At 41.9% G+C, this 44,169-nt stretch carries 41 protein-coding genes, 11 tRNA genes and 3 riboswitches (1 of these 55 cut by a window edge); of the genes, 45 read left to right on the forward strand and 7 right to left on the reverse strand.

The annotated features are described in order from the left end of the window. Nucleotides 1-337, forward strand: partial view of a CheR family methyltransferase gene (locus tag BM126_RS20100; RefSeq protein WP_090991182.1) — the 3' end only. It extends 497 nt beyond the left edge of the window; 337 of the gene's 834 nt are visible here — the last part of the coding sequence; the start codon falls outside the window, past its left edge; it ends in the stop codon at nt 335-337. 49 nt (nt 338-386) lie between these two features. Here the strand turns inward: BM126_RS20100 and BM126_RS20105 are convergent, their stop codons facing one another. Next, a complete protein-coding gene (locus BM126_RS20105) occupies nt 387-1,529 on the reverse strand; it encodes a PP2C family protein-serine/threonine phosphatase (protein WP_090991183.1) in 1,143 nt (380 codons plus the stop codon). 1,053 nt (nt 1,530-2,582) lie between these two features. On the opposite strand from BM126_RS20105, the gene BM126_RS20115 reads away from it, so the two are divergent. Together BM126_RS20115 and BM126_RS20120 are read left to right on the forward strand one after the other, a co-directional pair. Beyond that, entirely contained in the window at nt 2,583-3,050 is a 468-nt protein-coding gene (locus tag BM126_RS20115; RefSeq protein WP_090991185.1) for a DUF2243 domain-containing protein, read from the forward strand. Between the two features lie 8 nt (nt 3,051-3,058). After that, nucleotides 3,059-3,853 (forward strand): cytochrome c oxidase assembly protein, encoded by a 795-nt coding sequence (locus BM126_RS20120; protein ID WP_090991219.1) that lies wholly within the window; start codon nt 3,059-3,061, stop codon nt 3,851-3,853. Nucleotides 3,854-3,973: 120 nt separating this feature from the next. On the opposite strand, the gene BM126_RS20125 is transcribed toward BM126_RS20120, so the two are convergent. Both BM126_RS20125 and BM126_RS20130 read right to left on the reverse strand, forming a co-directional pair. Then, nucleotides 3,974-4,138, reverse strand: coding sequence for a CsbD family protein (locus BM126_RS20125; RefSeq protein WP_090991186.1), 165 nt, complete (start codon nt 4,136-4,138; stop codon nt 3,974-3,976). Between the two features lie 63 nt (nt 4,139-4,201). Continuing rightward, complete coding sequence (locus BM126_RS20130; RefSeq protein WP_090991187.1) at nt 4,202-4,957, reverse strand: alpha/beta hydrolase; 756 nt, start codon at nt 4,955-4,957, stop codon at nt 4,202-4,204. Between the two features lie 66 nt (nt 4,958-5,023). Next, a riboswitch (SAM riboswitch) is annotated at nt 5,024-5,124 on the reverse strand. Nucleotides 5,125-5,367: 243 nt separating this feature from the next. Further along, nucleotides 5,368-5,485, forward strand: a riboswitch (SAM riboswitch). A gap of 160 nt (nt 5,486-5,645) precedes the next feature. On the opposite strand from BM126_RS20130, the gene BM126_RS20135 reads away from it, so the two are divergent. The 5 genes from BM126_RS20135 (at nt 5,646) to BM126_RS20155 (ending at nt 9,991) form a co-directional block, all read left to right on the forward strand. Further along, nucleotides 5,646-6,662 carry a methionine ABC transporter ATP-binding protein gene (locus BM126_RS20135; RefSeq protein ID WP_090991188.1) on the forward strand — a complete coding sequence of 339 codons (1,017 nt, stop codon included), beginning with the start codon at nt 5,646-5,648 and terminating at the stop codon, nt 6,660-6,662. Beyond that, the gene (locus BM126_RS20140; protein WP_090991220.1) at nt 6,652-7,320 is read left to right on the forward strand and encodes a methionine ABC transporter permease; all 669 of its coding nucleotides are present in this window, start codon (nt 6,652-6,654) and stop codon (nt 7,318-7,320) included. The genes BM126_RS20135 and BM126_RS20140 overlap by 11 nt, the downstream gene beginning before the upstream one ends. After that, nucleotides 7,317-8,165 carry a MetQ/NlpA family ABC transporter substrate-binding protein gene (locus BM126_RS20145; RefSeq protein ID WP_141770115.1) on the forward strand — a complete coding sequence of 283 codons (849 nt, stop codon included), beginning with the start codon at nt 7,317-7,319 and terminating at the stop codon, nt 8,163-8,165. Before BM126_RS20140 ends, BM126_RS20145 begins: the two co-directional genes overlap by 4 nt. 58 nt (nt 8,166-8,223) lie before the next feature. Then, nucleotides 8,224-9,414, forward strand: coding sequence for a M20 family metallopeptidase (locus BM126_RS20150; RefSeq protein ID WP_090991190.1), 1,191 nt, complete (start codon nt 8,224-8,226; stop codon nt 9,412-9,414). A 145-nt stretch (nt 9,415-9,559) separates the two neighbouring features. Then, on the forward strand, nt 9,560-9,991 hold the full coding sequence (locus tag BM126_RS20155; RefSeq protein WP_090991191.1) for a VOC family protein: 432 nt from the start codon (nt 9,560-9,562) through the stop codon (nt 9,989-9,991). A gap of 266 nt (nt 9,992-10,257) precedes the next feature. Here BM126_RS20155 and BM126_RS20160 read toward each other — a convergent pair whose 3' ends face one another. Beyond that, a complete protein-coding gene (locus BM126_RS20160; RefSeq protein WP_090991192.1) occupies nt 10,258-13,395 on the reverse strand; it encodes an efflux RND transporter permease subunit in 3,138 nt (1,045 codons plus the stop codon). A gap of 188 nt (nt 13,396-13,583) precedes the next feature. Between BM126_RS20160 and BM126_RS20165 the strand changes: the two genes are divergently transcribed. From BM126_RS20165 to BM126_RS20185, 5 genes are all read left to right on the forward strand, one after another. Continuing rightward, nucleotides 13,584-14,462: a TetR/AcrR family transcriptional regulator gene (locus BM126_RS20165; protein WP_177201524.1), complete on the forward strand. Its 879-nt coding sequence runs from the start codon at nt 13,584-13,586 to the stop codon at nt 14,460-14,462. Between the two features lie 239 nt (nt 14,463-14,701). Next, the gene (locus BM126_RS20170; RefSeq protein WP_090991194.1) at nt 14,702-15,601 is read left to right on the forward strand and encodes a diacylglycerol/lipid kinase family protein; all 900 of its coding nucleotides are present in this window, start codon (nt 14,702-14,704) and stop codon (nt 15,599-15,601) included. Between the two features lie 131 nt (nt 15,602-15,732). Further along, entirely contained in the window at nt 15,733-16,395 is a 663-nt protein-coding gene (locus tag BM126_RS20175; RefSeq protein ID WP_090991195.1) for a hypothetical protein, read from the forward strand. A 15-nt stretch (nt 16,396-16,410) separates the two neighbouring features. Next, nucleotides 16,411-17,661, forward strand: coding sequence for an efflux RND transporter periplasmic adaptor subunit (locus tag BM126_RS20180; protein ID WP_090991196.1), 1,251 nt, complete (start codon nt 16,411-16,413; stop codon nt 17,659-17,661). Between the two features lie 188 nt (nt 17,662-17,849). Beyond that, nucleotides 17,850-18,001: riboswitch (cyclic di-AMP (ydaO/yuaA leader) on the forward strand. A 128-nt stretch (nt 18,002-18,129) separates the two neighbouring features. Beyond that, nucleotides 18,130-19,389, forward strand: coding sequence for a cation:dicarboxylate symporter family transporter (locus BM126_RS20185; protein WP_090991197.1), 1,260 nt, complete (start codon nt 18,130-18,132; stop codon nt 19,387-19,389). 251 nt (nt 19,390-19,640) lie between these two features. Here the strand turns inward: BM126_RS20185 and BM126_RS20190 are convergent, their stop codons facing one another. Then, nucleotides 19,641-20,522 carry a LysR family transcriptional regulator gene (locus tag BM126_RS20190; RefSeq protein WP_090991198.1) on the reverse strand — a complete coding sequence of 294 codons (882 nt, stop codon included), beginning with the start codon at nt 20,520-20,522 and terminating at the stop codon, nt 19,641-19,643. Between the two features lie 103 nt (nt 20,523-20,625). Here BM126_RS20190 and BM126_RS20195 point away from each other — a divergent pair, with 103 nt between their 5' ends. From BM126_RS20195 to BM126_RS20225, 6 genes are all read left to right on the forward strand, one after another. Next, the gene (locus tag BM126_RS20195) at nt 20,626-21,717 is read left to right on the forward strand and encodes a citrate synthase/methylcitrate synthase (protein WP_090991199.1); all 1,092 of its coding nucleotides are present in this window, start codon (nt 20,626-20,628) and stop codon (nt 21,715-21,717) included. A gap of 128 nt (nt 21,718-21,845) precedes the next feature. Next, on the forward strand, nt 21,846-22,169 hold the full coding sequence (locus tag BM126_RS20200) for a metal-sensitive transcriptional regulator (protein ID WP_256213206.1): 324 nt from the start codon (nt 21,846-21,848) through the stop codon (nt 22,167-22,169). A 415-nt stretch (nt 22,170-22,584) separates the two neighbouring features. Then, the gene (locus BM126_RS20210; protein ID WP_090991202.1) at nt 22,585-23,352 is read left to right on the forward strand and encodes a hypothetical protein; all 768 of its coding nucleotides are present in this window, start codon (nt 22,585-22,587) and stop codon (nt 23,350-23,352) included. Nucleotides 23,353-23,820: 468 nt separating this feature from the next. After that, a complete protein-coding gene (locus tag BM126_RS20215; protein WP_090991203.1) occupies nt 23,821-24,894 on the forward strand; it encodes a D-alanine--D-alanine ligase in 1,074 nt (357 codons plus the stop codon). A gap of 165 nt (nt 24,895-25,059) precedes the next feature. After that, a complete protein-coding gene (gene murF, locus BM126_RS20220; protein WP_090991204.1) occupies nt 25,060-26,436 on the forward strand; it encodes a UDP-N-acetylmuramoyl-tripeptide--D-alanyl-D-alanine ligase in 1,377 nt (458 codons plus the stop codon). A gap of 1,236 nt (nt 26,437-27,672) precedes the next feature. Then, complete coding sequence (locus BM126_RS20225) at nt 27,673-29,163, forward strand: degradosome RNA helicase CshA (RefSeq protein ID WP_256213205.1); 1,491 nt, start codon at nt 27,673-27,675, stop codon at nt 29,161-29,163. Between the two features lie 239 nt (nt 29,164-29,402). Here BM126_RS20225 and BM126_RS20230 read toward each other — a convergent pair whose 3' ends face one another. Then, nucleotides 29,403-29,999, reverse strand: a complete 597-nt coding sequence (locus tag BM126_RS20230; RefSeq protein WP_090991205.1) for a rhomboid family intramembrane serine protease — start codon at nt 29,997-29,999, stop codon at nt 29,403-29,405. Between the two features lie 72 nt (nt 30,000-30,071). Between BM126_RS20230 and acpS the strand changes: the two genes are divergently transcribed. The 14 genes from acpS to BM126_RS20300 all read left to right on the forward strand — a co-directional run bounded on the left by acpS (nt 30,072) and on the right by BM126_RS20300 (nt 42,057). Then, the gene (gene acpS / locus BM126_RS20235; protein WP_090991206.1) at nt 30,072-30,428 is read left to right on the forward strand and encodes a holo-ACP synthase; all 357 of its coding nucleotides are present in this window, start codon (nt 30,072-30,074) and stop codon (nt 30,426-30,428) included. Between the two features lie 254 nt (nt 30,429-30,682). Further along, on the forward strand, nt 30,683-31,690 hold the full coding sequence (locus BM126_RS20240) for a LolA family protein (RefSeq protein WP_090991222.1): 1,008 nt from the start codon (nt 30,683-30,685) through the stop codon (nt 31,688-31,690). Between the two features lie 325 nt (nt 31,691-32,015). Further along, nucleotides 32,016-33,206 (forward strand): alanine racemase, encoded by a 1,191-nt coding sequence (gene alr / locus BM126_RS20245; RefSeq protein WP_090991207.1) that lies wholly within the window; start codon nt 32,016-32,018, stop codon nt 33,204-33,206. A 228-nt stretch (nt 33,207-33,434) separates the two neighbouring features. Beyond that, nucleotides 33,435-33,716 (forward strand): CopG family ribbon-helix-helix protein, encoded by a 282-nt coding sequence (locus BM126_RS20250; protein ID WP_071352009.1) that lies wholly within the window; start codon nt 33,435-33,437, stop codon nt 33,714-33,716. A gap of 7 nt (nt 33,717-33,723) precedes the next feature. Continuing rightward, on the forward strand, nt 33,724-34,074 hold the full coding sequence (locus BM126_RS20255; protein ID WP_071352039.1) for a type II toxin-antitoxin system PemK/MazF family toxin: 351 nt from the start codon (nt 33,724-33,726) through the stop codon (nt 34,072-34,074). 503 nt (nt 34,075-34,577) lie between these two features. Next, nucleotides 34,578-35,411, forward strand: a complete 834-nt coding sequence (locus tag BM126_RS20260) for an RsbT co-antagonist protein RsbRA (protein ID WP_090991223.1) — start codon at nt 34,578-34,580, stop codon at nt 35,409-35,411. Continuing rightward, nucleotides 35,408-35,764, forward strand: a complete 357-nt coding sequence (locus tag BM126_RS20265) for an STAS domain-containing protein (protein WP_071352007.1) — start codon at nt 35,408-35,410, stop codon at nt 35,762-35,764. Before BM126_RS20260 ends, BM126_RS20265 begins: the two co-directional genes overlap by 4 nt. Before the next feature lie 4 nt (nt 35,765-35,768). Then, entirely contained in the window at nt 35,769-36,170 is a 402-nt protein-coding gene (locus tag BM126_RS20270; RefSeq protein WP_071352006.1) for an anti-sigma regulatory factor, read from the forward strand. Nucleotides 36,171-36,182: 12 nt separating this feature from the next. Beyond that, entirely contained in the window at nt 36,183-37,193 is a 1,011-nt protein-coding gene (locus tag BM126_RS20275) for a PP2C family protein-serine/threonine phosphatase (RefSeq protein ID WP_090991208.1), read from the forward strand. A gap of 71 nt (nt 37,194-37,264) precedes the next feature. Further along, nucleotides 37,265-37,597, forward strand: a complete 333-nt coding sequence (locus BM126_RS20280) for an anti-sigma factor antagonist (protein WP_090991209.1) — start codon at nt 37,265-37,267, stop codon at nt 37,595-37,597. Further along, complete coding sequence (rsbW, locus tag BM126_RS20285; protein ID WP_071352003.1) at nt 37,594-38,067, forward strand: anti-sigma B factor RsbW; 474 nt, start codon at nt 37,594-37,596, stop codon at nt 38,065-38,067. The genes BM126_RS20280 and rsbW overlap by 4 nt, the downstream gene beginning before the upstream one ends. After that, entirely contained in the window at nt 38,045-38,836 is a 792-nt protein-coding gene (sigB, locus tag BM126_RS20290; protein ID WP_090991210.1) for an RNA polymerase sigma factor SigB, read from the forward strand. The genes rsbW and sigB overlap by 23 nt, the downstream gene beginning before the upstream one ends. Then, on the forward strand, nt 38,833-39,441 hold the full coding sequence (locus BM126_RS20295; RefSeq protein ID WP_090991211.1) for a SpoIIE family protein phosphatase: 609 nt from the start codon (nt 38,833-38,835) through the stop codon (nt 39,439-39,441). Before sigB ends, BM126_RS20295 begins: the two co-directional genes overlap by 4 nt. Before the next feature lie 435 nt (nt 39,442-39,876). After that, nucleotides 39,877-42,057, forward strand: coding sequence for a Tex family protein (locus tag BM126_RS20300; protein WP_305728160.1), 2,181 nt, complete (start codon nt 39,877-39,879; stop codon nt 42,055-42,057). 54 nt (nt 42,058-42,111) lie between these two features. Here BM126_RS20300 and cmpA read toward each other — a convergent pair whose 3' ends face one another. Continuing rightward, nucleotides 42,112-42,231 (reverse strand): cortex morphogenetic protein CmpA, encoded by a 120-nt coding sequence (gene cmpA, locus BM126_RS20305; RefSeq protein WP_090991213.1) that lies wholly within the window; start codon nt 42,229-42,231, stop codon nt 42,112-42,114. A 109-nt stretch (nt 42,232-42,340) separates the two neighbouring features. Here cmpA and BM126_RS20310 point away from each other — a divergent pair, with 109 nt between their 5' ends. From BM126_RS20310 to BM126_RS20365, 12 genes are all read left to right on the forward strand, one after another. After that, nucleotides 42,341-42,802, forward strand: a complete 462-nt coding sequence (locus tag BM126_RS20310; protein WP_090991214.1) for a SprT family protein — start codon at nt 42,341-42,343, stop codon at nt 42,800-42,802. A gap of 149 nt (nt 42,803-42,951) precedes the next feature. After that, nucleotides 42,952-43,026: transfer RNA gene (locus BM126_RS20315), tRNA-Asn, on the forward strand. A gap of 5 nt (nt 43,027-43,031) precedes the next feature. Next, nucleotides 43,032-43,122: transfer RNA gene (locus BM126_RS20320), tRNA-Ser, on the forward strand. A 21-nt stretch (nt 43,123-43,143) separates the two neighbouring features. After that, nucleotides 43,144-43,215 (forward strand) — tRNA-Glu (locus tag BM126_RS20325). Nucleotides 43,216-43,248: 33 nt separating this feature from the next. After that, nucleotides 43,249-43,324, forward strand: a tRNA-Asp gene (locus tag BM126_RS20330). Nucleotides 43,325-43,399: 75 nt separating this feature from the next. Continuing rightward, nucleotides 43,400-43,474, forward strand: a tRNA-Gln gene (locus tag BM126_RS20335). Between the two features lie 6 nt (nt 43,475-43,480). Beyond that, nucleotides 43,481-43,556, forward strand: a tRNA-Lys gene (locus tag BM126_RS20340). Between the two features lie 13 nt (nt 43,557-43,569). Then, nucleotides 43,570-43,654: transfer RNA gene (locus BM126_RS20345), tRNA-Leu, on the forward strand. Nucleotides 43,655-43,705: 51 nt separating this feature from the next. Next, a tRNA-Leu gene (locus BM126_RS20350) sits at nt 43,706-43,791 on the forward strand. Between the two features lie 26 nt (nt 43,792-43,817). After that, nucleotides 43,818-43,894: transfer RNA gene (locus BM126_RS20355), tRNA-Arg, on the forward strand. 5 nt (nt 43,895-43,899) lie between these two features. Beyond that, nucleotides 43,900-43,976 (forward strand) — tRNA-Pro (locus BM126_RS20360). Nucleotides 43,977-43,997: 21 nt separating this feature from the next. Further along, nucleotides 43,998-44,071: transfer RNA gene (locus BM126_RS20365), tRNA-Gly, on the forward strand. The last annotated feature ends 98 nt before the right edge of the window (nt 44,072-44,169 follow it).

Here is a 44,169-nt window from a genome sequence, read left to right on the forward strand (position 1 = left end):
TTATCTTCAGGCTGGCGGCGAAAAGGCATTTTCCGAATATTACTCTGCTGACTATCAGTACGCCTATTTAGATCCTTACCTGCTTCGGAACATTGTATTCTTTCAACACAACTTAGTAACGGATGGATCCTTTAATGAATTTCATGTGATTATGTGCAGGAATGTCATGATTTACTTTAACGGCGATCTACAAGGCAAGGTTAGCGATTTGTTTTACCATAGCCTTTGCCGGGAAGGGTTCATGGCGATGGGTAATAAGGAAACGATACGCACACTGAGTTTCTCTGAGGAATTTGAAGATTTGGATCTGAACGAAAAGATTTACCGGAAAAAGTAAAAAGCAGGAAAGCCCATGGCTTTCCTGCTTTTTATATGTATGGAATGCTTTATTGAGCCTGTATGAACACAACGCACATGTCATCTGGCTGATCGTGCTGGAGTTCTCTTGGCAAAAGAAAATCAATGGGAGATGAGGTCCTGCAATCCAGCCAGCCTTTTGAGACGGCTTTTTGAATTTTCTCCAGTCCGTCTACACCATCTTTCTCTAATGCCTCCATCACGCCATCGGTGAATAAAAGGATTTGAATGCGGTCCTGAAAAGAGATAGTGTTCTTTTTTACATCCATTTCCGGGAAAAAGCCGACCGGACAGCATCCTGTGGAAAGAGCAAATACTTCCTCTCCATCCAGAAGGGCATATCCCGGGGGGTGTCCCGCATTCACATATTCCACCGTTTTGTTTTCTGTATCAATGATCATGGAGATGGCGGTGAAATAATAATGAACAGGATTTTCCGGTTTATTTAAAAGATTCATCCAGCGGTTCAGTTCGGTAATGACGCGAGCGGGATCTGTATAGGTCCTCAATGCATCTCTTAGAACAGAAGAGATATACATACAGACAAGTGAAGCTGAAATTCCATGTCCCATCATATCAAGCATGATAATGGCAGAGCGGTGTTCATCAATGCGATGCCAATAATACATATCTCCTGCTAATTTATTTGCGGGCAAATAGGAGGCTTTGATCAGCAGTTTTTCCGTTTCTACCGGCTCACTCAGCAAGCTGCTTTGCACCTGCATGGAAAGGTCCAGCTCGTTCCGGATCTTTTCATCCTGCTCCCGGTGCCAGTCTTTTTCATATTTAAGCCGGAGTCCCACCCGTATCCTTGCTAAGAGGTCTACCTTATTAATCGGCTTCATTATATAATCAATTCCCCCGACATCAAGCGCTTCCGCCACTTTATTCGAGTCTTCAAGAGCAGTCACGAATATGACGGGAATATCCTTCAAATGAGGGATTTCCTGAAGGCGCCGGCATGCTTCAATCCCGTCTATTTCAGGCATCATAATATCAAGCAGAATGATATCAACAGATGTTTCCTTAGGTGAAGGGGTATCAGCATCCAAGTAATTAAACATTTCTCTTGCTGAAGTCAGAGAAACAAAGTCATTATATCCAGCCCGTTTTAATATTTTTTCAATAACGAAAAGGTTAACCTTGTTATCATCTACGATTAAGATCGACATTCTCAATATCTCCTTTAGGTTACCTATAATTCTGTATCTATTTGTATATATTCAGATGATTGTTTTGCTGGATTTTTTTCAAGCTTAATTTTGCTACTTTATATTGTAAGGATGTAAGGAATCTGCAAAAAAACAAAAAACCCCTAATAGATAATACCCCGATATTTTTGAGCTTAAACATCTAATTTCGTAGAAAATTAAAAAGCTGCATATTTTTTTAATCCTTTTTTAGAATCGAGCTAAACAATCTTGAGTCGATGGTTCGTGTACCATTATAAAATTTGTACCTTTTGTAATACCGATATGGCTCTTTAAAAAAATGAAGTGGGGTTTTTGCTTTTATTATTTCATTTTTTTGAAATGATTTTTACACAATTTAAACACAATAGTGTAAAATTACACTATGGGTGAATTGACATTAAAAAAGAGGTGAAGACTTGAGAAATTTATTATTTAGCATTCTAATAGTCAGTTTGTATTGTTTTCCATTTGTCTATTTCGCAATGTACCAAGACTTTTCTCATTGGTCTATGCTCGGTTATTTAATTATGATTATAGGGACTTCGATTCTTGCTTTTTTCTGCAGATCTTTTAGCAGCACAACTACTCTTATTATAGGCAATATAGGATCTGCCATCATTTCATTATATTTCGTACACAAGATGGCAGTTTCGTTAGGGGGTAGATGGGATGGTTATTTTAAACCAGTTTCATCTTATCAATTATTGCTTTTGGTTAGTGCTTTAAACTTGATTCCTCAATTCTACATCATGAAATTAGCAAATAGAGGTAAAAAGCAGGGCAAAATTATACGAGAATTACTCTGCTCTTTTTATTTAGGCTCGTTTCTTAAATAGTTGTTTCTGTCCATAGTTAACTGGCTGATTGGAGCAGAAGGTGCTCACCGCCCGCCTCGCGGTAATCGAGCATGATCAACCACCTGTTTTATGGCTTTTCTGCGGTTCTGTGTTTTGCTGGCGGGGTTAATGGGAAAGAAATGTAATAAGTTCGAGTGATCGTGAACGTTCCTACAAAAGCACAGGGGAGGAACTTATGTCTTCTGCAACTAATCATCTGAGCCGCAATCTTTGGTCGGGGATCCTGTTTGGTATTGGCTTGATCGCTTTTATTGATGAGGCGGTTTTTCATCAGCTTCTGCACTGGCATCACTTTTATGACAAGTCCACTCTTGCTGTTGGACTGGTTTCTGATGGCCTGTTTCACGCGTTAAGCTGGTTTGCCACCATTGCTTCTTTGTTCATGGTAGCTGACCTTCGCAGGCGAGAGGCCTGGCGGCGGACAAGATGGTGGGGAGGTGTGCTGCTCGGAGCAGGCTTGTTTCAATTTTATGATGGTACTGTCCAGCATAAAGTCATGGGATTGCACCAGATTCGTTATGTGTCAAACTTATTCTTTTATGACGTGGTCTGGAATATCTTCGCGGTCGCTATGATAGTGATTGGAGCAGTTATTACCAGCAGAAAGGGAAAAGCCTCAAGCCAAGAGGAGAATATCTCGTGAATCATCACATGGATCACGCTAGCGGCAGCTCACTTGGAATTATCTTTCCGATGTTTCTCATCGTTCTCTTCTCGTTTTTGTATATGGGTGCGGCCTATGTATTGAAACGCCGCAAGCAGCTGCGTCAATGGCCGCTGCACCGCAGTATTCTTTGGATTCTTGGTGTATTTTGTGCCATTTTTGCTGTCGATGGACCTCTGGCAGAACGGGCACATACTGATTTTAACTGCCATATGACTGCCCATCTCCTTCTTGGGATGCTTGCGCCACTGCTTATTGCTCTGTCAGCTCCTATGACTCTTTTGCTGCGCACAGTCAAGGTTACTTTTGCGCGAAGGCTTACACGGGTTATGAAAATTAATGTCGTCCACCTGTTCGTTCATCCCGTTGTGGCTGCTGTCCTTAATATTGGCGGCCTCTGGCTGCTTTACACGACAAACTTATACTCAGTAATGCACAAGAATATGATATGGTATGTTGTCATACATATGCACATCTTCATCTCCGGGTATCTTTTCACCGTTTCCATGATTTATATGGATCCGGTCAGCCGCAGATACCCATTTGCTTATCGTTCAATAGTATTAGTGCTGGCTTCCGCTGGACACGGGATTTTATCAAAGTACATCTATGCAAATCCGCCCGCTGGTGTAGAGGCAGCCCAGGCAAAAACAGGGGGGATGCTCATGTACTATGGCGGGGATGCAATTGATCTCATCCTGATTTTTATTTTTTGCCTGCAATGGTTTAGAGCCACGCGACCTAAAGCATTTGCATCGGTAAGCAGGGAGACTTCTTTATAAAGTAAAAACAGCAGCCCTCCAAAAAAATGGAGGGCTGCTTGTGCGCATATAGAACTTTACTGCTTTATCGTAATAAGGAAGCTGCAGGTTTTCTGCAGCTTCATAGTGTATGGTTTAGTATTAATCTTTCAGTTTGCCAATTCCTTCTTGGATTTCGCCTTTTAACTTATCTTTCTTGCCTTCGCCCTGCATTCTTTTATCATCGCTGGCATTGCCCATTTGGTCCTTGGCTTCACCTTTGACTTTATTTACAGTACCTTTGACTTTATCAGATAAACCGCTCATCTTTATCTTCCTCCTTCATTGGTTTACTTGTTATTTACCCGCAGAGGAGTCTGTTAAACAAAATTATGATGCCATTTCTTTCCTGGAATGTTCTTCAATAAAGCGAAGCGTATTTTTGATAATGTGTTCCTTATCATAATCAAGGGAGGCCACATGGTAAGACTGTTTAAGGGCGATGAGTTCTTTTTCAGGCGATGCAGCCTGATCATAAAGATAAAATGAACATTCTGCCGGAACCACATGGTCTTCAACCGAATAAAACAGAAGCAGCGGACAGGTTGTTTTTTTAACGTTTTCACTAGTCTGATCCATAAGTGACAGCAGCTGCTTGACTGAGTTCAGCGGCACTTCTGGATAGGTGATTTCTTTTGCAGATGGATCCTTGATATCTGGTGAGCCATCCGGGACGAAAAGGGGGGACTGGACTTTTCGGTATTGCTCATATTGAGGCACCTTTAAAGCTGCATTAACTGTAATGACGCCATCACAGTTTGTCTTGGAAGCCAAATCAATGGCCAGAGCCCCGCCCATGGACTGTCCCAGGATATAAACTCTGCTGCAGGTTTGCTGAAGAACGCAGTAGGCGTCTTCCAGGTTTTGAATCCAATCCTGATAAGAACAGACTTTCAGGTCGCTTGCAGCAGATCCGTGCCCTTTTAAACGGGGTGCATAAACCGTATATCCCTTCTCGGCAAACTGGCTCCCTAAGTATTCAACACTCTGAGGAGTCCCATTAAAACCATGGCAAATTAAAATTCCTGTAGAATTGCCGGGATGGAAAAAGGATTCAGCACCAGGAATAACTGGGGATAATGACATGCGAAAAACTCCTTTCTAATATAAAAAACTTTCCTTGCCCGGCTGCAAAGAAAGTTTTTTAGACAAATCTTATCAGCCAAAGCAAATATGCTTTGCTGGTAGGAGCACCTTTCATGAGGATGCTGTGAAGTCATAGAGCCAGATCTCTCGTTCACTCGTGATAATGGTATATGAAGTTTATATTAACTATTCTTATTAATTTACTTGGTTTTATAATAACACGATATGATTTTCTCCGTCAACCGTTCCCTTTTTTTCTGTAAAATCTTGTTCTGAATTCTTTTTGTAGACATAATTTAGAAGGACCAGCCGGAAATTTTTTATTGAGAATTTTAAAAAAATATTGACTTATCTCATAAGTCTGCCTAATATTGTAGTTACAAATTAAAAAACAATTGAATAAATGCTATTACTTATCCAGAGAGGTGGAGGGACTGGCCCTGCGAAACCTCGGCAACGGGTTTGCTGCTTATTGCAAATACCGTGCTAATTCCTGCAAATCGGTACAATCGGTTTGAAAGATAAGAAGTAGATCGGCTTATACATATAAACCCTTCTTCTTATCTGTCATGGATAAAAGAAGGGTTTTTTCGTTTCCGGGAGATTGATGAAAGGGGCGTCTTATATGTATATTTCTGATTAAACTTATAAGAATAATTGGTTAATTGCGCCGTAGGAGGAATTAAAATTGATTGAAATCAAAAATGTTTCAAAGGTTTATCAGGGAAAAACCCCTATTCATGCACTAAATAATATTTCTCTGACAATAGATAAGGGAAATATATTTGGAATCATAGGATTTTCAGGAGCAGGAAAAAGCACGTTAATAAGATGTCTTAATCGGTTAGAGGAACCGACAGAAGGAACAATCAGCATTGATGGATTGGACTTGATGTCATTGAATGAAAGTGAGCTTAGGAAAACACGCAGGGAAATTGGGATGATTTTTCAGCATTTTAACCTGCTTTCTGCTAAAACCGTTTTTGACAATATTGCAATGCCGCTATATCTACAGGGAAAAAAGAAGCGGGATGTTCAAAAAAAGGTGCTGGATCTCATTGAATTTGTTGGACTAAGCGGAAAGGAAAATGTTTATCCGGGCCACCTGTCTGGCGGACAAAAACAGCGTGTCGGAATCGCCAGGGCCCTTGTGACAGATCCCCAGATCCTGCTTTGCGATGAAGCAACATCTGCATTGGATCCAGAAACAACAAGAAATGTTCTTGAGCTGTTAAGAAAGGTGAATAAAGCTTACAGCATTACCATTGTCCTGATTACACATGAAATGAGTGTGATTCGTGATTTATGTGACAAGGTGGCGGTAATTGACGACGGGGAAATCGTTGAAGAAGGGACAGTTTATGATGTGTTTACTAATCCTCAGAAAAGAATTACCCGTAATTTCGTTAATACCGTTTTACAAAATGAAATACCGCCTCATTTATCGAAAAAAATAAGAAGCGGGACCTATTACCGTCTAGTTTTTCTGGGGGAAAAAGCGGCACGCCCTTTACTATCGGAAGTTTCCAAGCAGTTTGATATTCATCTGAACATCCTGTATGGATCTATTACAGAACTGCAGGAAAAACCATACGGAAATCTTTTTATTGCGATTGACGGAGAAATTGAGGAAAGAAATAAAGCCGTCCAATTTATCTTGAATAGCGGAATCGACATAAAGGAGGCTGAAGCGCATGGAGCTTAATTGGGAATTTTTCTGGCCGCAGTTTTTCCAGGCTTGTGAAGAGACGTTTCTCACTGTGTTTGGATCATTTATTTTTGGAACAATCATAGGACTGCCTTTAGGCATTATTCTAGTCATCACGAGACCCGGACATATCATGGAAAATAAAGCGGTCTTTCTTGCCCTGAATACCATTGTGAATATTGTCCGTTCTGTACCCTTTATTATTCTTCTGGTCGCTATCATTCCATTTACAAGGCTTGTGACGGGGACATCAATTGGTGTAGCTGCAGCGATTGTGCCTTTGTCCATTTTTGTAGGCCCGTATCTTGCAAGGCTGATTGAAAATTCCATGCTCGAGGTGGATAAAGGCGTCCTGGAAACAGCTCATGCCATGGGAGCCACAAAAATGCAGATTATCACTAAATTTATTATCCCTGAAGCAGTGCCATCATTAATACTTTCGTTTACTACAGCGACAATCGGACTAATCGGTTCGACAGCAGCGGCGGGCGCTGTGGGTGCAGGAGGTCTTGGGAACCTTGCAATTACTTATGGCTATCAGCGCTTTATCACGGTCGTTATTGTCATTACAGTCGTATTGCTTATCGTTAGCGTTCAGCTTATTCAAAGCTTTGGAAATACATGGTCAAGATATGTGAGGAGGAAAAGAGGATGAAAAGATTAAGTATTGTTTTCGCGGCAGTGGCAAGTCTGATATTGGTTTTAGGAGCATGCTCATCAAATTCAGCTTCCAAGGATGGAGGCACGCGCACAATAAAAATAGGGATAAATGGTGACGACAATGATCTTTGGAGCCTTGTACAAAAACAGGTAAAAGACGATGGAATCAACCTGAAAATTGTATCTTTTTCAGATTATGTCCAGCCTAATACAGCCTTAAATGATGGCAGCATTGATTTAAATTCTTTCCAGACCATCACCTATATGAATCAATTTAAACATGATCACAACTTGGATATCTCAGCAATCGGCTCAACAGTTATAGCACCAATGGGGATTTATTCAAAAAAATATAAAAAGATAGACGGCATACCGGACGGAGCTACCATTACAATACCTGATGATGTAACAAATGCAGGCCGGGCCCTTAAGCTTTTGGCGTCGGCAAAGCTTATTACTCTAGTGGATAACTTTGATCCGAGAGGCAGTGTGGACCAAATCAAAGACAATCCAAAGCATTTGAATATCAAACCAATTGCAGCCGGACAAACAGCCAGATTGCTTGAGGATGTGGGAGCGGCTGTCATTAATAATGGGTTTGCCGTGCAAGCCGGCCTGAAGCCTTCCAAAGACCCGCTTTATAAGGAAGATCCGAATGACAAATCAGCCCAGCCTTATATCAACGTAATTGCTGCTGCCACAAAAAATAAAAAGGATAAAGATTTCCTTAAAATCGTAAAAGCATATCAGTCGAAAGCAGTTCACGATTACATCATCAAACGCGATAAAGGTGCCACGGTGCCAGTAGTAACCTCGATAGATACAATTAAAAACTTATAGGCTGAAAGTTTTTTTCTGGCCAGCCCAAATATAAAGATAAGAGAGAGGAGAAGTTTATATGACAGTAGAAGTTGAAACACAAAGAGATTTGATTGTGAGAAGCATTGAGGATGGCAGGGATAGATATATAGAAGTGAGCCATTACATCCACGAGAATCCTGAAATAGGAAACCAGGAATATCTTGCATCCGATACATTAACTAATATCCTGGAGGAAGCTGGCTTTGAAGTGACAAGAAATGTCGCCGGCCATGAAACGGGCTTTATAGCAAGAAAATCGTCAGGAAAACCGGGCCCCTCCATTGCGTTTTTAGCAGAATATGATGCTTTGCCGGGTCTTGGGCATGCCTGCGGCCATAATATTATTGGAACAACGAGTATTGCTGCTGGAATTGCTTTATCAAAAGTGGTTGAGGAAACCGGCGGAGAAGCTGTTGTTTTCGGTACGCCTGCAGAAGAAGGAGGCCCTAATGGAAGTGCGAAGGGGAGCTTCGTTAAACATGGATTGCTCGAAGGCATAGACGCTGCGCTCATGATACACCCGAGCGGTAAAACAGGGCTGACAAGTCCGTCTTTGGCAGTTGATCCTTTAGATTTTTTCTTTTACGGAAAAGCGGCACATGCTGCGGGATCACCGGAAGAAGGAATAAATGCCTTAGATGCAGTCATTGGTTTATTCAATGGAATCAATGCCCTTCGGCAGCAATTGCCTTCAGATGTAAGAATACACGGAATCATTACCCATGGAGGCGATGCACCTAATATTATTCCTGACTTTTCCTCTGCCCGTTTCTTTATTCGTGCCAGCACATGGAAACGTGCGGAAGAAGTGTCAGCTAAGGTCAGGAATGTTGCTCAAGGTGCCGCACTTGCTGCAGGAGCTACCGTGAAGATTGAGCGATTCCAAAATGAAGTGCATGATATTGTTATCAATTCATCATTGGATGAAGTTCTTCGGGAAGAGCTGGAGAACCTCGGAGAAACCGTTGATAAGAGAAGCGGAGGAATTGGCTCCACAGATGCCGGCAATGTAAGCCATGTGGTGCCGACAGCACATCCTTATATAAAAATCGGCCATGACGAACTGATTGCACATACAAATGAATTCCGCGAGGCAGCCGGCTCCAGTCAGGGAGAACATGCATTAATAACAGGAGCCAAAGCCCTTGCATTGACAGGCTACCGGCTCCTGACAGACAAAGAATTGCTGCAAAAAGTCAAAACAGAATTCCGCAGCGCGGAAAAATAAACCAGGCAAAAAAATCATAAAACTCTGAATCAGAGGGTTTTATGATTTTTTTTAGGGGTCTGACCCCATTTTGTCGAAAAGTATTTAATTTAAATGAAGTTCCCGGCGTTTATACTGTGTATAAACAGTGGTTAGGAGTGGTGATATGGTCCCGCAGCGTGTATCGCTTATTACAATAGGAGCAATTGATTTGCCGGAACTTCGCGCTTTTTATCAAAAGCTGGGCTGGAGTGAACCGGAAATGAGTTCAGATCAATATGCAGTGTTTAAAACAGCTGGTGTGCTGTTGTCCCTCTTTCCTTTAAAAGAACTGGAAGCTGATTCGGGAGTGCAGATTCATAAATCTAAGGATACCTATCAAGCTATTACTCTGGCCATTAACGTAAATACACCCGAAGAAGTTGATGCCGTTATTAGCCATATCCGAAAAATAGGAGGGAAAATCCTCCGCGAACCAAGTGCTGCATTCTGGGGAGGGCGGACCGCTTATTTTGCAGATATTGAAAATAACATCTGGGAGGTAGCTTGGAATCCCGATTCGGTATTTGACGAAAAAGGAGCTATGACTTCTTTTTAGTAATGGTCTGTATATCTTTCCTGTTCGGCAGAAATTCATTTATGGTATACCTGACATGAGTGCAGTAAAGAGAAAGAGTTAGACGCAGGCGCCATGGCGCCGCGTCACCCTGCATGGCGCCCCAAAGCCAAGGAGGACTTACAGAAGACGAGCGACACAAATACTGATCTAAATAGCTTTAATGCACATATCACCCGAATAATTGTAATATGGGAAAAACAAAAATGCCCCTCACGGAATGTGAGGGGCATTTGACTATTAAAGCATTATGCTTTATTTCTTTTTTTCTTTTTGCCGAAGCTTGTGATGAATTCGTATACGACAGGGACGATGACAAGAGTTAATAAAGTGGAACTGATCAAGCCGCCAATTACGGTGACGCCCAGTCCTTTTGAAATTAATCCCCCGCCTTCAGTGCCGATTGCAAGCGGAATGAGTGCTCCCACTGTTGCGATGGCTGTCATAAGGATTGGACGTATCCTTGTTGCTCCAGCTTCTAGAAGGGCATCACGTTTGTTTAGTCCTTCTTCTTCCTTCTTGATTACTCTGTCTATAAGGACAATGGCGTTGGTCACGACGATTCCAATCAGCATAAGTGCGCCAATCAATGCAGATACACTGATTGTTTCACCTGCAAGGAATAATCCGGCCAATCCGCCGATAATCGTAAATGGCAGAGAGAAAAGGATAGCAATAGGTGCAAGCCCTCCGTGGAAGGTGATGACAAGAATCAAGTAAACAATCGCGATGGCAGCTAGCATGGCAAGTCCAAGCTGGCTGAATGAATCGCCTATTTGTTCGGAAACTCCGCCAAGGGAAATGCTCGCTCCCGCAGGCAAGTCCAGTTTATCTATCTTATCCTGAACTTCTTTGGTCACTTTTGAAACATCTTTGCCTTTAATTTTAGCGGTAACGTCAGCATACCTTTTTCCGTCGCGGCGGGTTACAGTATCCGGTGATTTACCTTCTTTGATTTTGACAACCTCTTTTAGAGGAACTTCCATTCCAAGAGGGGATGTAATGGTTTTGTCAGCTAAATCATTTTTATCCTGGAACTGTTTATTTTGTTTTTCAATATAGATATTTACATCTTTTCCGTCTTTTTTGATGGTTGTTAATGTTTCTTTTTCACCTGTTGCAGAAAGGGCCATCGCGACCTGTGAAGCAGTCAGGCCAAGATCACTCAGTTTGCTTTGGTCAGCAACAAGCGTGTATTGCTGATAAGACGCAGATAGTGTAGTATCGGTATCTTTTAAGCTGCTGTTATCATTCAGCATCTTAGTCACTTTTTTGACGATCGGCTCTATTTGATTCAGATCTTTTCCGTAAACATGGAGTGTTAGCTCATTGTTGGAGCCTGAGCCGCTGAAGTCCTGCGATTTCCATGTTCCGGCAGTGCTGAATCCGGTTAGATGCTTTAATGATTTGTCTTTCTCAGCTTCAAAATTCTCTGTGTTATTTTTATAAGAGACGTACAGCATCGCCGAATTGCCGGAACCTGGCATCATCGGGTTTTCACCGCCGATTGTGTACTGCACAGAGGTTACCTGTTTTTTATCCATAAAGAACTTCTCAGCTTTAGCGGCTGCTTTTTCAACATCTGTTTTCTTTTCTCCCGGAGAAGGTTTATACGTGACAATCATGGTTTTCTCTTCATCCGATGGAATGAAGCTGACGCCAATCTTTGGAACAAGCAATAAACTGCCTGCCAGCAATAAAATGGCGATGACAAATGTGATGAGTTTATGGTTCAAAGACCAGTTCAGTACTTTGCGGTAAGAATTCGATAATTTGCTTGGCTTGCTTTCGTGACTTTTCCCTTTTATGCTGTTTTTAAATAAAGAATGGGCCATAGAAGGAACAATGGTAATGGCGACAAGCAGGGAAGCCAGCAGCGCAAAAACAATTGTTAAGGCAAATGGCAGGAATAGTTCTCCTACAGGTCCTTTTACAAGGGCAAGCGGCAGAAAGACCGCAATCGTTACAATGGTAGATGAGAAAATTGGAATGAACATTTCTTTCGTTGCTGAACGGATGAGTTCGCCGCCCCTTAATTCTTCGTCTTTCAATGTCATTCTTCTGAATATATTTTCAATAACAACAATGGAGTCATCGACTACACGTCCGATCGCTACGGTCATCGCTCCTAAAGTCATGATGTTCAAGGTGATATCGAATTGTTTTAAAACAAGAACAGCGATCAGCAATGAAAGCGGAATTGAGATGACTGATATAAGTGTAGTGCGGATATTCCTTAAGAAAATCAAAATGATCAGCACGGCAAAAATCCCGCCCACAATTGCTTTGTTAAGCATGGTTTTTACTGATTGCTCAATTGGTTTTCCCTGATCAAATGTTGTGTGAATCTTTGATCCTGGCGTATCCTTTTCGAATTTTTTCAGCTCTGCTTTTACGTCGTTTACAACATTGACAGTATTCGCATCTGGAGATTTGGTTACTTGAATGCCGATGGAATCATGTCCGTTGGTTTTGGAAATAGTTTCAGCCTGGCCGGTAATTTTGATGTCGGCGATGTCAGAAAGCTTAACCTTTGCCAGCTTCGTCTGCGGCTGGGAGGCTGCAGTTGGCTGGTTTTGGCCTTGAGCTGCTTGTCCGGCCATTCCTTGCGGCGGCTGCATCCCTTGAGTTCCTGCAGGTTTAGGTGAAACAGGAATTTCAATGTTTTTTAAGTCCTTAAGAGTGCCGATGTTGCCATCAACAGCAATGGTTTTTTCTTTATCTTTAAAATTGAATAATCCAAGAGGCACTGAAACATTGGAACCCTGAATCATCTGTTTGACGGTTTGTTCGTCAAGGCCGTATTGTGCCAGCTTTTCTTTTTTGAAGACTAATGCCCCTTGCTGGACCTGCTGTCCTGAGGCAGTCACTTCTGAAACTCCGTCAATTCCCTCAAGCTTAGGGACAAGGTCCTCTTCTACCTGCTTTGTCAATTCGGTCAGATCGGCCCCGGCATTTGTTGCGCTCAGGGCAATAACAGGGAAAGCGTTGAAGTCGATGCGCGAAACTTTTGCCTCCTGTGCCCCTTCTGGCAATTCCAGTCCTGAGATGGCTTCTTTGACTTCATCCACGGCTTTGTCCATATCTTTATCATAGTTATATTCTATTTGTATGGAAGATGCGTTCGCCATGGATGATGAACTGACAATATCTACTCCTGAAAGATTGCTGACTCTTTTCTCAATCGGTTCAGAAATTTTATTCGCTACTTCATCCGGTGCTGCACCAGGGTAAACCGTGGATATGCTGATTACCGGTGTCGATATGCTCGGCAGTGTTTCGAGTTTCATATTCAAACCGGAATATATTCCAGCGGCAACGACGATAATTGTCAGCAGCCAGATAGCCAGTTTGTTTTTAAGGGAAAACTTAATAATCGATTTCATCTGATTCCTCCGAGATCAAATTTATGACCAACTAGTCACTTCTAGAATATATAGGAATTAATGTTTCAATGCAATAATAAATACCCTCGACTATAGGCTCTATTGAGATTTGCAAATAAATAATATACAATGGGAGACATAATGACTGAATGGTCATTTCATTTGAATGGATGTTAGGTGGATGTTCTATGAAAGAAAAAAGCAGGCTTATTATGGAAGCGGCCTTAGCGTTATTTGCTGAGGGAGGATATCATGCCACCTCGATACAAGAAATCGTGGATAAGTGCGGGATGGCAAAGGGTTCCTTTTATAATTACTTTAAATCAAAGGACGAATTGCTGCTTTTTATATTTACTCATTTCTATGAATCGATCCAGAGTGAATTATCATCTGTAGAAGGAGACGATTCCTTGGGTGAAAGAGCAAAATTTGCTAAACAGCTATCTGTTCAAATAAACCGGATGCTTGAGAATACAGCATTTATTAAGATGCTGATGAAAGAACATATGCACCATATTACTGAAGAGCTGGATCAATTTTTATTAATAATCCAAAAAGGGAATTTTTTATGGCTCCAAAAAAAGATGGAAAGCCTTTATCCTCAATTGAGGGAAGAGTATATTCCTGATTGTGCCATAATGATGGATGGCCTTTTTAAATCCTATATGTCTTTGAGTTTAATGGAAGGGAAAGCTGAATTTGACAGTGGAAGGCTCCCTGAGTTTCTCTTGAACCGCCTGGATTCCATAGTGGAAGGACTGATGGATGAACAGGGACCGCTTCTTAAAGATATTGCTTTTCCGAATGCCGCAGATACGGAGGGTATCTTGACACTTCTTAGGGAAGCTGTAAATGAAGCGATTGAGTCGGTTATCTCCAGCGGGGGGGTTCATAGTCCCAGCAAGAAAAAAGAACTAGAAACACTTCAGGCTATAAAAAGCGAATTGGAGAAAACATCTCCAAATTCAATTATTTTAGAAAGCCTCCTTTTGATGGCTGAAAAAATTAATGTGAAAAATTCATCGCTCCTTATACTTAGGAAGCGGCTTAAAAAATACCTTTATTAACCAGGCAGCATAAAGCTGTCTTTTTTTAGTGTGTCAGACATGCTGCTGAATATACAAACCCTATTATTTGAGGTCATTTGAAGCTTTTAAATGGTTTGGGTTTTTTTTACAAAAAAGTTTATAATAATAAAAAAGCATTAAAGCAAAGTATTTTCTGAACAATAAATAATGTTTTAAATCCATGGGTTTAGGAAAGCGTTAGACATATACATTTTGAGAAGCAGAAAGTAGGCGGGACGATGAAGTGGAAAAAAGGTTTGCTGATTTATAATCAAAATGCCGGCGGCGGAAAGCTTGAAAAGAATTTGGGAGAATGCCTGCCGGTCCTTTCGTGCAATATTGAGGAGTTTCTGGTTATTCAAACAAAAGAGGCTGGTGATGCAGAAAGGTTATGCAGGGAATACGGGGAAGATATGGATGTAGTATTTGTCCTCGGAGGAGATGGGACGGTTCACGAATGCGTAAATGGTTTGTCTGTACTTAATAAGCGGCCAGTCTTAGGCATTTTACCTGGCGGGACCTGCAATGACTTTTCAAGGACGCTTAATTTGCCGCAAAAAATCGGAAAAGCAGCTGAAGAAATGATGTCAGGCAGGATAAAGGAAGTGGATGTCGGCAGAGCCGGAGAGAGGTATTTCTTGAATTTTTGGGGAATCGGACTTATTACGGATACTTCGAGCAACATTGATGAACATGAGAAAAACCTTTTTGGGAAAATCGGCTATTTTTTAAGTGCCATTCGGACGCTAGGAGATAATGAACCATTTTCCTTCACAATGGAGTATGACGGAAAAACGATAGAGGATGAAGCAATCATGATTCTTGTCCTCAACGGAAAGTACATTGGGACAAACCTGCTTCCGTTTCCCCTGATCGACAGCCGGGATGGATTAATGGATATCGTCATTCTAAAGAAATCGAACATAGCCGTATTCAAAGAACTCTTAGCAATGAAAAGGCTGGCAGCCGAAAGCGCAGAACCTGACTCGGGTGTATGGTATCTTCAGGCAAGTGACATTAAAATTCAAACCGCCAAGGAGATGGAAGCCGACACAGATGGAGAGATTTATCTGAAAACACCTGCCAATATTCAAGTCATGAAAAACCACCTCCCTATGCTTTGCGGACCAGAAGCTTAACCTGCATATGTCTTCAGTGGCGGCGGTTACAATAAAATTAACATAAAGTTTACAGCATTCGTTTGTTCATTTTGTCCAGTTTTACGTTAAAATAGGAGATAACATATTTTAAAGTTTACGGGGGAACATAAATGATCTATCAAATGCATTTTGTAAAAGGCCTGCTTCATCCGGCATTAAGCAGATATCAACTAAAAGAGGCGGAAGCTGTGACCCGGTTTGGCCCTTCCTTGTTTTTGCTGTATGCTGTCAGCTTGCTGGTTTATGGAGTGGGAGCTTATTATGGGTTAGGATCAGAGTCAATCTCCAAAGAGCTGACAAAGCTGACGCCAGGGGAATATGAAGCAGCGAAAATGCTGTTTTTATATGGAAAGCTGGCAGCGGGAGCTGTGTTTCCCTCTCTATTTTTCTTTGGTGCATCCTTGGTTTACTGGATGCTTTTGGATATTTCATACATAAAAATTGTGATTGTCCAAATGATTGTATTCAGTTTATATCTGCTGGAAAAGCTGCTGCTTGTACCGATTTCCATTTTCCTTAACGTAAACCAGGATGCAAACCCTTTTTCATTCGGGGTCATCAGCCAGCATTTTACTTCCAATGAGTATTTGATTCACTTATTTGGAAATATTACGCTGTTCCAGCTTACTATGATTGCGCTATCCTGCTATTATTTGAAATTTTTGTCTGAAAAAAGCAGATTAATAGTTTGGCTGTCGGTTGCATTGGTTTTTATCATCACTTGGACAGCTGGGGCATTCCTCGCTTATCTTGATGTTAGTGTGATTCTGTAAGGGGCTGTGGAGATTATGAAAACTACGTACAAAACTATCATTCTATTGGCGGCATTATTATTTATTTGTATTAATGTGTATTTAATTGTAAAGGAAAACAGCAAAGTGGAAAGAACGCTCTTTGTCAGCAAATGGTCGTCTGTCAAAAAAGAGAATTTGACAAAATCCTTTCACACTTCTGGTGTAATAAAACCAAATAATGAATATCCGGTTTACTTTAACGGCGGGAACGGAAAGGAATTCCAGAAGTTCCTTGTTGAAGAAGGCGATGAAGTAAGTGCAGGCACCGCACTTTTTCAATATACTTCCCCGGAAGCAGACAGAATCAAAAAAAATCTTGAAGCAGAAAAATCCCAGGCTGCAGGCGACATGAATGGAATTGACGCGTACATCAGCAAGCTTGAAAGCTATAAGGAAACCATTACAGCAGATATGCCTGTTACAGATGAAAATGCAGATATAAATAAAAATCTCAATCTTGCATCTGATGCCTCTAATCAGGCAATCCTAAGCGCGATTGAACAAGAAATTTATAAACAAGAATTAGAAAAGACCAAGCTTGAATCACAAATGAAAAGATTTGACGAACAGCTCGCCTTCATGGATGAACAAAGCAATACCGCAGCCGCAGCAAGCCAGGCAGATGGGTTTGTGAAAAAAATCAATAAACATTTGAAAAATCCCATTCTTACAATAGCATCCAAGACACCTTCGGTAGAAGGTATGTTATCAGAAAAAGAATTTAGAATGGCTAAAACAGGGATGATTATGACCATCAAAACATCCGAATTAAAAAGACCGCTTAAGGGAACAATCGTAAAAATTAATCCCTACCCTGTTAAGGAGCCTTCTGTCCATTCCAAAAATTCCTACCGTTTTAAAGGGAGCATAAAAGAAACCCAAAGAGAGCTTCCCATTGGTTCTAACGTTGCTCTAACCGTCACAGCAAAAAATGCAAAAAGAGTATCAGCTATTGAAGAGGAAGCTGTGCATGTAAAAAAGCAGCCTCATGTTTATAAAATAAACCCAAAAGGGTATATAAATAACCAATATGTTGAATTAGGTCTTCGTTCTCAAGGAAAGCAGGAAATAAAAAGCGGTTTGACTGCTGGCGAATTTGCTGTAGTGTCACCATGTAAAACGCCTCAGGATCACAGTTTGTTTATTACTCCTCTATTAGTCAGTGAAAATGGAGCCCCAGATTATAAGAAAATTGCCAAGCACTTAACAATCCGCTATCTATTGACTGGTTTTTTGGAAAAATAGATCTTTAATAATGGTGTTGGGCATTTCCTCGTGCTGTATATTTAGCATGAGGAGATTTTTTTATTGAGGGCAGCGAGAGGATTTTTTGATGCGTCAGGAAATCATTTCTGTTATCCAGCATTTTCTGCAGGGAGTTATAAACAAAAAGGATTTACAGATTTGCTTTTATAGGATAATATTTTATTATAATTCAATTTCCGCTTAATCTTGTTTTTGAGAACGGGGGAACCAACTTTGCGGTGTATTCCGCTTGGGGTGAATTCTGACTTCAGAAAGGGCTAATGTGTGTTTCCTGGCCCTAACCCGACAGCTAACCTCGTCAGCGTCTTAAAGGGAACAGTATGTGAATTTCGTTCGCATGAAAAGACACCCTACGTGTCTTTTTTTTGAACCAAAACATCTATTTGTTTCCCTTGCCGAGACAAATTTCTTTTCCACAATAGAATTACACAGAAGGTGAGGATGTAGATGAAACGAATTGGTTTGGCTTGGCAAATATTTATAGGCCTGGTGATTGGAATTATTGTAGGGGCCATTTTTTATGGAAACTCTGACATAGCTAAATATTTGCAGCCTATTGGAGACATTTTTCTCCGTTTAATTAAAATGATTGTTGTACCGATTGTTATTTCAAGTATTATCATTGCTGTTGCAGGTGTAGGGGACATCAAACAGCTTGGAAAAATTGGCGGTAAAACGATTTTGTACTTTGAAATTATCACGACTGTCGCCATCTTATTAGGATTATTGTCGGCAAATATCTTCAAGCCGGGTGCCGGTGTAGATATGGGACACTTAAGTAAAACCGACATAAGCTCATATGTGGACACAGCAAAAACGACTGAACAGCATTCGTTTGCTGATACAATCGTTAATATAGTTCCTGCGAACCCGATATCAGCGATCGCCAATGGCGATATGCTTGCCATTATCTTTTTTGCCTTGATGTTTGGTTTTGCTATTTCAGCCATAGGTGAAAAAGGTAAACCTGTGATTCACTTCTTCCAGGGAACGGCAGATGCCATGTTTTATATGACAAACCAGATTATGAAAGTGGCTCCAGTGGGTGTATTTGCGCTTATCGGTGTAACAGTTTCCAAGTTTGGGCTTTCTTCGCTTATACCATTAGGCAAGCTCATTATTACGGTTTATGGAACAATGTTCTTCTTTATAATCGTTGTGCTGGGACTTGTTGCAAAAATAGCGGGATTCAGTATTTTCAAATTAATTAAAACATTGAAAGAAGAGCTAATATTAGCATTTTCTACCGCGAGTTCTGAATCAGTGCTTCCTAAGCTTATGGAAAAAACGGAAAAGCTCGGCTGTCCGAAGCACATTTCATCATTCGTTATTCCAACTGGCTACTCATTCAATCTGGACGGTTCTACACTTTACCAATCGCTTGCTGCTATTTTCATTGCCCAGATGTATGGGATTGATTTGAGCATCACCAAGCAGATTTCATTGGTTCTTGTCTTGATGGTTACTTCAAAAGGAATCGCAGGTGTTCCTGGAGTTTCATTCGTTGTTCTCCTTGCCACACTTGGTTCTGTGGGAATTCCGGTTGAAGGACTTGCGTTTATTGCAGGTATTGACCGTATCCTGGATATGGGCCGTACCGTTGTAAACGTAATAGGAAATTCCTTGGCTGCAATTGTTATTTCGAAATGGGAAGGCAAATTCGACCCTAATAGAAATATGCATGCGGCAGAGAAGGTTAACGGATAATGTAAAAAAGCTCGTATCGCTTAATGGCGGTTCATCTGAGGATGGCCTGCATTAACCGATGCGGGCTTTTTTTACGGCTAATGCGTTCATTCTGGGACCAGCAAACAAAAAGTTGTCTAAAGTGCCTTTGACCCAGATCCTAAGTAAGACTCCATATTACTATGAGCTGTATGTGTCTGTGAAACTGAGTCTGAACGCATAACCAGGAAGCGGGAATCTATCTTTATGAAGGGTGCCTGGCTGCTTGGCTTTTACTGATAGTAAAACTGAGACAGAAATTGGCGGAAGCGCGTGCCCTCTTCATGCTGATATTTGGCAATGAAATAGCTGCGGGCCATAGGAAGGGAAAGTTCATCTGTTAATATTTCCGAAAATCTGCCTTCAAGTAATTCCCTTCTGACGATAGAGGACGGCAAAAAGGAAATTCCGAGTCCTTCTTCAATAAATCGTTTGGTCACTTCGATTTGTGTCACGACCATTGTTTGGACATAAGCGTATTTCTTCTTGATTTGTTTCAGCAAATCTCCCCAATATTCTGGGTGGTTATGAGTTAAAATTTTATGCTGCTGGAACAATTCCTCCATATCGACCGGCGGGCTGCTATCGCTATACCAGCCATCATGCGGGGCAATCATGATGACAGGATCCTCATAAAGCGGTGAACACGTTAACTCTGTGTGTACAATCAGCATTCTCGAAAGCCCGCAATCTGCTTTTCCATCTAATATGGCAGCGGGGATATCCTTAGACTCCATAACCTGAATTTCCAAAGAGATATCAGGGTTTAGGATCATGTATTTTTTCAGGATTGAGGGCATGATTGAAGAAGCAATTAATGGTGATATAGCAAGAGTCAGCTTGCGGGAGCGGCCTTGTTTGAAATCTTCCATATCCTCAATGCCTTCTTGATGTATGGCGAGGAGCTTTTTTGCGAACGGCAGGAAGCGCCTTCCTTCTGCGGTCAGCTGGACCCTTCTCCCAATTCTCTCAAAGAGCTCGCTTCCTAAGTACTCTTCCAGCAGTTTAATATGGACCGTAACGGAAGGCTGGGAAATGAACAACTCTTCAGCAGTCATTCGGAAATTTTCATATTTTGCCGCAACTGTAAAGGTCTGAAGCCATTTTAAGTCCATAAGGAACCTCCTGATTAAAAAAATTAATCAAAATTAGTGTAAATTTTCAATATTTTCTATTAATTATACGGCTTATTATATAAGTAGAAAAGGAGGAGTTAAAATGAGTAAAGGGTTAAAGGGAATCATTGCTGCTGAAACTTCCATAAGCATGATTGACGGGGAAAAGGGTCTGCTGATTTATCGTGGATTTGATGCTAAAGAATTGGCTCTGACAAGGTCATTTGAGGAGTCAGCCTATCTGATATGGCATGGAGAATTGCCTGATGAAGTCCAGCTTAATGCGCTAAAGGTAAAGCTTAAGAAAAAAAGAATGCTGCAGCCTGAAACAATAGCAATACTTAAGGCTTTACCTGCAGATATGGAATTAATGGCGGCCATCCGCACAGTTATTTCATCCATGGGAACCCGGAACTTTAATGAAATGCCAGTTATAGAGCAGGCGGTTGAACTAACAGCTGTCATTCCTTCCATCATTGCCTGGCGATATAGGGAAAGCAAAGGGTTATTGCAGATTGAACCTGATGAATCGCTCAATCATGTGGAGAACTTTCTCTATATGCTAACAGGGGAAAAGAGGCTGGGGGCCAAAAGGGAGGCTCTGGAGGCCTATATGATTTTGACGATGGAGCACGGAATGAATGCATCGTCATTTGCGGCAAGGGTAATAGCATCAACAGAATCCGATTTAGCATCAGCAGTTACAGGCGCGGCGGGTGCCATGAAAGGACCTTTGCATGGGGGCGCGCCGAGCGGGGTCATTGAATTATTAAATGAAATAGAGTCAGGAGGGGGGATAGAAAGAATACTCCGTCTCAAGCTAAATAACGGGGAAAAACTGATGGGTTTCGGACATAGAGTTTATAAAACAGCTGATCCAAGGGCGATTGCTTTACGTGAAATTGCCCAAAGAGTTAGCGGAAATAATTCTTGGCTTGAATTGGCTGTAGAAACAGAAGACTGTGCGGTTAAATTACTCAAGGAATATAAGCCTGGAAGAAACCTTTATGCCAATGTAGAATTTTATGCGGCTGCCGTTATGAAAGCAATAGGTATGGAAGATGAATTGTTTACTCCTGCATTTACAGCGGCAAGAATAACAGGGTGGACTGCTCATGTGATGGAGCAATGGTCAGATAATGCTATTTACAGGCCGGATGCGAGATATATAGGAGTAATTAAGGAAAAAGGATAAATGATTATCGTGATATTGAACATGAATGAATAGTGTTTCGTGCATTGCATACGCCAGGGGGGTATGATAGTATTTTTGTAGAGGGAGGCTGTGCAATGTGTGAAAAAAACCCTAATGAACAAAGTGTGATGCCGGTAGACCGGGCAGCGGATTGCTGCGAAGGGGAATCTTCCCGAAAGAGCCATCATTCTGACGCTGTTAAAAAGAACCTGATAACCCGCTTGAACAGAGTGGAGGGTCAAATAAGGGGCATTAAAGGACTAATAGAAAAAGATACCTATTGTGATGATGTGATCACCCAAATCGCTGCCACTCAATCTGCTCTGAACGGTGTAGGAAAGCTTTTGCTCGAAGGCCATATGAAGAGCTGTGTGGTTGAAAGGATTCAGGAAGGTGACATGGAGGTCCTTGATGAAGTGCTTGTGACCATCCAGCGATTAATGAAGAAATAAGAAACCAATAGTCAGTGCGAACAAGCAATGGCTGCGTTCGGAGGGGATTAAAGAGCCGGATTTCCGTTAAGATGCCATTGCTGATTACACTAATCTTTTGAAAGCTTTCTGTCAGAGAAGGCTTTTTATTTTTGCTCTGCTAAAAAGCACATATAGAGTCTGCTGTGAAGACGGGCAGGAAACCGTGTGGAGAAAGCGAACTGGCAAGATGCCTTGTACAAATCCGGCTGTTCTTCTTTCCCTGTTGATGGCTCCCTGAGCTACATTATCACAGCGGAATGCAGATTTAGGATTCACCAGGAAAATTCCTATTCAAATTATACAAAGGGGAAGTGTTTTTGGTAAAATAATCAATAATGAACTTTTTGGGCATTCTATTGGAAACAGGAGACAAATGCCAGTTCGGAGGGATAGTATGAAAAATGAAAGAAAAGACATTCTTTATATGCATGTGCAGGCTTCCGAACGATTTGTGATTTCCTATGGAATGAGCTTTCAGGAATTTGTTTATTCCCTGCAGCATCCTCTAGCCAATCTTCTGCTGCTGAAGCATCAGTATGAAGATGGGGAATTTAATAGAAATACGCTTTTGGATTATGTTCCAAGTGACAGTGTGATGAAGCTTCTTAAAGAGGATGTCAGCGAATATGGAGATTTTTGCTGGATAGACTTTGAAGAAGAAGCAGCTCTTGATGATATAGAAGATAAGGAACTTGCGGAGCTTCTGTTTTTGGGACACACCAAAAGCCATTTAAGGCCGCCCTTTTTCAGAAAGCTGAATAACCATTATGCATACCTTTCCCATGATGATGGATGGTTTAATAAAACATACTACAGATCCCTGGATACGTATTTTAAAATGCTTGGAAACTTACTTTCCATTAAGCTAGAATCGCTTCGGGTCGAGCGGACATGGCTCGGCATCCGGAAAAAAAGCGAATATCCCCAAGTGCCGCTAGAGGTTTTCGAAAGCCTGGAGCCTCTTATGGGAGAGGGAATCGCCATTTCCCTGATTGGGGTGCAGCAGTCAAGGAACCGTATTGAAATCCCTATTTGGACTGTGGGCGATTACTTGAATATGGATGATATGATTGAAGCCTATACTGAGGCAAAAAATGACAGCCCCCATGCACTTGTTGTGTATAACCGCAAAACTAAAGAATGGTCCGTAGTCCTGAAATAACAATGACTTTTTATCAGGTGAAAGAAGGGTCTGAAATACCTGCTGGCAGAATTGGCGGCATAAAAAAATATGCAAACAGGGGCTGACTGCCCGCAAAGCCCGGTCCTAATGTGACCGGGCTTTTTTGAATTTATCCTCCGGAATGATGGTGAATGCCCCGGCTAATGGCGGCATGCATGTTTACGGAATTAATTTTAAAGGTAAACAGGTGTAGGCCGTGCCCCTTATTTCATAAAATAGTGGCAGGTCTTTATGCTGTGAAAAAATGGTGGAATTAGAAAAAAGGAATAATAGAAATTTTATTTCTTTGCTTCAGAAAATGATACAATAGAAAAGTCAAATTTCCTCGCATGCATAACAGCTGCCCCTAATTTGCTATACAGCAAGCGTTAGGCCTCGCGCAAATGCTTACGAAGGAATATATTGCCTGAAAATTAATTTTTGTCTTGAATAATGGAGGTTACTGGAATGAAAACAAAACTGGGTCTGCTTTATGGCGGAAAGTCTGCTGAACATAATGTTTCCCTGCAAACTGCGTATGCTGTCCTTAAAGCACTGGATTTAGAAAAGTTTGATATACATCCTATCTATATTACTGAAGAGGGACAATGGGTAAACGGCCCGCAGCTGACTGCTCCTGTAGAATCTGTGAAAGAATTGGCTTATGCTTCTGAACAAACTTTTTCGCCAATGGCGTTAAGTGCGTCGGCTGAGGCTGGAGAAAACCGGGAAGGCTATGATGTTATATTTCCGCTCCTTCATGGACCGAACGGAGAGGATGGAACTGTCCAGGGAATGCTTGAACTGTTAAACATTCCTTATGTCGGGAATGGAGTTCTTGCCTCATCTGCTGGAATGGATAAAGTCATCATGAAAAATATCTTTGCTCAGGCTGGTCTTCCTCAAGTGAAGTACTCTTGGTTTGTGCGCACTCAATGGGAAAAGGACAAAGAAGGTGCATATCAGAAGGTTGAAGAAGAGCTTGGATATCCTTGCTTTGTAAAACCTGCCAATCTTGGATCCAGTGTCGGCATCAGCAAATGCACATCCAAGGAAGAGCTGGAAGCTGCCTTTATTGAAGCCTTCCAATTTGACCGCAAAATCATCGTGGAAGAAGGAGTTACAGCCAGGGAAGTGGAAATTGGTGTATTGGGCAATGATGAGCCCAAATGCTCTGTTGCCGGAGAAATCATTCCCAAAAAAGCCTTCTATGATTATAAAGCCAAGTATGAAGACGGTGAAACAGCCATGGTTATTCCAGCGGACATTTCAGAAGAGGAATACAGCAGCCTCAAGGAAATGGCCATTGATGCGTTCAAATCACTTGATTGTTCGGGCCTTGTCCGTGCCGATTTCTTTTTGACTAAAGAAGGAGAATTTTATATTAATGAAGTGAATACAATGCCTGGTTTTACACCATTCAGCATGTTTCCGCTTTTATGGAAGCATACAGGCGTTGACTATCCTCAATTGATAGAAAACCTGGTTGAACTGGCCCAGCAGCGCCATGATGAAAAACAAAAAATAAAATATACTTTCTGACTTTGGATAAAGAGATACTTCCGTCAGCGGGAATCTTTCTGCCTGATAATGCGGGATATGAAGAGTAAGCAAAAAAAGCAGAAGCTGCGGTTATCCAACTGCTGGCTTCTGCTTGCTTTGTTTTCTGATAGGATCACAGGGTTAATATTTTAAGGAGGCGCAAGAATGATTAGACGAAGCTTGAAACGTGTTCATGAAATGGCGGGAGGCCTGAATGTACTGGAAAATTTCCAGGATGCGGAGGTTTGCGGCGTTTCAATTGATTCGAGGAATATTGAAAAAAACAATTTGTTTATTCCTCTGAACGGCGAGAATGTTAATGGCCACCAGTATGTTGAAGGAGCTATAAAAAATGGGGCAGCAGCTTCATTGTGGGAAAAGGGTGTACCGAATCCGCCTGTTGGGCTTCCCCTGATCATCGTGGAAGATGCATTGGCTGCTCTGCAGCAGCTGGCAAAAGAGTACCGCAGCGAGCTTTCGCTTAAGGTGGTAGGTGTGACAGGCTCAAACGGCAAGACCACAACAAAGGATATGACTGCAAGCCTGCTTCAGACCCAGTACAAAGTTCATAAAACAAGCGGCAATTTTAATAACCATATTGGTCTGCCGTTAACGATTTTATCCATGAGTGAAGATACAGAAGCGGCTGTGCTTGAGATGGGCATGAGCGCAAGGGGAGAAATCAAACTGCTCTCTGAAATAGGGCGCCCGGATGTTGCGGTTATTACCAATATCGGCGAGTCTCACTTATTGGATCTGGGATCGAGAGAAGAAATCGCGAATGCCAAGCTTGAAATCCTTTCAGGCCTTTCAGAAGACGGGGTATTAATTTACCATGGAGACGAACCTTTATTGAGAGATCGGATTAAAGCTGAATTCCCGAAAGTTCGAGTTCTTTCGTTCGGCCGTTCTGAGAATAATGACATGTTCCCTATATCGATTACTCAGGAAAAGGACAGCACATCGTTCACTTTAAATAGTAATCCAGATACAGTGATGACCATCCCTGTACTTGGAAACCACAATGTTCTGAATGCCATGGCATCAATGCTTGCAGCAAAAGAGGCGGGAGTTCCTGAAGCATCCATGCAATCAGGAATGGACGAAATCCGTTTAACAAACATGAGGATGGAAATGGTCGAAGGAGCAAGGGGAGAAAAAATCATCAATGACGCTTATAATGCCAGTCCTACTTCGATGAAAGCGGCCATAGAGCTAATGGAAGGGATGTCAGGATTCAGGAAGAAAATCCTTGTGCTTGGTGACATGCTGGAATTAGGAGAGCAGGAAGGCGATTATCACCGGAAAATTGGTGAACAGATTTCAGCCGAAAAAATTGATCAAGTATTTACATTCGGTCCATTAGCCGAAAAAATCAGCGAAGGGGCTTTGACTGTTTTTTCAAAAGAAGATGTTTTTGCCTTTCAGGATAAAAACGAACTGATAGAGGAGCTTAAAAAGCATACGGGCACTAACGACCTTATTCTGGTTAAGGCTTCAAGGGGAATGAAGCTGGAACAAGTGGTATCAGCCCTTCGATAAAAGAACCATCAAGATAAGCAGCAAAACAACATGAAAGTAAAGATGAAGCTGCCCCTGGCGATGTGAAACCGCCAGGGGTTTTTCCGCTGTAATAAAACAGGTAAACTGATTTTTAAAATGATGTTATTTTGGGCGGTTTTCCGGGCAATACTTAAGTAGGAACATTTTTATGGCGGCGGGGTTCGGAATAAGCAGCGAAAATCTTCCGGATAGGCATGTTATACACACCAGAGGCTTCATGTCTAGTATAAATCTGCTGAATTTTCCTGTTTTCCGGGAATTCAGAGTAAATAATCGCTGAGGTATGGAATAGAGTATAGTAGAAAGAAACCTGTAATGTAAATTTAATGCAATGTGAAGATATCCTTTATTGCATTAAGGCGCTTAAGGTGGTAACATACAGTATGTGATTGCGTGTCATTTAATCGATGATAACTGTATGTGTATAATTATCTTTGCAAAAGACACAAATCAATGAAAGAGAGTTTACTGTTCCTTTTGAGAGAATTTCCGTTAAGTTTCTTCATTGTTTGTGAAGAATTCTGTACTTTTAGATAAAATAGGCCGCGCGTCTTGAAACCATATAAAAGCTGCCAGTGTGGCGGCTTTAGTTGCTAATAGGAAAGTCCGGCGTGACTGAGAAGTACTTCTTGGCCAGGCTGCCTCACAAGCCGATTGCTATACCCGCAGGGAGTTATTCTTTATAGGATGATGAACTGCCTGTATCCGCAGCGACATATTCTTGTGATTCTTTTCCACTTCCGCACCCCTCAACGCATAAGGGCCTGTTTTTTGTAAGAGCCTGGTTTCTTCCGGGTTTCCATGCAGCTTCGCAAGCTATGACTTCTGCTGAAAGAAGAAAGGTGCAGCAGCCCTCACCTAATAACCGGCTATCTGCCGCGTATTGCTACTTTGACATTTCCGTTTTTTTGAATTTAATTTTGGTTACATGTACTATTAAAAGGGCGATATTTATAATTGGAGCCAGCGTTTTTTTGATTTTTCCTGCGCTTGTTATGTTCTATATGCTTTTCTTTTTAATAAATCATCATTGAGTTCATTATTTTTTTTATTGTAGTCATTCTTTTAGGTGGTAATGAGAAAACTTTTCTTAAGGGTAAATTAATGATGCACTTATAATGCAAATTGCATTGGTGCCGTTATTCAACTGTCGTGGGCAAGAAAGTGAAAATTTGCTTATGATAAATTACATGATAAAAAAGGAGTACGACAATTTTGACTTTGTTTAGTGAATTAGGTTTAGACAGAACATCCATGAAATCGATTGAAAAAATGGGATTTGAAGAAGCGAGCCCGATCCAGGCACAGACTATTCCTTTGGCTCTTGAAGGAAAAGATCTAATTGGCCAGGCGCAGACTGGTACGGGAAAAACAGCTGCATTCGGTATTCCTCTAATTGAAAAAATAGATATTAAAGATGATCATGTACAGGGAATCGTAATAGCGCCAACACGTGAACTGGCAATCCAGGTATCTGAAGAGCTTTATAAGCTTGGATACGGCAAGCGTGCGCGTGTTATGGCTGTTTACGGAGGACAGGACATCGACCGTCAAATCCGTGCCCTGAAGAAACACCCGCATATCATTGTTGGGACACCGGGACGCCTGCTTGACCACATCAAACGCAAAAACATCCGCCTTGGCGATGTTCATACAGTGGTACTTGATGAAGCGGACGAAATGCTGAACATGGGATTCATCGAAGATATCGAATCAATCCTTTCGAATGTTCCTGAAGAAAGACAAACACTTCTTTTCTCTGCTACAATGCCTGAACCAATCCGTAAAATTGCGGAAAGATTCATGAATGAGCCGACGATTGTCCGTGTTAAAGCAAAAGAAATGACGGTTTCTAAAATTGAACAATTCTACGTGGAATTAAGAGAAAGCGAAAAGTTTGACACTCTTGCACGTTTGCTGGATATCCAGACACCTGATCTTGCAATCGTATTCGGACGCACTAAGCGCCGTGTGGATGAGCTTGCTTCTGCTTTGACCATCCGCGGATACATGGCTGAAGGAATCCATGGTGACTTGAGCCAGGCAAAACGCCTTTCCGTTTTGAAAAAGTTCAAAGAAGGAAACATTGATGTGCTTGTGGCAACTGATGTAGCAGCTCGCGGCCTTGATATTTCAGGCGTTACACATGTGTATAACTTCGATATCCCTCAAGATCCTGAAAGCTATGTCCACCGTATTGGACGTACAGGAAGAGCTGGAAAACACGGAGTTGCCATCACTTTTGTAACACCAAGAGAAAGAGGACAGCTTCATGCTGTTGAACATACAACAAAGAAACGCATGGAGAAATTGAAAACTCCTACGTTAACAGAAGCACTAGAAGGACAGCAAAAAGCAGTTACTGAAAAAATCGTCAATGCAGTTGAAAACGAAGATTTATCCCTGTACTTGTCTCACGCTGAAGAATTGCTTCAGAAGCATAGTGCAGTAGATTTGGTTGCTGCTGTGCTTAAGTCCATGACAAAAGAACCGGACAGCACTCCAGTTAAACTTACTGAAGAAGCGCCAATGCCGATGAAACGCGACCGCAACCGTTTCGGCAACAGCAACAACAGACAGCGCAACGGAAGAGGAACATCCGGCAAAAAAGAATACAGCAACAAGAGAACAAACAACCGCAAGCCAAGCGGCAGCTCTAATGGAAACCGCAGCACAGGGCAAAAAAGGGAACAGTTCAATAAATAAGCTCCGTTAGCTTATGTATTTCAGGCAGCCAGCCTGACTGGTTGAGCTGAAGGAAGCATCACTTATGAACAAACTAAGGATCACTCATAAAGGACGACTCAGCAGGGATGTATATGGATTGATAATCTGTATGCATCTTATGAGCCTGTCTTACTGGGGATCCTTTTTTTATTGCGGTAATGCGTGTTTTAAAGCTATTGGCAGGATTGAATGAACCGGTTTTTTATCAGCCAAGGCGCTTACACTTTTTTTAAAAAAAGGGCTGCCAAAAGAAAACCGCCCGCAAGCCCGCCTAAATGACCGATGCCATTTACTTCAGGCTGAATGAATGAAGCAATGACAGATACGATTATGAACGTGTAAAATATGGATGGCTGCCGCATGGGGATTATATCTCTTTTTACAAGTGCTGAATAAAGGTAAAATCCTAAAATGCCAAAAACGGCGCCGCTTGCACCAGTGTGTGTGTAGGTGAGCGGCATGCATAAAAAAGTGGCTATGTTGGACATTATTCCTGATAACAGGAATAATAGCGCGAACTTTAAGCTGCCGAGAGTGCGCTCTGCCCTTGGCCCGAGGAGGGCGAGGGAAAAGCCGTTGAAAAGCAAATGCCCTAAAGAGGTGTGAAGGAATATCGGTGTCAGCAGTCTCCACAGCTGCCCATTCCTAATGAAAAGATTGACGCCAGCCAGCTTTTGAAAAATAAGCAATCCAGGCATTGTTGGTATCAGAATAACAATATAACATATTCCTATCAGAGTGAGTATGCCGGTGACAGCAGGGGAGATTCCGTAAGGCTGCAGATTAAGAGCTGTTTTTTTATACAATTCAATCATTCCTTTAAAATAAATGTTTGTTTGAAATTTATATGCCAGGCATGTCCTGAATAGAAGGGAGCGTGAACCAGAATGATAAAAGGAATTGGAATGGATATCATTGAAATATCAAGGATCGCAAAGCTTGTTGAAGCGCATCCGAAGTTTCCAGAGCGGATCTTGGCGGGCGGCGAATTAAAAAGGTTTTCTGAATTAAAGAATAAAAGGAAAATGGAGTTTCTTGCCGGCCGGTTTTCTGCAAAAGAAGCATTTTCAAAGGCTTATGGTACTGGCATCGGAAAAGAACTCTCATTTTTGGATATGGAAATTTCATACGATTCAAAGGGAAAGCCCATCTTCATAGCTCCTATTTCCAAGGGCGTGCATCTTTCAATTACACATAGCTCAGAATATGCAGCGGCCCAGGTTGTTATTGAAGAATCAGAATAGGGAATCCCGGTGAAAAAGCATGGGGTAATAAATGGCCAGGCCCCCTCATATACTTTTATTGCTATAGGGAGACAAGGCCCGGTATAAGGTACATTGCAGGAAAAGCGCTCTCGAAAAATGTGAATGCCTTCCGGAAAGAAGGCATTCAAAACTGTGAAGACCCAATCATCCTGCCGAGAAAAACGTTGCCTCAATGTCTGGATCCTGCCTTTTCCTCTCCCTTTTTAAGTTCAATAAAAAAAGGGGTTGAAAAGATGAAGAAAGTGCTTGTGCTTTTCACTGGGCTATTGCTCGTGTTTGCTCTTTCTGGCTGCGGTCAAAAATCGCAGGAAGATGTGGTAAGTGCCTTGAACGAGAAGCTTACTGACATGAAGGGGTATAAAGCGAATGCAAAAATGACGCTTGAAATGGGAACAGAGCCACAGGTTTACAATGTTGTTATCTGGCATAAAGATCCTTCTTTTTACAGAGTGAATCTGAAAAACAACCAAAAGGAACAGAGCCAGATGATTCTGCGCAACAATGAAGGAGTGTATGTCCTGACTCCTGCTTTGAACAAAAGCTTTAAATTTCAGAGCGAGTGGCCGGAAAACAGCAGCCAGGCATATCTTTACGAGTCATTGGTGAAGGATATTATAGAGGATAAAAATGCTTCCTTCAAAACGGTAGATAATCATTATATTTTTGAGACGAAAACGCGTTATCAGAATAACAAAATGCTTCCTTATCAGGAAATCACCCTAAATAAAAAAGACCTTTCTCCGGTACAGGTAAAGGTTATGGATCCGGACCATAAGACCCTGGTCACAGTAAAGTTTTCAAATGTAAAGTTTGGAACCACCTTTGATAAAGACGCTTTTGATATGAAGAAAAATATGACAAGCGCCCAATTAGAGGTCCCTGTAATGGGCAATGTCGGGGACGACAGTTTTTCTGTCAAATATCCGGCGGATCTATCTGGATCCAGTTTGATAGAAGAAAAGAAAATTGATGCGGAAAATGGGAAGCGGGTTGTTTTAACATACGAAGGCAATAAGAACTTTACGCTGGTACAGGAGAAAGCAGAAGTGATGGAAACGACCATTGTTCCGACTGATATGAATGGAGAGCCTGTTGATCTGGGCTATACAGTTGGGGCAATGTCTGCACACTCACTTGCCTGGACGCATGATGGTGTGGATTATACGCTTGTTTCTGAAGACCTCTCTAAACAAGAAATGGTCACAATTGCAGAATCTGTTGGCGGGGATTCTGTTAAGTAATTTAAAAGCCTATACATGCAAATGATCTAGCCGGAATGCTTCCGTCTGGAACTTCGCATAAACTAATTTCTCCCGGCCCTTGTGCAGCGGAAAGGTATTTTTCTGTTCCCTGCTTTCCAAGAGCCGGTTTTTTTGATTTAATGCTGCCTCACCGACTCATTTTCTGCATGCCCAATCCGCTCAAATTGGAGGACCCTTCTTTAAATCCCCAGTAATATTGCTATAATAAAGGAATACTGATTAAATGCCATAAACTTTGGCTGGATGACAGGGTTGTTTCTGTCAGACACTAACAGCGATTACTATGAAAAAAAGAAAATAAGGGATGCAATATAAAGAAGGAAGGTTTGCAGGTTTGGAGACGCTAAAATTCCACAGAGATACGTGGGCAGAGATTAATTTGGATCATATCTATGACAATGTTGCTTCGATGAAAAAAAGGCTGCCGGAAAATGTGAAAATTTTCGCAGTTGTCAAGGCTAATGGATATGGACATGGAGATGTGCAAACGGCAAAAACAGCTTTGGGAGCTGGTGCTGATTTTCTGGCAGTAGCTTTTATTGATGAAGCTCTGTCTTTAAGACAAAAGGGAATTTCCGCTCCCATTCTTGTGCTTGGGGCGGCAAGACCTGAAAGTGCCGGTATTGCGGCCGAGAACCATATTACCTTAACCGTGTTCCAGGAAAACTGGATAAGGGAAGCCGGCCAGTATATTCCTGACGGCCAGACCCTGAAGCTCCATTTAAAATGTGACAGCGGAATGGGGCGCATTGGCATTAAAACAAAAGACGAATTGGAAAAAGTAGAAAAGAGTCTGGAGGAAGATCCAAGGTTTTATCTGGAGGGGATTTATACCCATTTCGCCACCGCTGATGAAATCAGCAAGTCATATTACCAGAAGCAGCTGAATATATTTAATGAGATGCTGTCTTGGCTGAAAAAGAAGCCTGAACTTATTCATGCCTCAAATAGCGCAGCATCCCTTCGCTTCTCTGATTCTGTCTATAATGCAGTGAGGATGGGTATATCCATGTACGGGTTAAGCCCTTCCCCGGAAATGAAGGAGCTATTGCCGTTCCCGCTGAAGCCCGCTCTCTCTCTTAAAACGAAAGTTGTGCATGTGAAAAAATTGCAAAAGGGAGAAAGTGTCAGCTACGGAGCAACTTATACAGCGAAAGAAGATGGTGAATGGATCGCTACGCTTCCAATCGGGTATGCAGATGGCTGGATCCGCAGGCTGCAGGGACTGAAGGTGAATGTATCAGGAGAAATGGCGCCAATTGTAGGGAGAATCTGCATGGACCAATGCATGGTGAAGCTGTCCAGGCAAGTTCCGCTGGGTACTGAGGTTATATTGATTGGGGAAAGTGAAGGGCTAAGCATATCTGCAGATGACATTGCAAAACGTCTGGAAACGATTAATTATGAAGTTACATGTATGCTGGGAGCGCGCATTCCGAGGGTTTATATCAGAAATGGAAAGGCGGCGGAGGTTTCCAATACTCTTTGGAAATGACTTGGGTCTTCGGTGAGGTTTCCTTAAAAAAAAGAAACAAGTTATATCACATCTTGTATGATTTGATTTTTATATTATGAAATTGTTTTAATATGAATAGAACACGTCCTTTTTTGCTGATAATAGTACAGAGTTTGGAATATACTCTTTGCAGAAGGCTGTTTTAATGGTAATATGAAAAAGGATATATATATTAAAGGTGTGTAGTGATGGTGGAGGTGTATGTTTGTGTCTGAATCCAGCGCAACAAGAGAAATTTTAATTCGATTACCTCAAAATTTTTTATCCGAATTAGATGGGTATGTTAGTGAAGAAAATGTGAATCGCAGCGAATTTATTTATCGTGCGACAAAAATGTATCTTCGCGAACGAAAAAAGAGAGAATTTCGCGAATCAATGAAACGTGGCTATATTGAAATGGCAGCCATTAATTTGACAATTGCTTCTGAAGCATTCCTGGCAGAATATGAGGCTGGACATTGCGTTGAACGATTAGCTAGCGGAGGCTGAGCCGTTGATTGTTGTTAAGCGTGGTGACGTATACTTCGCAGACCTTTCTCCGGTCGTGGGCTCTGAACAAGGCGGAACACGCCCGGTATTGATTCTGCAGAATGATATCGGTAATCGCTTTAGTCCCACTGTAATCGTGGCAGCAATTACAGCGCAGATCCAAAAGGCCAAACTGCCTACACATGTTGAAATCAATGCAAAGAAATATGGCTTTGAACGTGATTCTGTTATTCTTTTAGAACAAATCCGAACCATTGATAAGCAGCGCCTGACAGATAAAATTACGCATCTGGATGAACCGATGATGCAGAAAGTCAATGATGCACTGCAGATCAGCCTGGGTCTGGTTGATTTTTAAAAGAAAGTCTGGGAAAGTCTGGATATGAACAAAATGATCCTTTAGGCCTTTATTATATTTTTATCATGGTCCGTTAATGCGGGCGAAAAAACGGTTCCAGAATACTGGAGCCGTTTTTGCAATTTTGATGGTCTCCGCCAAGGGCGCTCAAGATTGTATCTGCAGATGAAGAAGTTTTTCCTTGTATCCAAAGGACAGGCCTTCTTGCTTTATGGTGTTCCGATACCGTCCTTTTCCTATTTTTTCTCTTGTTCCGCATTTTTTGCAGGGAATACACTATCATTTGACGAATGAAAGGACAACGCTATATAGTGAAAATATAGGAAAGAAGATTATTTGAAAATCAAAGAGGTTATTTTCTGAGAAATGACCCTGTAAATAAAAGAAGGATTCAAAGATTTGCAGTCATTCACAACTTTGCCTTATAAATTCTTGCCGTTTTAGCAGGGGGCATGCCGGAGTTATATGGGTTTTTGGCGATTGTGATAGAATGGGAGGAAAATATGAATCAGCTGGTTTACGATTTTATTACGAAAAATCACGATCATATCCTGTCTGAATGGATGGAAATGATGAAGCAGAATGCAGACGGCAGGCTGCTGAAAATTGTTTCTGATAACATGTTCAGCCAGACAAGCAGTGAATTTATAGATGTGATTATTACCAATACAGAAAATAACAACGAAGAATTTTCAGCAAAGCTGAATGACTTTGCAGAAAAGGTGGTCCGCCTGGGGTGGCCTTTGACATTCGTGAATGATGGATTGCATAAATTCACCAGAATCGTGCTTACTGGCCTCCTAAATCAGGGGCAAGTGGCCCCTGAGGACATATCATCCGTCATTAAGGAACTTGACGAGTGGTCAGCCCCTTTAAATAATGAGATAGTCGATATGTATACACAGACATGGGAAAGAACGGTCTCTCTCCAGAGAATTGCGCTTCAGGAGCTTTCTGCACCGCTGATTCCTGTACTGGAAGGAATTACTGTCATGCCGCTTATCGGCACCATAGATACGGAAAGAGCGAGACAGATTATGGAGAACCTGCTTGTTGGGGCAGTTAAGCATCGTTCCGAAGTTGTCTTGATTGATATCACGGGTGTCCCTGTAGTGGATACCATGGTAGCACATCATATCATTCAGGCTGCCGAAGCTGTCAGGCTGGTAGGAGCTAAGTGCATGCTCTGCGGCATCCGGCCTGAAATTGCCCAGACCATTGTCAACCTGGGCATTAACCTAAATGAAGTGGTAACTAAAAACACCCTGAAAAAAGGGATTGAAGCTGCACTGGAACTTACAAGCCGTAAGATTGTGGATGTGGAGGAAGAATCATGAGGATTCCAATATTAAAATTGTATGATTGCCTTTTGGTCTCTATTCAATGGGAGCTGGATGACGCGACTGCGCTGCAATTCCAGGAGGATTTGCTTCATAAAATCCATGAAACAAGCGCAAATGGTGTTGTTATTGATATTACCTCCATTGATTTCATTGATTCTTTTATTGCCAAGGTTTTAGGCGATGTTTTCAGCATGTCTAAGCTGATGGGTGCAAAAGTTGTAATTACCGGGATCCAGCCGGCTGTTGCGATTACTTTAATTGAACTAGGCATTACTCTAGATGATGTCCTTACAGCTCTAGATTTAGAGAAAGGCCTGGAGAAATTACAACAGGAACTGGGGGATTAAATGTATGGAGTTCCAATCCTGCGTGAAAATTATCAATGAATGGGACATCGTAGCGGCTCGCCAGCTTGGGCGAAATGTTGCCAAAGAGCTGGGATTTGGTACGGTTGACCAGGCTAGAATCACTACAGCAATAAGTGAACTCGCCAGGAACATATATTTATATGCCGGACAAGGCAGTGTCTGTATAGAAAAGATTTTTGACAGCGGGAAATCAGGCCTCAAAATCATCGCAGCGGATGAAGGACCTGGAATACAGGACATTCGAAAGGTGATGGAGGATGGGTTTACGACCTCCGGGGGACTTGGAGCAGGCCTTCCGGGTGTTAAACGCCTGATGGATGAGTTTGACATCGATTCCGTTCCCGGAAAGGGCACGGAAATCCGTGCAACCAAATGGCTCCGCTAAGGGGGGGGAACTATGAACTTTAGAGAGAACATGGAAGAAAAGTACCGTGAAGCTCTCTCTACCTATTTGCAAGACCAGACGGAACAAGCGTTGTATCAAGGGCAGAAGATCAGCAGAAAAACAATTGAATCTAAGATATCCCCAGAAGAAATCATCAGTCTGCACAAAAGCATTCTTCTGGAAATTTGTCCTGATACACCCGAAAAGGTCCTTAACTCAATGGATTTCTTGCTTGAGGTTATGATGGGATATGGAATTGCATACAGAGAGCATCAGAGTTTGCGGCATCAGCAGCAGGAATTGAAATCAGAGATTGAAATTGCGGCCAATGTCCAGCATACATTGCTTGAAACAAGCATACCGGTTGTTGACGGACTCGAAATTGGCGCAATCAGCGTTCCTGCGAGGCAGATGAGCGGTGATTACTATCATTTTGTCCAGGATGAAAATGAGTGCATTGGTGTTGCGATTGCCGATGTAATCGGAAAAGGCATACCCGCTGCACTTTGCATGTCCATGATCAAATATGCAATGGATAGCCTTCCTGAGCACCGGCATGCTCCGAGCAGCGTGCTGGAAAGCCTGAACCGGGTAGTGGAGCACAACGTAGACCCCAGCATGTTTATCACGATGTTTTATGGGCTATACAATCCCAGGAAGCATGTATTTTCTTATGCTGCCGCAGGGCATGAACCGGGATTTTATTATAATGCCGAAACGAAAGAATTCTCGGATCTCACTGCAAAAGGACTCCTTTTGGGCGTGGAGAAGAAAACAAGCTACCGCCAATATGAGAAAAATGTCGAGCCTGGCGATTTGATTGTGCTGCTGTCAGATGGCGTAACAGAGTGCCGCACGAGCGAGGGGTTCATTGAAAGAGAAACCCTTGTTGAATATATACAAAAAAATATACATTTAAAAGCACAGGATATAGTAAATAATATATACAGACAGCTAGAACGAATGCAGAATTTCCAGCTGCGTGACGATTTCACTCTAATTGTAATGAAAAGAGAGGTTTAACTCTCCTGAAACAGGGTATTTATATATTGCGATAGCATGTAATTAAGGATTGAAGAGGTGGGTTAAATTAGATGAATATAAATATTGACGTTCAAGACAACAATTCGCAGGTTGAAGTGCAAGTTAAAGGCGAAATTGATGCTTATACTGCTCCAAAGCTTAGAGAATCCTTATTTCCTCTTTCTGAGCAGAATCAAATATCATTGGTAATAGATCTTAGCGAAGTATCCTATATGGATAGTACAGGGCTTGGGGTATTTGTAGGATTATTTAAAAGCGTAAAAGCCCACGACGGAAAATTCAGGCTTATTGGTTTATCTGAACGTTTGCGCCGTCTTTTCGACATAACAGGCCTTGCAGACATTATTGATATAAAAAGTAGTGCAGAGGGTGGGTTAGAATGAGTCAGACATACGAATACATCGAAATGAAGATACCTGCAAAACCGGATTTCATTGGAGTCATTCGTTTGACACTTTCTGGAATTGCCAGCCGGATGGGATTCTCCTATGACGAAATTGAAGATTTGAAAATAGCCACCAGTGAGGCATGTACCAACGCTGTGCAGCATGCATATAAGGAAATGGATAAAGGTGAAGTAATTATTGGGTTTGGCCTTTATGAAGACCGCCTTGAAGTGATGGTTTCCGATAATGGAAAAAGCTGCAATTTCGATGAAGTGCGCCAAGGCATCGGACCATATGAAAAAGGAAATAACGTAGAATTCCTGAGAGAAGGAGGCCTTGGTCTTTATCTCATTGAAACCCTGATGGACGAGGTGAAAATTCACCAGCATGAAGGGGTTACAGTCTTTATGACTAAGTTTCTAGAAGGAGAGCAGGTGGAGATGGATGCAAAAACACTCTCAACCTAATCCGGCGGTAAAGGAAAAAGTAAATGAATGGATCAGAGCTTATCAGCTTAACCAGGATGATGAGGCCCAGAATCAGCTGGTGCTGCATTATCAAGGCCTGGTTGAAACCATTGCACGAAAGTATTCCAAGGGAAAGTCTTTTCAGGAAGATATTTCTCAGGTAGGGATGATTGGGCTGCTTGGTGCAATCCGGAGGTATGATGAGTCATTTGGCAAAAGCTTTGAGGCATTTGCGGTTCCTACAATTATTGGTGAAATTAAAAGATTTCTGCGGGACAAAACCTGGAGTGTCCACGTTCCAAGAAGAATTAAAGAGCTTGGTCCAAAGATAAGGGTCACTGTTGAAGAACTGACTACAGAGCTTCATCGTTCCCCAAAAATCGAAGAAATTGCCCGTCATCTGGATGTCCCTGAAGAAGAGATACTGGAAGCGATGGAAATGGGCAAGAGCTATCAGGCATTGTCTGTGGATCATTCGATTGAGGCAGACTCTGACGGCGGAACTGTTACCCTTCTTGATATCTTTGGAAATGTGGATGAAGGATTTGAAAAAGTCAATCAGCGTATGGTGCTTGAAAAGGTACTGCATGTGCTTAGTGAAAGAGAAAAGAAAATCATCCAGTACACCTATTTGGAGAATTTAAGCCAAAAAGAAGCTGGAGAAAAACTTGGAATTTCTCAAATGCATGTTTCCCGTCTGCAGAGAAGAGCCATTAAGAAACTGCAGGAAGCTATAAATGCGGAAAGCAACACGGAGTTTGTCCAATGATTAAAGAAGTGCTGCGCGAAACGGAAATCGAAGTGCTCGCCTCTCAGTCCTCTAAGGATGATATGCCATATTGCGGAGATGATTATTTTATCTGCCAAACAAAGGAGTACTTCCTTTGTGTTCTGGCAGATGGCTTAGGCAGCGGCAAGTTTGCATATGAGTCTTCCCATGCAGTTATTGAAGAAGTAAAGAAGAACCACAGCAAAGGGGTAGAAACCCTAATGGCGAATTGCAACAGTTCCCTGGTAAACAAAAGGGGAGCTGTCGTTTCCATTCTGAAGATTTATTATGATACGAAAGAATTTGTTTATAGCTCTGTTGGCAATATTCGTTTCTTTCTATATAATCCTCAGTCAGACAAACTTGTTTATCCTCTTCCTGTTACAGGTTACTTATCAGGAAGAAAACAAAAGTATCATACACAAAGATATAAATATGAGCCACATGCCAAATTTCTTCTTCATTCCGATGGTTTGCAGATTCAAGGAGCTAAAACCATTTTGAAGAAGCATTATTCTCTTGAACAAAACGCACATCATATTCTGCAGAATAATACAATGGAATCTGATGATACTACATTTATCCTGGGAAGCTTACTTTCATGATTTTAGTGAAGGGTAAGCTTTTTGTTTTTTTTATTTGGCGGTTTTCGTAAACTAGTGTTATGGAACGGGTTGATTTCCGGTGTAGGATGCTCCCTCCAGATAATCTAAGCAGAAGTCTCGCTCCATTCAACCTCACTTAAATAGGAAATTGCATTTTACAGAACTAAAAAAACGAAATTTTTTTTAAAAAAACCCTTTTATTTTTGCTCTTTTAAAGATTGATATAGATTTCGGCACAATAGTGTTTGGGATGTTAATCACCATACGAGAGCAGCGAGTCTTCCTGTTGAAAAACCATATTGATTGATGCCATACATATTAGCAACATAGATTTACATTTGATATGCTGTAAGTGAAACTTCAGTATGCAGGGCCAAACATGCCTGTTCATGCGGATAAAGAAGAAAAGATAAACGATGCTTGGAGGAAATGCTCTTGATAAGTGAAATTACTGCCCAAAAAGCTTTGATCGCACAAATTGCGAAAGAATTAACCTTGAAAGCACATCAAGTCCAAAATGTTATTGCGATGCTTCAAGACGGAAATACAGTGCCTTTTATTGCACGTTATAGAAAAGAAATGACAGGTTCTCTTGATGAGGTGCAAATCCGTTCAATTATGGAACGTTCTAATTATTTGGAAGCACTTGGCCAGCGAAAGGGTGAGGTAATCCGGATAATTGAGGAACAGGGAAAATTAACAGATGAGTTAAAAAAGCGAATTGAGGCTTCTGGGAAGCTTCAGGAAGTAGAAGATTTATACCGTCCATATAAGCAGAAAAGAAGGACAAAAGCCACTGCAGCAAAGGAAAACGGGCTAGAGCCGCTTGCTGTCTGGCTGATGGAATTCCCGCAGGGCGAGGATGTTCACGAAAAAGCGAAGCAATTCCTTACGGATGAAAACGGCCTGACTGCACCTGAAGAAGCAATCAACGGGGCCAAAGACATTATTGCAGAGCAGATATCGGATGATGCATCTCTAAGGAAGTGGATTAGAGAAGAGACCTTTAAAAAAGGCAGATTGATTTCGGCTGTTAAAAACAATGGCGAGGATGAGAAAAAAGTTTTTGAAATGTACTATGAGTATGAAGAACCTGTACAAAAAATTGTTCCTCATCGAATATTGGCGCTGAACAGGGGAGAAAAGGAAGATGTCTTGAAGATATCCATTCACCCTGATGGAGAGGCCATCCTTCGTTATATGGAAAAAAGAATTATAAAATCCAACCATTCCACGGCGGCTGGTTTTGTCAGAGAAGCTTTAGAAGACAGCTTCAAACGGCTGATATTTCCTTCAATTGAAAGGGAAATTAGAAAAGAGCTAACGGAAAAAGCAGAAAACCAAGCCATTCATATCTTCTCGGAAAATCTCCGGAACCTGCTATTGCAGCCTCCGCTTAAAGGGAAGACAGTTCTGGCTGTAGATCCTGCATACCGGACGGGCTGCAAAATGGCGGTTATCAATGAGACAGGTAAAGTAATGGATATCAGCGTGATTTATCCCCATCCTCCTGCAGCTAAAAAAGAAGCAGCAAAGGAAAAGATTAAAGAACTGCTAAAAGCATTCAGCATAGAAATAGTAGCCATCGGAAATGGTACTGCATCAAGAGAAACAGAACAATTAATCGCGGAAATATTAAAGGAATCAGGAAATGGCATCGCGTATATCATTGTAAATGAAGCTGGAGCAAGCGTTTATTCCGCTTCTGACATAGCGCGCGAGGAGTTTCCGGATCTGCAGGTAGAAGAAAGAAGTGCTGTTTCCATCGGCAGAAGACTGCAGGATCCTTTAGCTGAGCTAGTAAAAATTGATCCTAAATCTGTGGGGGTCGGACAGTATCAGCATGATGTTTCACAGAAAAAACTTTCTGACTCGCTGTCATTTGTAGTAGAAACAGCGGTTAACCAGGTGGGCGTCAATGTTAATACAGCATCTCCCTCCCTATTGCAATATGTAGCTGGGCTTTCTAAAGCAGTCGCGCAAAACATTGTAAAGAAACGCGACGAAGAAGGGCGCTTTACAAGCCGAAAAGAGCTTAAGAATATTCCGAGGCTCGGAGCCAAGACATATGAGCAGTGCATCGGATTTTTAAGAATAATAAACGGAGATGAACCGCTTGATCAAACATCTATTCATCCTGAAAATTATCAGGCTGTGAATCAATTTCTTCATAAGGTTGGTTATAGTTCTGGTGATCTGGGGAATGAGGACCTCAACAAAGTCCTTGTCACTCTTAATATTAAAGAGGTATCAGAGGAACTTGGAATCGGGGAGATTACCTTAAAGGACATAATAGATGCACTAATGAAACCGGGAAGAGATCCTCGGGATGATTTGCCAAAGCCGCTGCTCAAGCAGGATGTGCTTAAGATGGAAGATTTGCAAACTGGCATGGAGCTTCAAGGAACAGTGCGCAATGTAGTAGATTTTGGCGCGTTCGTAGACATTGGCGTTAAGCAGGATGGACTCGTGCATATCTCCAAGCTAAGCAGCCGTTTCGTCAAGCATCCATTAGACGTGGTATCGGTAGGAGATGTAGTCACTGTTTGGGTGGATCATGTTGATGCACAAAAACAAAGAGTTGCCCTGACAATGCTCAGTCCCGATAAGAGTTAAAAACAGGTCTGCCTTCCTTCCGGTATATTTGGGAGGGAGGTTTTTTTATTGTACTCAGGAACGATAGCTTTCTTTATTTGTATAAAAAAACCAGCATTGATTCAGAATCTTGATTTGCTGATAATCTTTTTCATAAAATGCTCTCCGCATTTGGTTTTGAAACCATTTAGGCATGAGTACACCCCTTTATTTGAAATAATCATTTAGCCTTCAGGAAAAGAAGCCCTTACAAGAGTGTATGTTATAATGGGTTGTCACGATACAAGAAGAAAGGAAGAGTGCGTTGGATAATCGTGAGCTTCAAATGCTCGTGGAGGAAATTTCCGAAAAAGACTTCAATAAACCTTTCTCGCATAAAGCCATTTTTAATCACCGCCTTAAAACTACTGGCGGCAGATACTTGCTGTTATCACATAATATAGAGATTAATAAAAAGTATTTTGAAGAAAGAGGCATGGAGGAATTAATCGGGATTATCAAGCATGAATTATGCCACTACCATCTTCATCTTGAGAAAAAAGGATATAAGCACCGCGACCGGGATTTCAGGGAGTTATTAAATAAAGTAGGTGCGCCCAGATTCTGCAAACCTTTAGAAGAAGTGGCGAAAAAGGCAGCGAAGCCAAAAAAGATCTTAAAATATGAATGCCTGGAATGCAGGCAGATTTATATACGCAGAAGACGGGTGGATACAGCCAGATATGTGTGCGGCAAATGTAAAGGGAGACTGGTGTTTTTAGAGTGAAAACAGCAGGGGAAGCGTAAGAATGACCTGCCGATTAAAGTGAATATAAAAAAAATAAAAATAGTGTTGACTTCGTGAGTAATCGTCTATATAATCTAAAGAGTCGACAAAACAACAACACGTTGATGCGGCACTTAAAACCTTATTATTCCGCAGTAGCTCAGTGGTAGAGCATTCGGCTGTTAACCGAACGGTCGTAGGTTCGAGTCCTACCTGCGGAGCCATTTTTGGGGAAGTACTCAAGAGGCTGAAGAGGCGCCCCTGCTAAGGGTGTAGGTCGCGCAAGCGGCGCGAGGGTTCAAATCCCTCCTTCTCCGCCAGCCGGACTTATTTACATAAAAGGCCCATTGGTCAAGCGGTTAAGACACCGCCCTTTCACGGCGGTAACACGGGTTCGAATCCCGTATGGGTCATTAAGACGAAAGTCTTCTAATATTATCATTCATGGTCCCGTGGTGTAGCGGTTAACATGCCTGCCTGTCACGCAGGAGATCGCGGGTTCGATTCCCGTCGGGACCGCCATTTTTATTTTAAAAAAAGTCTTGCATAATATAGTGAGTGTGTGTTATAATATTATCCTGTGCTTCTAATTTTCATTGGGCTATAGCCAAGCGGTAAGGCAACGGACTTTGACTCCGTCATGCGTTGGTTCGAATCCAGCTAGCCCAGCCATTTTTTGAGCCATTAGCTCAGTTGGTAGAGCATCTGACTTTTAATCAGAGGGTCGAAGGTTCGAATCCTTCATGGCTCACCATTTATATGAATATGCGGGTGTGGCGGAATTGGCAGACGCACCAGACTTAGGATCTGGCGCCGCAAGGCGTGGGGGTTCAAGTCCCTTCACCCGCACCATATTCATCTTGACACATTTGTCAAATCTGTTTTATTTATTCTTGCTGCTTTGCGGTCGTGGCGGAATGGCAGACGCGCTAGGTTGAGGGCCTAGTGGGGGCAACCCCGTGGAGGTTCAAGTCCTCTCGGCCGCACCAAATATATTAAAGAACATTTTAAAAATGCGCCCGTAGCTCAATTGGATAGAGCGTCTGACTACGGATCAGAAGGTTATGGGTTCGACTCCTTTCGGGCGCGCCATATTGCGGGAAGTAGCTCAGCTTGGTAGAGCACTTGGTTTGGGACCAAGGGGTCGCAGGTTCGAATCCTGTCTTCCCGACCATTTCCTCAATGAATTTAATATGCGGGTGTAGTTTAATGGTAAAACCTCAGCCTTCCAAGCTGATGTCGTGAGTTCGATTCTCATCACCCGCTCCAATTATTGCTCTTTGAAAACTGAACAAAACTAAGCGCCAACGTTTTAAAATAGTGAGCACACACTCTAAAAGCAAATGAGCAAGTCAAACATTTCTTCG

Source organism: Bacillus sp. OV322 (assembly GCF_900112495.1).
Taxonomy (GTDB): domain Bacteria; phylum Bacillota; class Bacilli; order Bacillales; family DSM-1321; genus Peribacillus.

What these genes read in the sequence shown, in the direction of transcription:
- BM126_RS20140 (WP_090991220.1), top strand. Translation starts at nt 6,652, where the DNA reads ATGGAGCTTAATTGGGAATTTTTCTGGCCGCAGTTTTTCCAGGCTTGT.
- BM126_RS20240 (WP_090991222.1), top strand. Translation starts at nt 30,683, where the DNA reads ATGAAGAAAGTGCTTGTGCTTTTCACTGGGCTATTGCTCGTGTTTGCT.
- BM126_RS20190 (WP_090991198.1), bottom strand. Translation starts at nt 20,522, where the DNA reads ATGGACTTAAAATGGCTTCAGACCTTTACAGTTGCGGCAAAATATGAA.
- BM126_RS20165 (WP_177201524.1), top strand. Translation starts at nt 13,584, where the DNA reads ATGAAAGAAAAAAGCAGGCTTATTATGGAAGCGGCCTTAGCGTTATTT.
- BM126_RS20120 (WP_090991219.1), top strand. Translation starts at nt 3,059, where the DNA reads ATGGATCACGCTAGCGGCAGCTCACTTGGAATTATCTTTCCGATGTTT.
- BM126_RS20175 (WP_090991195.1), top strand. Translation starts at nt 15,733, where the DNA reads ATGATCTATCAAATGCATTTTGTAAAAGGCCTGCTTCATCCGGCATTA.
- BM126_RS20150 (WP_090991190.1), top strand. Translation starts at nt 8,224, where the DNA reads ATGACAGTAGAAGTTGAAACACAAAGAGATTTGATTGTGAGAAGCATT.
- BM126_RS20230 (WP_090991205.1), bottom strand. Translation starts at nt 29,999, where the DNA reads ATGATTGAATTGTATAAAAAAACAGCTCTTAATCTGCAGCCTTACGGA.
- BM126_RS20180 (WP_090991196.1), top strand. Translation starts at nt 16,411, where the DNA reads ATGAAAACTACGTACAAAACTATCATTCTATTGGCGGCATTATTATTT.
- BM126_RS20125 (WP_090991186.1), bottom strand. Translation starts at nt 4,138, where the DNA reads ATGAGCGGTTTATCTGATAAAGTCAAAGGTACTGTAAATAAAGTCAAA.
- BM126_RS20265 (WP_071352007.1), top strand. Translation starts at nt 35,408, where the DNA reads ATGAGGATTCCAATATTAAAATTGTATGATTGCCTTTTGGTCTCTATT.
- BM126_RS20275 (WP_090991208.1), top strand. Translation starts at nt 36,183, where the DNA reads ATGAACTTTAGAGAGAACATGGAAGAAAAGTACCGTGAAGCTCTCTCT.
- BM126_RS20215 (WP_090991203.1), top strand. Translation starts at nt 23,821, where the DNA reads ATGAAAACAAAACTGGGTCTGCTTTATGGCGGAAAGTCTGCTGAACAT.
- alr (WP_090991207.1), top strand. Translation starts at nt 32,016, where the DNA reads ATGCAATATAAAGAAGGAAGGTTTGCAGGTTTGGAGACGCTAAAATTC.
- BM126_RS20145 (WP_141770115.1), top strand. Translation starts at nt 7,317, where the DNA reads ATGAAAAGATTAAGTATTGTTTTCGCGGCAGTGGCAAGTCTGATATTG.
- BM126_RS20280 (WP_090991209.1), top strand. Translation starts at nt 37,265, where the DNA reads ATGAATATAAATATTGACGTTCAAGACAACAATTCGCAGGTTGAAGTG.
- BM126_RS20105 (WP_090991183.1), bottom strand. Translation starts at nt 1,529, where the DNA reads ATGTCGATCTTAATCGTAGATGATAACAAGGTTAACCTTTTCGTTATT.
- sigB (WP_090991210.1), top strand. Translation starts at nt 38,045, where the DNA reads ATGCAAAAACACTCTCAACCTAATCCGGCGGTAAAGGAAAAAGTAAAT.
- BM126_RS20200 (WP_256213206.1), top strand. Translation starts at nt 21,846, where the DNA reads ATGCCGGTAGACCGGGCAGCGGATTGCTGCGAAGGGGAATCTTCCCGA.
- BM126_RS20210 (WP_090991202.1), top strand. Translation starts at nt 22,585, where the DNA reads ATGAAAAATGAAAGAAAAGACATTCTTTATATGCATGTGCAGGCTTCC.
- BM126_RS20130 (WP_090991187.1), bottom strand. Translation starts at nt 4,957, where the DNA reads ATGTCATTATCCCCAGTTATTCCTGGTGCTGAATCCTTTTTCCATCCC.
- BM126_RS20195 (WP_090991199.1), top strand. Translation starts at nt 20,626, where the DNA reads ATGAGTAAAGGGTTAAAGGGAATCATTGCTGCTGAAACTTCCATAAGC.
- BM126_RS20170 (WP_090991194.1), top strand. Translation starts at nt 14,702, where the DNA reads ATGAAGTGGAAAAAAGGTTTGCTGATTTATAATCAAAATGCCGGCGGC.
- acpS (WP_090991206.1), top strand. Translation starts at nt 30,072, where the DNA reads ATGATAAAAGGAATTGGAATGGATATCATTGAAATATCAAGGATCGCA.
- BM126_RS20115 (WP_090991185.1), top strand. Translation starts at nt 2,583, where the DNA reads ATGTCTTCTGCAACTAATCATCTGAGCCGCAATCTTTGGTCGGGGATC.
- BM126_RS20155 (WP_090991191.1), top strand. Translation starts at nt 9,560, where the DNA reads ATGGTCCCGCAGCGTGTATCGCTTATTACAATAGGAGCAATTGATTTG.
- murF (WP_090991204.1), top strand. Translation starts at nt 25,060, where the DNA reads ATGATTAGACGAAGCTTGAAACGTGTTCATGAAATGGCGGGAGGCCTG.
- BM126_RS20185 (WP_090991197.1), top strand. Translation starts at nt 18,130, where the DNA reads ATGAAACGAATTGGTTTGGCTTGGCAAATATTTATAGGCCTGGTGATT.
- rsbW (WP_071352003.1), top strand. Translation starts at nt 37,594, where the DNA reads ATGAGTCAGACATACGAATACATCGAAATGAAGATACCTGCAAAACCG.
- BM126_RS20270 (WP_071352006.1), top strand. Translation starts at nt 35,769, where the DNA reads ATGGAGTTCCAATCCTGCGTGAAAATTATCAATGAATGGGACATCGTA.
- BM126_RS20260 (WP_090991223.1), top strand. Translation starts at nt 34,578, where the DNA reads ATGAATCAGCTGGTTTACGATTTTATTACGAAAAATCACGATCATATC.
- cmpA (WP_090991213.1), bottom strand. Translation starts at nt 42,231, where the DNA reads ATGCCTAAATGGTTTCAAAACCAAATGCGGAGAGCATTTTATGAAAAA.
- BM126_RS20160 (WP_090991192.1), bottom strand. Translation starts at nt 13,395, where the DNA reads ATGAAATCGATTATTAAGTTTTCCCTTAAAAACAAACTGGCTATCTGG.
- BM126_RS20295 (WP_090991211.1), top strand. Translation starts at nt 38,833, where the DNA reads ATGATTAAAGAAGTGCTGCGCGAAACGGAAATCGAAGTGCTCGCCTCT.